Genomic DNA, 57,671 nt, shown 5'->3' on the forward strand with positions numbered 1-57,671 from the left:
TGTTCTTTAGTTCTTTTTTCATAATAAGCTGAGTTAGATGTCAACTTATTTCAGGACGGGACAGGATAAACAAAAAAGCACAAAATAAATTTTGTGCTTTTTTGTTTATACGATTTTTTCTAAAATATTAATATAATCGTCAATGCCTTTCCTTATTTCATCCAAGAAAATATACTCATCGGCCATATGCGATCGTCCGGAGAAGCCCGGTCCTAACTTCACAGAAGGTATCCGCAACAATGCTTGATCACTCATTGTAGGAGAGCCATAAGTCTTTTTTCCAACACTAACACCTGACAAAACAAGAGGATGATCTTCTGGAATAGAAGATGAATTTAAACGTGTTGAACGAGCATGGACATCAGACTGTACATGTAGTTTTATTATTTCTAATGTTTCTTCATTACTGTATGCATCTGTTGTTCTAACATCGACAACATAATCGCAAGTTGCGGGAACAACATTATGTTGAACACCACACTGAATCATCGTCACGGACATTTTAATGGGTCCTAATTTATTTGATTCACGCTCAAACTGGTAGGATCTAAACCATTCGATATCTGCTAATGCCTTATATAAAGCATTTTCTCCCTCATCTCGTGCAGCATGGCCTGATATGCCATGAGCAGTGCAATCTAATACCATTAGGCCCTTTTCTGCAATCGCTAAATCCATTAAAGTTGGTTCTCCTACTATTGCAAAATCTAAAGCTCCTAAATCTGAAACAATTGATTCAATTCCACATTTACCGGAGATTTCCTCTTCAGCAGTAGCTGCTAAACAAAAATTATATTTTAAATCTTTGTCTTCATAAAAATGTAGAAAAGTTGCAATCAAAGAAACCAAACATCCACCTGCATCATTACTTCCTAATCCATAAAGTTTTCCATCTACTATATCTGGAGAAAATGGATCTCTTGTATAACCAGTATTTGGTTTTACCGTGTCATGATGTGAGTTCAACAGTATTGTAGGCTTATCGGTACTATACCATTTATTATAAACCCAAATATTATTTGCTTTTCTATAGGGAACAATTCCTTTCGCAGTAAAGAATTGTGCTATTATCGTTGCAGTTTCTCCTTCCTCTCTACTAAAAGAAGGGGTACGTATTAAAGACGTTAATAAGGCTAAACTTTCTTCAAATAACTGAACTCGATTATTCATTGTAGAGGCCTCCAGCTTTTTGCGCAGACAATTTTATTCCTTTAATAAATGCGGAACTGAAACCATGGTGTTCCATTTCATTAAGCCCTGCAATAGTACACCCCTTAGGCGAAGTCACCTTATCAATTTCACTTTCAGGATGTGATTGAGTTTGCAATAATAAATCTGCGGCACCTTTCGCTGTCTGAACAGCCATTTTAAGAGCATCATGCGCATGAAAACCAATTTCTACTCCCCCCTGTGAAGCTGCTCGTATAGCTCTCAAGAAAAAAGCAATACCACAAGCACATAATGCAGTAGCAGAAGTCATTAAATCTTCGTTAATAACCACAACTGCGCCCACCGTTTCGAACATAACTTCTACATCCTTCACAATATCTGAAGGTGCATTATCAGTTGCAATACATGTCATCGATTGACCAATTGCAATTGCTGTATTTGGCATTGCCCTTACGACCAATGCATTTACTCCAAGCACTTCTTTTATATCAACGCAACTTACCCCAGATACAACAGATACAAAAACCTGATTAGAACCTTGAACTATCGGAGCTATTTCTTCCAAAACTTTTCGTAATTGTTGTGGTAAAATTGCAAAGACAATAATATCGGCATCTCTAACTGCTTCGACATTACTATCTGTAACAACAAAACCATCTTGCCTTTCTTGATTTAAGGCTTTAATATTACGTCTTGTTAAAGTGATTTGATCTGCATTACAAAACTGATTTTTTACTAATCCTTTTGCAAGAGACAAACCAATATTGCCTGTTCCGATAATGGTAATTCTTTTCATGAGTAAAGTTCTATTTTAAGGTCAAACAAGTGCCAAATTGGCCCTGTTGGAATAAGTGCAAATTATTGGCATGACCAATATACACATTCCGAACACCTTTTTGTATAGCATCGAATGCATTTTGTAATTTTGGTACCATTCCATCATGAATAACACCGTCTTCCTTTAACTGTAAAAATTCGTCGGCACGGATTGAATTAATTACAGACTGTTCATCATTGATATCTTTAAGTACACCATTTTTTTCAAAACAATATACCAGAGATGTATCATATAATGATGACAGCCCAACAGCTAAAGCTGATGCGATCGTATCTGCATTGGTATTTAAAAGTTGTCCTAAACCATTATGAGTTATTGCAGAAAATACAGGAACAAATCCCGCTTCCAAAAATTTCTTAATAGAAGCAGTATTGACAGAATCGTGCAAAATATCTCCGACAAAGCCGTAATCAATATCTTTAACAGGTCGCTTTATTGCTTTAATTGTACCTCCATCTGCACCACTTAAACCAATAGCATCACATTGTAAAACTTGAAGCTTCGCAACAATATTTTTATTAGTTAAACCCGCGTACACCATTGTAACGACCCGCAACATTGCTTCATCTGTAATTCTTCTGCCTTCCACCATCTTAGCTTCAATTCCCAAATCTGTTGCAATACGTGTCGCAATCTTTCCTCCTCCATGCACTAAGATTTTCTTGCCAGGCAAAGCCGCAAATTTTTCCAAAAATGAGTCTAACAATACTTCATCATCGATAATATTGCCACCAATTTTTATAATATTAAGGCCACTATTTGACATCTTTCTCTCTAAATCTTCCAAAATAATTTATTTACAGACCTATTTATTTTTTTCTAAGCTTTCAAGCATACGTTTTAAAACAACCTGTGCTGCCCATACACGATTACCAGCTTCCTTAATGACTAAAGAATTAGGCCCATCAAGTACCTCTGCGGATAATTCTAAATCACGTCTTACTGGTAAGCAATGCATAACCTTTGCGTTATTTGTTAACGCTAATTTCTCATTATCAATTAACCAATTTTCAATAACTGGATATACTTCACCATATTCTTCATAAGAAGACCAATTCTTTACATAAACAAAATCTGCATTTTTGAGACTCTGATCTAGATCATTTGAAATCTTTGCACCCTCAGTAAACTCTTCAGACAATTGATATCCCTCTGGATGTGCTATAGTGAAATCAACTAGGCCTTCAACCTGCGCTTGACACATCCACTCTGAAAAAGAATTTGGTACCGCTTGTGGCAAAGCTTTTACATGTGGTGCCCACGCTAAAACAACCTTTGGTTTTTCTGTGACTTTATATTCAGTTATTGTTATAATATCAGTTAAACTCTGTAAAGGATGGCGGGTTGCACTTTCCAAAGACACAACAGGAACACCACAATATTCGATAAACTTATTAAATAAATCTTCAGAATAATCCTCATCCCTATTTTTCAATTTAGGAAAAGAACGTAAGCCCAAAATATCACAATACTCACCCATTACCGCTGCGGCCTCACGAATATGTTCAACAGTAGTTCCGTTCATTACGACACCATCTTGAGTCTCCAATGCCCAGCCATCTTTATCCATATTCATAACCATGACGTTCATTCCTAAATTCATAGCTGCTTTTTGAGTACTTAAACGTGTGCGCAAACTTGGGTTTAAAAATACCAGACCCAATGTTTTGTATTTGCCCAAACTTTCCAAAGTGTTAGGATTAGCTTTCAACTCCATTGCTTCTTTAACTATTTCAGAAACACTAGCAACATCTTTAACTGAAAAAAACTTTTTCATATATTTATCTTATTCAAAAAACTAACCTTCCAAAATTTCTGTAAAAGCCGTTAAAAATTGATCGGCCATTTCTTTTGTTGTATTTAATGCGGGCAATAAGCGTATTACAGTAGGCTTTGCTTCACCTGTAAATATTCTATGCTTCTCCAACAGATCTTTTCTTACATGCGCTAATTCACTAGGTAAATCAATACCTATCATCAGTCCTCTTCCTCTTACTTCAGAAATTTGATCAAATTTGCGTAATTCTTCAATTAAATAAGATCCAACAGTAGCTGCATTTTGAATTAAACTATCCTGTTTAATAACTTCTAAGACAGCAACAGCGGCTGCACAAGCCAAATGATTTCCGCCAAAAGTAGTTCCAAGCATACCGTATGTTGCAACAAATTTTGGAGCGATGCTAATTGCACCGATAGGAAAACCATTACCCATACCTTTTGCCATAGTATAAATATCAGCTTCTATCCCAGCATAATCATGAGAATAAAACAAACCAGAACGGCCATAACCACATTGTACTGAATCAGCGATAAATACAGAAGCATACTGGTCGCAGAGTGTACGTATTAGCCGAAGAAATGAAACAGACGCCTCCCTTATACCACCAACACCCTGTATACCTTCAATAATCACCGATGAAATTTCCTCGCCATAATTTTTGAAAGCAGTAGATAAAGCCTCTTCATCATTAAATGGTAAGAAAATGACGTTATCAGTCTCATTAACAGGAGCAATTATACTTGGATTATCAGTACAAGCTACTGCCAAAGATGTACGACCGTGAAATGCTTTTGAAAAAGCAATCACTTTTTTTCTTGAATTATAAAAAGAAGCCAACTTTAATGCATTTTCATTTGCCTCTGCACCTGAATTACATAAAAACAAATGATAATCCTCTTTCCCAGAAACTTCACCTAATAATCGAGCTAATTCACGCTGAATAGGAATCTCCACAGAATTCGAATAAAATCCAATTTGATTTAATTGTTCTGTGATACGTTGAACATAATGTGGATGCGTATGACCAATTGAAATCACAGCATGACCACCATATAAATCCAAGTAAGGATTTTCTTCGGCATCCCACACCGTTGAGCCCTGTGCTCTTACAATATTGATTGGATTAATGGGATAAACGTTAAATAAGTCCATTGATAATGAATAAATAATTAAATGAGAAACATAAGTCCGATATGCATTGCAAATATAGCTAAGTCTTCCTAAAAATCCGTTAAAAATAAAAAAGCCCATCATTTTCATGATAGGCTTTATATCTAAAAAAGTTAAAGAACTAGTCTTTGTTTTCTTCTTCTGTAGACGCAGTAACATCTGATTCAGCTGGAGCATCTTCAGTTGTATCAGCTTTCTTCTTAGAAGTACCACGACGACGAGTTGCTTTTTTCTCAGTAGCAGCTTTAGCACCGTAAATTTCATTATAGTCTACCAATTCGATGAATGCCATTTCAGCATTATCACCTAAACGATTTTCCATTTTGATAATACGTGTATAACCACCTGGACGATTAGCTACTTTTTCCGAAATTTCACGGAACAAGATAGTAACAGCCTCTTTATCTTTTAAGTAAGCGAAAACAGTACGACGAGAGTGAGTCGTATCGTTTTTAGATTTAGTAATCAAAGGCTCAACATATTTACGTAACGCTTTAGCTTTTGCTAAAGTTGTTGTAATACGTTTATGTTTTACTAATGACGTTGCCATGTTAGCTAACATTGCCTTTCTATGGCTGTCAGTACGACCTAAGTGATTTACTTTTTTTCCGTGTCTCATTTTTAATTTAATTTTAATGTATATACCGTCTCTTCACAGAGGGAATTATATACAAGCCGCTTATTAATATATTAATCTTCGTCTAACTTATATTTAGACAAGTTCATTCCAAATGATAAACCTTTCGATTTAACCAATTCTTGGATTTCGCTTAATGATTTTTTACCGAAGTTTCTGAATTTCAACATATCTGCTACGTCATAAGTAACTAATTCAGATAGTGAGCGAATATCAGCAGCTTTTAAACAGTTCAATGCGCGAACTGATAGATCTAAGTCAACTAATTCCATTTTCAAAATTTTACGCATATGTAAAATTTCTTCATCAACAACTTTAGTTTCCTCTTTAGTCTGAGACTCAAGAAGCATATTCTCATCAGAGAATAAGATAAAGTGTTGAATTAAGATTTTAGCAGCTTCTTTTAAAGCTTCTTCTGGATGAATCGAACCATCTGTAGAAATATCTAACAACAATTTCTCGTAGTCAGTTTTTTGTTCTACGCGGTAGTTCTCAATGGTAAATTTAACATTCTTAATCGGAGTAAAGATCGAATCAATCGCGATTAATCCTACAGGACCATCAACGACTTTATTCTCATCAGCATTTACATAACCACGACCTTTAGCTACGCTCAATTCTACTTCAATTGTAACCGAGCTATCCATGTTACAGATAACCAAATCAGGATTTAATACTGTAAAGTTGTTTGAGAATTTTGTGATATCACCAGCTGAGAATTGCTCTTGACCATTGATTACTACAAATATCTTTTCGCTATCACCTTGATCACCAGTTTTTTGAAAACGAACTTGTTTCAAATTCAAAATGATCTCCGTAACGTCTTCAACTACACCTTTGATAGTTGAAAATTCGTGCGAAACGCCTGAAAACCTTATCGACGTAATTGCATATCCTTCTAATGAGGACAATAAAATACGGCGCAAAGCATTACCAATGGTTACACCAAAACCAGGCTCCAATGGACGAAATTCGAACGTACCATCAAAATCTGTAGATTTTTGCATGATAACTTTATCCGGTCTTTGAAATGCTAAAATTGCCATTTATTTCTTTTTAAAGTTTTTGTAATAATACTTGCAATACAATAGAATATGCATAATCCATAATGGACTATGCATATTGCTACTTTATTTATTATTTAGAGTATAACTCTACGATTAAGTTCTCTTTGATATTCTCAGGAATGTCAGATCTCTCAGGAAAACTTAAGAAAGTACCTGTAAGTTCTTTTGCATTCCACTCCAACCATGAGTATTTGTTGATGATTCTACCAGCAACTGAATCAGTGATTGTTTCAAGAGTTTGAGAACGCTCACGAACAGCGATTACATCACCTGGACGTAAGCTATATGATGGAATGTTAACTAATTCTCCGTTAACAGTAATGTGTTTGTGCGATACTAACTGACGTGCAGCAGAACGAGTAGGGGCAATACCTAAACGGTAAACCGTGTTATCTAAACGAGCTTCTAATAATTTCAAGAAGATCTCCCCTGTAATACCTTGTTTTGAGGCAGCTTTAACAAACAAATTAGCGAATTGACGCTCTAACACCCCGTAAGTGTATTTTGCTTTTTGCTTTTCCAACAACTGAATAGCGTATTCAGATTGTTTACCTCTGCGTTTAGATGCTCCATGTTGTCCAGGAGGATAATTCTTTTTTTCTAACGCTTTATCTGGGCCGAAAATCGGCTCTCTAAATTTACGGGCAATTTTGGACTTAGGTCCTGTATATCTAGCCATTTTTTTTCTCTTAAAGTATCTATTAGCCTTTAGCTAATGAATCTTATCTTTAACCTAATTAAACTCTTCTACGTTTTGGAGGACGACAACCGTTGTGAGGAAGTGGTGTGATATCTTTGATAGTAGTCACATCGATTCCAACAGTTTGTAATGTTCTGATAGCCGACTCACGTCCAGCACCAGGTCCTTTTACGAATACTTCTACTTTGCGTAGACCTAAATCGTATGCAACTTTTCCACAGTCATTTGCTGCTTGTCCTGCCGCGTACGGTGTATTCTTTTTAGACCCTCTAAAACCCATTTTCCCAGCACTTGACCAAGAAATAGTTTGACCTTGATTATTAGTCAAAGTTACAATGATATTATTAAACGTAGCATTGATGTGTGCTTGACCAACAGGCTCAATAACAACAATACGTTTTTTTGCAGCTTTTTTAGTTTTAGCCATTTCTTAATTTTTATTTAGTAGCCTTTTTCTTGTTTGCAACTGTCTTACGTTTACCCTTACGAGTACGAGAGTTGTTTTTAGTGCGTTGACCACGAACTGGTAAATGCTTACGGTGACGTAATCCACGGTAACAACCGATATCCATTAAACGTTTAATGTTTAATTGAATTTCAGAACGTAAAGCACCTTCCACTTTAATCTCATCAGAAATCAAAGTACGAATTGCTGCTAACTGATCATCATTCCAATCTTGAACTTTAATGTCATGACTGATTTCCGCCTTATCTAAGATAAGCTCTGCTGTTGTACGACCGATACCAAAAATGTAGGTAAGGCCGATAACACCCCTTTTGTTTTTAGGTAAGTCAATACCTGCTATCCTTGCCATATATGTTTAGCGATTATTTTTAAATAATTAACCCTGACGTTGTTTGTACTTAGGGTTCTTTTTGTTGATTACAAAAACTTTTCCTTTGCGACGAATGATCTTACAATCAGCGCTACGTTTTTTTATTGATGCTCTTACTTTCATGATTTTAATATTTTCAAAAGCTTGCACTATCAGACTACCAATCCGTTATTTATAACGGTATGTGATACGTCCTTTAGTCAAATCATAAGGAGACATTTCTAATTTAACTTTATCCCCAGGCAAAATTTTGATATAGTGCATACGCATCTTACCAGAAATATGAGCAATGATTTCATGCCCATTTTCCAATTCCACCCTAAACATAGCATTAGAAAGTGCCTCTCTAATTATTCCATCTTGTTCAATTGAGGCTTGTTTAGCCATATATTCTTGATTATTATTTTGTTAAATAGCCTGCAAACAGGAGTGCAAAGATATATAAAATAATTGAAAATCAACTATTTTTCACCTAAAACTTTCTCTACATGTTCAAATGTCAACAGCACATCGGGTTCACCTTTTCGAATAGCGACCATTTGCTCGAAGTGCGCCGACAGTTTACCATCAACAGTACTTACTGTCCATCCGTCATCCCAAAACTTCACGCCTGCCTTTCCTGCGTTGATCATTGGTTCAATACAAATAACTAAGCCAGACTCTAGCTTAGCACCAGCACCACGTTTACCGTAGTTTGGCACCTCAGGTTTTTCATGTAAATGAAAACCGACACCATGTCCAACTAATTCTCGTACAATACCAAAACCATATTTAGAAACATGTTCCTGTATAGCTGCACCGATATCTCCAACACGTTTTCCAGCTACAGCTTGCTCTATGCCTTTGTACATAGATTCTTTTGTTACATCAAGTAACAGCTGCGCTTCTTCAGTAACATTACCCACACCAAAAGTGTAAGCTGAATCACTAATAAAACCGTTTAGATTTACGCCACCGTCAACAGAAACAAGATCTCCATCTTTGATTATATAATCACTTGGAAATCCATGAACGATCTGATCGTTAACAGAAATACAAAGTGAGTATGGAAATCCATGATAATTAAGGAACGCAGGCGTACCACCATTATCATGGATAAACTCGTAAGCTAACTTATCAAGAGATAAGGTGGTGATGCCAGGTTTAATAACCTTAGCAACTTCACCAAGCAATTGCGAAAGTACATTTGCAGACAAACGCACTTGCTCTATTTCTTCCTCTGATTTATAATATACTTTAGACATCTAAAGAATTTAAATTGCCGACTGATCTACACCCTCAACTGACGCAGGAGTTCTTCCTTTTATACGTCCAGTTTTCATTAATCCGTCATAGTGACGCATCAATAAGTGGCTTTCAATTTGTTGCAAAGTATCCAACACAACACCTACCAAAATCAATAAGGACGTACCTCCGTAGAAATGCGCAAATTGATTATTAATACCGAATAAACTTGCAATAGCAGGTAATATAGCAATAATCGCAAGGAAAATTGCTCCCGGGAATGTGATATTTGAAATCACACGATCAATAAAGTTACTTGTTTCTAGACCTGGTTTGATACCTGGAACAAATCCACCATTTTTCTTCATATCATCAGACATCTGCTGAGGATTAACCATAATTGCTGTATAGAAAAATGTAAATGCTATAATCAAAACAGCAAAAGTTACATTATAAGCAACAGATGTATAGTTACTCAACGATGTTAAGAAATCAGACTGAAGATTAGGGAAAAATTGACCCAGACTCATTGGCACAAACATAATCGCTTGCGCGAAAATGATTGGCATTACACCAGCAGCATTAACCTTTAATGGTATATACTGTCTTACTCCACCCACTTGTTTATTTCCAACAATCTTCTTCGCATATTGAACAGGAATCTTACGGACTCCTTGTACAATTAAAATTGTAAATACAACTACAAAGAACAAAGCTAAAAACTCCAATAATAATGGAATTGGTCCACCACCACCTTTACTCATACGTGATACCCACTCCGCAGTAATACCACTTGGCAATTGTGCGATAATACCAGTCATAATGATCAAGGAAATACCATTACCAATACCTTTATCAGTAATCTTTTCTCCTAGCCACATTACAAACAAAGTACCCGCTGTCAAAACTATTGCAGTAAGAATAGTGAACATAGGATCTGCTAATGTTTTCGCAGCAGGCTCAATTTGAGTTCTAACATACGCAAACGCTTGAAGCAAAGTAATCGCTAACGTTAGATAGCGAGTAATTTGATTCATTTTAGTACGACCACTTTCACCCTCTTTCTGCATTTTTTGGAAATAAGGAACCGCGATGCCCAGTAACTGAACAACAATGGATGCCGAGATATAAGGCATTACACCCAATGCAAAGATAGCTGAGCGAGAGAATGACCCCCCTGCAAACATATCTAGCAACCCAAGTAATCCTTCTTTTTGACCAGAAGCCAAAGCTTGAGGATTAACTCCAGGTAATACAATATGACATCCAATACGGTAAATCAGAAGAAATAGCAACGTATTCAAAATACGTGTACGTAAATCGTCTATTTTCCAAATATTGGTTAAGGTTGTGATTAGTTTCTTCATTTATTAAAGTTTAACAATAGAACCGCCTGCTGCTTCAATAGCTGCTTGAGCAGAAGCCGAGAACGCATGTGCTGTAACTTCAACTTTTGCTTTCAACTCACCACGACCCAAGATCTTAACTTTATCTTTCTTAGCTACTAATCCATGAGCAACTAATTCTTCTAAAGTTACAATAGTCAAATTATGCTTCTCAACTAATTCTTGCAAAGCATCTAAGTTTACACCATTATACTCTACGCGGTTTAAGTTTTTGAAACCAAATTTAGGCACACGACGTTGCAAAGGCATTTGACCACCTTCAAAACCGATCTTTGTACTATGACCTGAACGAGAACCAGCCCCTTTGTGACCACGTGTAGAAGTACCACCGCGACCAGAACCTGTACCACGACCAATACGTTTACGATTTTTTACGGAACCTTTTGCAGGTCTTAAATTACTTAAGTTCATTTTAAAACTAAATTGTGTTAGGCCTTCGCTTTCACTAAACAGGTCCTAACTATTAAAAAATTGATTGATAGCAAGTAATGGAAAAGACCCTAAAGCCCTTTCCATATGCTAATATTAAATAGTGCTGATAGCTACTAAGTGATTCACTTTTCTCACCATACCAATGATAGCAGGTGTAGCTTCAACTTCTACTGAGTGATTGATTCTTTTCAATCCTAATGCCTCAATAGTTTTCTTTTGGCGCTCGCTTCTGTCGATAACGCTCTTTATCTGGGTGATTTTAATTTTTGCCATGATAATTAACCGTTAAATACTTTGTTTAAATCGACACCGCGGTGCTGTGCTACTGTGTACGCATCACGCATATTAGCTAAAGCGTCAATAGTTGCCTTTACCACGTTGTGTGGGTTAGATGAACCTAATGACTTTGCTAATACGTCTTTAATACCTGCAGATTCTAATACGGCACGCATTGCACCACCTGCTAAAACTCCTGTACCTGCGATTGCTGGTTTAATCAAAACTGAACCACCTGAATATTTACCATATTGAGCGTGAGGAACAGTACCTTTGATAATAGGAACTTTAACTAAGTTTTTCTTAGCGTCATCAATTCCTTTCGTAATTGCTTCAGTAACCTCTTTCGCTTTACCTAAACCGAAACCAACGATGCCGTTTTCATCACCTACAACCACGATTGCAGAGAAACTGAAAGTACGACCACCTTTAGTAACTTTAGCTACACGTTGGATACTTACTAAGCGATCTTTTAATTCAATCTCGCTTGATTTTACTCTTTTTATATTGCTTAATGCCATTTCTTCTATGATTAAAAGTCTAAACCGCCTTCGCGAGCACCTTCAGCCAAAGATTTGATACGGCCATGGTATAAGTACCCATTACGGTCAAAAACTACTTTACTAATTCCAGCTGCAACTGCTTTTTCTGCAACCAATTTACCTACTGCTTTTGACTGCTCAACTTTGTTGCCTGAAGCAGCAAAATCTTTTGAAGTGCTAGAAGCTGACACTAATGTCTTTCCTGCAACATCATCAATAATCTGAGCGTAGATACCTTTATTACTTCTAAAAACTGACAAGCGTGGACGCTCTGTTGATCCAGCCAGGTGTTTTCTGATTCCTTTTTTGATTCTCTCTCTACGAGATGCTTTATGTCCTGCCATGGTTATTATTTTTTAGCTGATTTACCTGCTTTTCTTCTTAATACTTCACCTACAAACTTAATACCTTTACCTTTGTATGGCTCTGGTTTACGGAAACCGCGGATTTTCGCTGCAATTTGACCGATTAATTGTTTGTCGATAGATTCTAAAGTGATAGTAGGATTTTTACCTTTATCTGCAGTAGTTGTTGCTGTAATTTCCTTTGGCAACATAAATACAATCTGGTGAGAGAAACCTAAAGTTAACTCTAATACATTACCAGTACATGCTGCACGGTAACCCACACCGACTAATTCTTGAGTAGTTTTGTATCCTTCAGTTACACCGACAACCATGTTGCTCAATAGAGAGCGGTATAATCCGTGTAATGCTTTGTGTCTTTTTTGATCTGTAGCACGAGTTACAACGATGTTACCATCTTCTTGAGCAACTGTAATGTCACGATCAACTTGTTGTGTTAATTCACCTTTAGGGCCCTTTACCGTAACTAAATTCTTGTCAGATACAGTCACCGTTACACCAGCAGGTATAGCGATAGGCGCTTTTCCAATTCTTGACATTTCTTTGTGATTTTCCTAGATTAATAAACGTAACATAAAACTTCACCGCCAACATTTTGTAAGCGAGCTTCTTTGTCTGTCATAACTCCTTTAGAAGTTGACAAAACAGCGATACCCAAACCATTCAAAACACGAGGCATAGTCTCAACACTTGCATACTTTCTTAAACCAGGTTTACTCACACGTGTCAACGTACGAATAGCCGAGATCTTGCTAATAGGATTGTATTTCAAAGCGATTTTGATTGTGCCTTGAACTCCAGTCTCTTCAAATTTGTAATTAGCAATGTAACCTTTATCAAAAAGAACTTTAGTAATTTCTTTTTTAAGGTTCGATGCAGGAATTTCAACAACCCTGTGGTTGGCCTTAATGGCATTCCTTACTCGTGTAAGGTAATCCGCTATTGGATCTGTATTCATTATATATAAAATTGTGACAACGGTTTCCTTCCCAACCTTTGGGACAGACCTTTTATCGATTAATAAATTTTAACGTAAAAAACCCTAGCAAATCTTATATAAGATTTGCTGGGGCAAAATTACTTATTTTTTTGATATTACCAAGAAGCTTTTTTAACCCCCGGGATCTTACCGTCTAACGCCATCTCACGGAATGTAACACGAGAGATACCGAATTGACGCATATATCCTTTAGGACGTCCTGTTAATTTACAACGGTTGTGTAAACGAACTGGAGAAGCATTCTTAGGTAATTTATCTAATGCAGCATAATCACCAGCAGCTTTTAACGCAGCACGTTTGTCAGCAAATTTAGCTACTAATTTAGCGCGTTTTACTTCGCGAGCTTTTAATCCTTCCTTAGCCATTGTTATTAGTATTTTGATTTTTAAATGGTAAACCGAATTGTTTCAACAATTCTAAAGCCTCAACATCGTTTCCTGCGCTAGTCACGAAAGTGATGTCCATACCTTGAATTTTGTTGATTTTATCAATGTTGATCTCAGGGAAAATGATTTGCTCAGTAATACCTAAGTTGTAGTTACCTCTACCGTCGAAACCTTTATCATTGATACCACGGAAGTCACGAATACGTGGAAGTGATACAGCGATTAAACGATCTAAGAACTCATACATGTTGTTATCACGCAAAGTAACACGTGCACCAACAGGCATACCTTTACGTAATTTAAAGTTTGAGATATCTTTTTTCGATTTAGTTGCAACAGCTTGTTGACCAGTAATTAATGTTAACTCTGAAAGAGCATTATCAATTAATTTCTTATCTGAAGTAGCAGCACCTACACCTTGTGAAACAACGATTTTCTCAAGCTTAGGAACCTGCATAACACTTTTATACTGGAATTTTTCTTTAAGTGCAGTACGGATTTCCTCCGCATATTTCACTTTTAATCTTGGTACGTAAGTCATTATTTAATTTCCTCCCCTGATTTTTTTGCTACACGAACAATTTTACCATCTTCGTTAACTTTACGACCTACGCGTGTAGGAGCTCCTGTTTTAGGATCAATGAAAGCTAAGTTAGAAATATGGATAGCTGCTTCTTTTTCAATAATACCACCATTAGGATTAGCCGCACTTGGTTTAGTGTGTTTTTTGATGATATTAGCGCCTTCTACAACAGCTCTATTAGCATCCACTAAAACTTGCAATACTTTTCCTTGAACACCTTTAGAGTTACCAGCGATAACTTTCACTAAATCACCTTTTTTGATCTTGATTTTGTGTGTAGTTGTTGTTGTTTTTTTGTATGCCATAATTATAAAACCTCCGGTGCTAGTGATACAATTTTCATGAACTGTTTCTCACGTAATTCTCTAGCAACTGGGCCAAAGATACGTGTACCACGTGGTTCATCATTATTATTTAATAATACTGCAGCATTGTCATCAAAACGAATATAAGAACCATCTTTACGACGAATTTCTTTTTTAGTTCTAACAACTACAGCTTTAGAAACAGTACCTTTTTTTACGTTTCCTGAAGGTAAAGCGCTTTTGATGGTAACAACAATTTTATCACCTATCGAAGCATAACGCTTACCTGTGCCACCTAACACACGGATTACTAAAACTTCTTTAGCTCCGCTGTTATCAGCAACATTTAGTCTTGATTCCTGTTGTACCATGTTATTTAGCTCTTTCTAATATTTCTACTAATCTCCAATTCTTAGTCTTACTCAGCGGACGAGTTTCCATAATTAATACCGTATCGCCGATACCACAGGTATTAGTTTCGTCATGAGCAGTAAATTTAGTAGTTTTTTTAACGAATTTACCATAGATAGGGTGTTTCACTTTACGCTCAACCTTTACTACGATAGATTTCTCCATTTTATTGCTAACTACTAAGCCGATTCTTGTTTTTCTTAATTGTCTTTCCATTTCGACTTTAATTTATGCCTCAGAGGCTGTTTCTTTTTTAGCTGCAGCTTTACGAGCAGTCAACTCCGTACTAAGACGAGCGATTTCTCTACGAGCCGTTTTGATTACATTAGGGTTCTCAATTGCAGAAACAGCATGTGCAAATTTCAATTTGCTAAGGGCAGCTTTCTCTTGTACTAAACGAGCAGCTAGATCCTCTGTTGATAATTCTAAAATTTCTGAATTTTTCATTTTATTTCAGTTGTTATATTGGGTTATCATTAGTTTATATATAGCCTTAGGAGTAACGGTCCTAAGGCTAAAAAAATGATATTACCAACGATTTATGCTTCTACGTAATCTCTACGTATAACAAACTTAGTTTGAACCGGAAGTTTCTGAGCAGCAAGGCGTAAAGCTTCTTTAGCAATTTCTAAAGATACTCCTTCTGCTTCAAATAACATACGGCCTGGGCGGACTACGGCAACCCAGTATTCTGGAGCTCCCTTACCTTTACCCATACGTACCTCTGCAGGTTTTTTAGTAACAGGTTTATCAGGGAAGATACGGATCCAAACTTGACCTTCACGTTTCATGTAACGTGTCACTGCAATACGAGCTGCCTCGATTTGACGGCTTGTGATCCATGCTTCCTCCAATGATTTGATACCGAATGAACCGAAAGCTAACTCTGCTCCACGAGAAGCGTTACCTTTCATACGTCCTTTCTGCATCTTTCTGAACTTTGTTCTTTTTGGCTGTAACATGTTCGTTATCTATTTTAATCCCGCCAGAGACGGGATATATTAAAATCTTATTATTAATTAATCTCTTTTTGCACCACGGTTGTTTCCACCACGATTGTTGTTTCCACCACGACGATCACCACCACGACCACCTTTACGGTTGTCACGGCGATCAGCACCACCTTCGTTTCCACCACGCGTTTTCACACCAGAAGCTTGACCAATGTTTGGAGATAAGTCACGTTTACCGTAAACCTCACCTTTACAGATCCAAACTTTGATACCGATTTTACCGTAAGTAGTTAATGCTTCAGCTAATGCATAGTCGATATCAGCACGTAATGTATGTAAAGGAGTTCTTCCTTCTTTGTACTGCTCAGAACGTGCCATTTCAGCACCACCTAAACGACCAGAACACATTACTTTGATACCTTCAGCACCCATACGCATTGTCGAAGCAATTGTAGTTTTCATTGCACGACGGAATGAAATACGAGCCTCTAATTGCTTAGCGATACCTTCAGCTACTAATTTTGCATCTAACTCAGGACGTTTGATCTCGAAAATGTTAATTTGAACATCTTTCTTAGTGATTTTCTTTAACTCTTCTTTAATCTTATCAACTTCCTGACCACCTTTACCGATAACGATACCAGGTCTTGCTGTATGAATAGTTACTGTGATACGTTTTAAAGTTCTTTCAATAACAACTTTTGCTACACCACCTTTTGCTATACGAACAGAAAGATATTTTCTAATCTTTTCGTCTTCTACTAATTTATCGGCATAGTTTTTTCCTCCGAACCAATTAGAATCCCAACCTCTGATGATTCCTAATCTGCTACCTATTGGATTTGCTTTTTGTCCCATTTCTCAATAAATTAGTTTTGTTCAACGTTAGATTTACTGTCAACGATCAAAGTAACATGGTTTGAACGTTTACGAATTCTGTAACCGCGACCTTGAGGAGCTGGACGTAATCTTTTCAATTGACGACCACCTGCTACTGATACTTCTTTAACGTATAATTGACTATCTTCAACTGATTTACCTTCGTTTTTAGCTTCCCAGTTTTTAATTGCAGATAATAATAATTTCTCTACACGGATTGCTGCTTCCTTGCTTGTATGCTTCAAAATATATAAAGCATTCTCTACTTTCTCGCCACGAATTAAGTCCACTACTAAACGCATCTTACGAGGTGAAGTAGGGCAATTTAATAATTTGGCAGTAGAAGCTCCTCCTATTTGAGCTTTCTCTTGCTCTTTGCGCTGTTTTATTAAAACAGACTTTTTAAGTTTTTTTGTTGCTTCCATTACCTATTATTTTTTCTTTTCTGCGTGGCCTCTGAATGTACGCGTAGGAGCGAATTCGCCTAATTTGTGACCTACCATGTTTTCCGTTACATAAACAGGGATAAATTTATTCCCGTTGTGCACTGCAAAGGTATGACCAACAAAATCAGGAGAAATCATTGATCTGCGAGACCATGTTTTGATAACTGACTTTTTGTTAGTTTCATTCATAGAAAGAACTTTTCCTTCTAAGTTGTGATCGATATAAGGACCTTTTTTAATTGAACGAGCCATTATTTTTTCCTTCTCTCAATGATGTAACGATTCGATGTTTTCTTCTTGTCGCGTGTTTTGAAGCCTTTAGCTAAAACACCTGTGCGTGAACGAGGCTGACCTCCTGAGGTACGACCCTCACCACCACCCATAGGGTGATCGACAGGGTTCATAGCTACACCACGAACTCTTGGACGACGTCCTAACCAACGGTTACGACCAGCCTTACCTAACACTTCAATTCTTCTATCGTGATTAGATACCGAACCGATTGTAGCCACGCAAGTCAATAAGATCATACGTGTTTCACTTGAAGGTAATTTAATAATAGCGTATTTACCATCACGAGCAGACAATTGCGCATAAGTACCAGCCGAACGAGCGATTGAACCACCTTGACCAGGGTTCAATTCAATGTTATGGATGATAGAACCCAATGGAATATTTGCTAATGGAATAGTATTACCTACTTCTGGGGCAACTTTTTCACCTGCTACTACAGTCATTCCAACTTTTAAACCAGCTGGAGCGATGATGTAACGTTTCTCACCATCAGCATAATGCAATAATGCAATACGTGCTGTACGGTTTGGATCGTACTCAATTGTAGCTACTGTTGCAGGGATATCTTTTTTATCGCGTTTGAAATCTATTAATCGGTATACTTTCTTGTGTCCCCCACCGATGTAACGCATAGTCATTTTACCGGATTTATTACGACCGCCCGATCTTTTGTTGCTTCCAACTACTAATGATTTTTCAGGAACATTAGTTGTTACGTCAGAATAGTCAGCGCCTACTCTGAAACGAGTACCAGGGGTTACCGGTTTGAATCTTTTAACTGCCATCTCTAATTATATAGTACTGTAAAAGTCAATAGTTTCGCCATCTTTAATTGTAATGACAGCTTTTTTATACTTAGGAGCTCTACCAGATACGAAACCCGCTTTTGTGTAACGGCTTTTTGCTTTACCTGCTACTACTGCAGTATTAACCGCAAGAACAGTAACACCAAACATAGCCTCAATAGCTGTTTTGATCTGAATTTTGTTAGCTCTGTGATCTACTTTGAAAGCATAACGGTTTAATTTTTCCGTTAAAAATGAAGCTTTCTCAGTTAAGATAGGTTTTTTAATAATGTCCATATTACTTAGCTAATGCCTCCTCCAAAGTTTTAAGCGAACCTGTAGTAAATAATAACTTAGCCGCATTTAATACATCATATGTATTTAATTGATCTACAGTTGTTACTTTTACTTTTTTCAAGTTTCTGCTTGATAAATAAACGTTATTATCTTGCGCTGATAAAACCAATAAAGTTTTCTCATCTGCTACATTCAAAGCATTTACAAAAGCAACATAATTTTTAGTTTTGATTGAGTCAAATTTAACTTCATCCAATACTACAACATTGTTATCAATTGCTTTGTAGCTTAACGCTGATTTACGTGCTACTTGTTTCAATTTTTTATTCAATTTGAAACTGTAATCACGTGGTTGAGGACCGAATACACGACCACCACCATTAAACAATGGAGATTTGATAGAACCCGCACGAGCACCACCAGTACCTTTTTGTTTGTGTAATTTACGAGTTGAACCCGCGATTTCATTACGTTGTTTAGATTTGTGAGTTCCTTGGCGTTGATTCGCTAAGTATTGTTTCACGTCCAAATAGATCGCATGATCGTTAGGCTCTAACCCAAATACCGACTCAGGAAGTTGCACCTTGGCACCTGTTTCTTTACCTGATAAATTTAAAACTTTAACTTCCATTTCCTATTTGTCTACAACTACATAAGAACCTTTAGCTCCTGGGATGGAACCACTAACAACGATTAGGTTTTGATCAGCATAAACTTTCAAAACTTGTAAGTTTTGAACTTTAATTCTGTCACCACCCATACGACCCGCCATACGCATACCTTTAAATACACGTGAAGGCCAAGAAGCCGCACCAATTGAACCTGGAGCACGTAATCTGTTGTGCTGACCGTGAGTCGCACCACCTACACCACCAAATCCATGACGTTTCATTACACCTTGAAAACCTTTACCTTTAGAAGTACCGACTACGTCAACATACTCCCCTTCTTCAAATAGTGTAACGTCAACTACGTCACCAAGTTGTTTTGCATCTGGGAAAGTTTTAAACTCTACCAGCTTACGCTTAGGCGTTGTATTTGCTTTCGCAAAGTGCCCTTTTAAAGAATTCGTTGTGTTCTTTTCTTTAGCTTCATCGAAGCCAAGTTGAACAGCAGCGTAGCCATCTTTCTCTTCCGTACGTATCTGCGTAACCACGCACGGACCAGCTTGAATAACAGTACACGGAATGTTTTTTCCCTCTGCATCAAACAGGCTTGTCATTCCTACTTTTTTTCCAATAATACCTGACATGTTGTAAATTAATTAATTAAAAGTCCATCGAAGCAGTAGGGCTTCGCTCAAGACGTATTTCCCCCAATAAGGGATTGCAAAAGTACGAAGAAATTTCTAACTACCAAATTATTAGCACATTATTTTTTTATTTTTTTGTCTAGATTGAATATTTAAAAAATTAACTGATCGAGATATTAAAATAAATTGAGAAATAACAAGAACATAAGTGAGCATCCCAATTCAATAGTATATAATAAGAAGATAAATTATCAGAGCTTAATGGGAAATAATAAGATAAAATACAACCAATACAAACTTAAAAAACTCAAAAAAACTATCCATAGCATATAAGCTGCGGATAGTTCATGTGCCTATTTAAATTAACGGTAATCTACATTTTGATAACAGACTGCCCATCCAATAGTCGTTTATATCGGACTAAAGCTTCTATATAATAATAGTCCGCATAAGTCAAGGGAACGTCAACTTCTGTCTCATGTGGAATAGATCCAACACTATGTTTCAGTATATAACCACCAGCTTCCTTATACTCCGCCTTATAAGGTTTAGAAGATAATGACCGCAACATTTGTTCTGCTTTGACAATATATAATTGACTTTCAGCCCCATCAGTATATTGAGCAAGTTCCAATAAAGCAGAAGCCATTACAGCAGCAGTTGATACATCACGCAGATCTTTCTGTTTGTAATATTTACTTGAAGCACTTAATTTATTTTGATCCATGTCCCAATACGGAATTAAATCTTGGGGCAAATTTGGGTGATTCAAATAAAAATTTGCAATATTTCGTGCCTGTCGTAGATATTTTTGATCCTTAGTTTCTCTAAACATCATGGTATATCCATACAAACCCCAGGCCTGGCCTCTAGACCAAGCTGATTCATCAAAAGCACCTTGTGCAGTCTTCTTCGAGATTATACTTCCATCCTTACTGTTATAATCAACAACATGATAAGAACTATAGTCTTTTCTATAATGATTGATCATTGTTGCATCCGCATGTTTAATTGCGATGTCAGCATAACTTGAATTACCTGTCATCTTGGATACCTCAATTAAAAACTCTAAATTCATCATATTATCTATAATAACCGGATAAGTCCAAGATTGCCCATCCCAATTCTTACCACCATCCCATGATCGAATAGTTTTTGTCGCATCCTTATAACGTGTAGCCAAAGAAGCAGCACCTGTACTCAGCACATTCTTATAAGCACTAGAATCATTTGTCAATCTTAATGCATTTCCAAAACTGCAGTAAAGCATAAAACCCAGGTCATGCGTACCTTTATTATTCTTTTCTTTTTCTAAATATTTCAACTTTCGTTTAGCCTCATCTAACAATTTCGTATCATTCGAATATTCGTAAAGATACAATACAGTACCTGGATAAAAACCAGAACACCACCAACTAGACCCCCAATTCACATATTTACCATTTTGGAAAGTCGTAGGAATATCGGCTTCTTTAACAGAAGCAGCGAGGTAACTAATTTGTTTTTTTGCATCTTCCAGATTTTCATTCACAAAAGCTGAATCAAGGTTTAACTTATTCTTGGCAAGCCCTCTTTTAGTCTGGCACGAAACCCCTTGAAGAGCAAATCCTACTATTCCAAATAGGATTAAATAATTTCGAATGTTCATTTAAAACGTTATTTTTTTGAGTTTTTAATAATTTACATAATAATCTTTCGGAAACTGTTCCGCATTCCAGCACTTTTGCGAAGTCCACTTTTCTGGACTACAAGTCCAAAATTCATCATTAGCCGGCAATCCCAGAGGAAGGAAGGATAAAGAAGCTACATACATAGAGCCAGCATTCGTATAGTAATCTGCCAAATTCTGCTGCTGGTCACCAACTACTCCCATACTAAGCCATCCAGAAGGTGAAAAAGTCTTATCAATATAAATATGTCTCAGTATTGCAGTTAAGGCAGCTCGCACCTGACCCTTAGAAATATCCTCTGGCAGCCTATTTTCAAGAGCCACTGCAGCCAAGGGTTGAAAAGCAGCATTCTTATATGTTGAAGAGCGACCAACTACCATATAATAACCTTCTGGGGAAATCATGCGTTCCAAGTGATGTGCATATCGTTGCATCCTTTTATAAGCACGATCAAACATTTCTTTGTATTTCTTATCTACGTTTATATTATGGCGCAGTGCTTCAACCTGCATATTGTGAATAACGTAACCATTGTAATGATCGAAACTAAAGTGAGCACCATCACTATACCACCCATCGCCCACATACCATTCTGTATCAAATTTATTTACAGCATAATCTATTTTTTCTCGTGCGCACTCCTCACCGGTATAATGTAAAAACGTCTCAGTCATGGCCGCAAAAAGCAACCAATTACTTTCATTAGGTTTAATTTTACGTAGTAGTTTAAATTCTTCGACAACCCTTTTCTTTGTTACCTGATCCAATGGTTCCCACAGTACCTTGGGTGCCCTTAGAAACGCAAGGGCGAGATGTGCTGCATCTACCAGTGTTTGCGATGAAGGACCTCGCCATGTAAAATAATCCGGGGATTGAGGATCTACACCATATTGAATCCCCAATAAGGCCTGATCACGTAATTTTTTACGTAGCTTTCCTTCTTCGGAGCTGTCATCAGGTAAAGCCAGCCAAGGGGCCATACCTGCCAGCAGTCGACCGAAAGCCTCGAGGTATCCAACGCCCGGATCTCTACTGTCAAAAGTAGGACTTACCTCCATCGGCATCTTTTTGCGCCATTGCTGTTTACTGATATTATCCAATATAGGTGTAGCCATCTTGCTTAGTATTGAAACCCAATAAGCACGGTCATTCCCTGCATAACTTATGCCTTCATCAGATAAAACACTTGCCTTCGCCCCCATTGGCAACGATGCCGTCAATGCACCAACGCCAGCACCGCCTAACAATTTTAATACAGATCTTCTCTTCATCGATAATGGTTTATAAATAATGTATGCTCAACAAGCTCACATAAAACACTAAAAATCTTTATTTTAATATAGAAAAACAAACTAAAAAGAATCAATCGCTCTAGCAAACGATTACACAAGCGATTGATAACAGTTTCTTTACAGAATGAATTTATTTCCATTAATTATTCCAGCCTGTATTCTGTGTTAGACTAGGATTTCGTTGCCTTTCTAACTCTGGGATAGGCCATACCAGTAGTTGGTCTCCCAAATAGGTATACCTATCTACGATTCCGCCCCATGGTTGTTTGTTCCCCGCATTACCGCTAAAAACCTGATCTTTGAGGGATTTCCACCGCAATTCGTCAAAGTAAATAACCCCTTCCCCAAACAGCTCTCTTCTACGTTCATTACGGATACGACTAGTAAGATCTGCTTTATCTTTAACCGTGGTAACAGCCGAACTATTTAAAAGTCCTACCCCGGCCCGCGTTCGTACTTCATTTACTTTGGCCACCGCTGCTGCTTCCTGTCCTTTTTCATTAAGTGCCTCTGCCCACAATAACAGCACATCTGCATAACGGATCACTGGATAATCTATATCACCAGCTACACGACTCGGAATAGATGGTTTTCCACCTTCGTACACAAATTTACGCGGGATATAAAAAAATCTCGGTTGATCGTCAGTGCGCAGATCAAACACATTATTAAATTCTTCAATATGTGGCCATCTCGATGTAAATGTCTGATCAGCTCCGAGATTTGTCCCAACAAAAGTTGAATAAGGGAGAATTACATTTGCACTTAAGCGTGGATCACGATTGTCGTAGGCCTTTTTTAATCTTTCCTCATTGCCATTAGGCAAATAAAGTTTAAAATCCAATCCTCGTTTCGGGTCAATAAGGTCAGTGTATTTGGACGGCTTTTTATTTGCTTCAGCTACCTGTTGTACATTATTACGGATAAAGTATATCTCTCTTTTGTCAGGTGCCATCGCATTATAACCAGGGATTACGTCATCCCAACTAAATTTGCTACCATCTTTGTTCTCGTATAAATCTACAAAATCCGGACTGACCATGTAGGTATTCCAATTGGAGCCAAAAGCGGAGCGGCTTCCGAAACTGAATTGTGTTGTCGATCCAAAGTTGTCCAAAGCGATATTCTGAATTGAGAAAATCATCTCATCTGACTTTTCATTGGCGGCAGTAAATAATGTCTTATAATCTGGGAACAACTGGTGTCCGGCATCTTTAACTGACTGAAAATCTGCGATTGCTTTATCCCAATCTTGTAGATACATATAAACTTTACCTCGTAGTGCGTATGCTGCTGATCTCGTAATACGACCAAAATCTTTACTTCCTGCGGGCAACTTTGCTGGTAAATTCGTCTCAGCGATAGATTCCGTCAGATCTTTCAAGATAAAATCCCAAACTTCCTTTTCTGTATTTCTGGGTTTGGTTGCTTCATTGTAGTTAATCGGTGTATCATATAATGGCACCCCTCTATACAACTGATTCAACCGATAATAATAGAATGCTCTTAGGAATTTAACCTCCGCAAGCAAACGCGCTTTCTTCTCAGGGGCCGATGGCGAAATATTTGTTAATCCATAGATAGCATCATTCGCGCGGTGAACACTCTCATATAGTTCTCTCCAAACATCCGCAAAAAGTGAATTTGAAGTATTCGTGGAGGCATTTAATAGAGGATCTCCACCTCTTGGAATCAACGTGTTGGATAAACGGTCATACTGATAGAGCTCCCGATTATTTGTGCCACCAGTTGCATATCCAAAACGTAATGCTTGATACACACCGTTTACACCAAGATCAGTATAGTTGTCCGTTGTCCACATTTTATCCTCTGGAACTTGGGTATTCGAACTAATATCCAATAGATCTTTTTTACAAGACCCCATAGTTCCCAGTAAAATTGCAAGCGCAGATATACGCCACATATATTTATTATATTGTTTACAGTATGCAGACAATCTTTGTTTTTCGATATTTAGTATCTTCTTCATGTATCTTCGTATTAAAATCCAAAATTCAACCCAAAAGCATATTGCTTCATTGTAGGATATTTTGCTCCAGCTCCAATTTCAGGATCTGCACCAGGGAATTTCGTAAACATCAGCAAATTCTCACCAGAGAAATATACCCGTAAATTGCGCACATGTAATCTTTCAGTAAGTTTACTGTTAAAGGTGTAGCCTATCTGCAAATTTCTCAGTTTTATAAAATCTGCATCATAGAGGTAGAAATTATTGGCAACATTGTTAATTGTCTCTCCATTGTATTTAAGACGCGCATAAGATCCACTTATATTGGTTCGCGAATCGCTAGGATTAGCTGGATCATAAAAATAATGGTCATCTGCAACTCGTTTAGAAATACCGTTACCATCACGGACAATGTTGTTACTATAACCTTCATCGTTCCAATAATATTGTAATTTCCCTTCCCCTGACCAGAGCATCTGTAGATCAAAACCTTTGTAAGAAAATCCTAAATTGATACCATAAATATATTTGGGAATGTTAGATGTCCCTGTAAAATCTTGATCATTCTCATTTCCATAGACCTTATCTCCGTTGAGATCAGCATACAAAAAATCGCCATAATACAATTGTTCAACCCCCAGTTTATTTACAGGTGAGAAGCTGTATCCCGCTGTTTGCATATCCTGCACCCATTTGTAATCAGCTTCCGTGCGGATCATACCATCCCGAGGTCCGCCATTAGGATTTACAGCCCCGCCATTAGCATAATAGCTACCATCACCTTTGTAACGCTGTCTCAAAAAATATTCCTGAAACATGTGCCCTTCGAGATTCCGCTGATTGGTACCTACCGCATTTGAAACCTGTCCGATATTTGTGCTGTAAACATTTGTACCATTGACGTCATTCCAGCCTCTGACTAACTGACCTTTGAGCTTTGTTACTTGGTTTTTATTGTAAGCAAAGTTACCTCCGATATTATAGCTGAATTCTCCGATCTTGTCTTTCCACGTCAAATTAAGTTCAATACCACTGTTACGCATCGCAGCCGAATTAACAATCGGCGCACCCGTAGTGCCTGTGGTCAGTGGCAATTGCTCCGGTACCAATATGCCTGATGTTAATTTGTTGTAATAATTCAACTCGACATAGGCTTTATTTCGAAAAGTCGCAAACTCCAATCCCACTTCTCTATTTTCACTCTCTTCCCAGGCCAATAATCTATTCCCAAATTTGCTCAACTCCAAACCACCGACTTGTGATCCACCAAAGGAATATCCTGCATTGCCGTAGAAAGCAAATGCAGGTAAATAATTTTCTCTAGCCGGATCGCTATTATTCATATCATTCCCCAATTTACCCCAAGACCCACGAAGCTTTACATTTTGGACATATGGTTCAAGACCTTTCATAAAAGACTCTCTTGAAAGCAACCACCCCAAACCCACGGATGGGAAATAGCCCGCTTGAAGATCCTTTCCAAATTTGGAAGATGCATCTCTTCGTAAACTAAATTCGACAAGATATTTGCTGTCAAAGTCATAATTTACACGGCCAAAAAAGGAGCGCATACTTGTTTCGTATTCGTTGCCATCAATAGCATTCATTTCATTCGCTGTACCAATGTTGGAAATCGTCGGATCTATGACACCCCTTTTCGAAGCCGAGAAATTATACCATTTTGTCTTGAATTCATTATGCCCTAATAGCGCTCCGATATTATGTCTACCGATGCTGGTTTCATAACGAAGGACGTTATCGAAAGTAAGTGTACGAAGGTTTTCGTACCCCTGCGATAGTACTTGCGTAGCAAGAACGCCTTTGGGAAAGACGATTTTATTTGTCTCAAAGCTATATTTATCAACTGGGATTGAGCTGCCCGTTTGTTCACGGAATCGCGTTTGGTAATTAAATTTGGTTTCGAATGTCAATCCATTAATGATCTTTACATTTGCGAAAATAGTCGAGTTAAAATTCGACACTTTATCCATCCCCTGCGGTTCATAGAGATATTGCATCAAATTGTTCAACTGGGTGGATTCTTCGGCGGCCACAGCACCACCAAATCGACCATCATACATCGGATAAACCCCTGGAGTAGATTGTCGCAAAAAGTTATACAAATTGTCAACATTCGCCTTTTTCCGGTCTTCAGTTGATGCAAACATATTGGTCCCAATTGTCAAGCGATCTCCGATTTTAGTACTTATGTTTGTTCTCAGTTCGTATTTCTTTGCGCCGGTATTTTCCATAATACCGGGATTATCGAAGATCCGGCCCGAAAGCATATAACTGGTCGATTCAGAACCTCCTGTTGCCGAAATATTATGGCTTTGAATCCAGCTCGAATTATAAATCCAATCTGTCCAATCGGTATTTGGGTAAGCGATATAATTAGGCAAGCCAGATGCAGCTAGTACACCATTGGGATCGGCATTGGCTTTTCGCCAAAGATCAAGTGTAGATTCAGCAAATTTTGCAGGTTTTCCCAAATTGAATGTACCCTCATTCATAAGCTCCATGTGACGCACATAATCTGACACAAACTCAGGAGTTCCCATCGGCTTGGTTCGGGACAAGATACCGGAGTAGTTAAGTTGCGTTTTTTGATTTGCCTTTCCCTTTTTCGTTGTGATCAAAATAACTCCATTACCTGCACGCGTTCCATAGATTGAAGCCGATGATGCATCCTTTAATACTGAAATGCTTTCAATATCATTGGGATTCACCGCATCCATTGAACCAGGTATACCATCGATAACAACTAAGGCATCCGAATTATTGAGTGTCCCTATACCACGAACCCGGATTGTAGCGCCGTCAGCTCCAGGTCTACCCGTGCTTTGCTTGACTTGTACCCCTGCTGCTACACCGCTAAGCGCCGTTGAAACGTTTGTGACGGGTCTGTTTTCAATCTGTTTTGTATCAACGGTACTCACTGATCCAAGCAATTTTTCTTTCTTTTGCTTACCATACCCCACAACAACAACCTCATCAATCGCCGAGCTGGCACTTTCCAACGTTACATTAATGGCATTGCGGCCATTTAGTACAATCTCTTGATTTTGGTATCCTACATAAGAAATTACTAGCGTTGCGTTAGGGTTCACAGATAAGGAATATGTTCCCGATCCATTTGTGGAAGTAGAGAGCGTTCCCCCCTTCTCACGAATTGTTACACCTGATAATGGTGTTCCTTGACTGTCTTTGATTTGTCCCGTTACATTTACTTTCTGCTGGGCGTGAACTGTACCTACAGAAAATAGTGTCATCGCGGACAATCCTATTGCGTAAAACTTAGCCATACTTTAGGAAATTGGTTTTATAATTAAAAATTGGTTATTCAACAAGCTCAAAATTGATTAAGTATGGTCATTAAATAGGGTGATTTTTATAAATATTAAGGGGTAAAATCTTAAATTTGATGGTATAACCTCTATTCATCTATGAATTTCCTTGTAAAACAGATCCAAAACATGATCATTATCGCATGGCTACTTTGCCCATTTATGTCTTGTTTGGCCCAGAATTTCAGTTTTGAAACACTAACACAGGACAATGTATTAGATAAACAGGCAGTATTGAGTATCGCTCAGGATAAAAATGGAAAACTTTGGTTTGGAGGAGGTACCAATCTGTTTATTTATGACTCACAGAATATTATAAACCTTCGAGTTCAGGATAGCGTATTCAACAAATTAGATTATATCAACAAGATTTGTATAAACGACAATAATGATCTTTTCATAGCTACCGCTACTCAGGTATTTATTTTCAATATAGACAAACGAAAGCCTGTCCTAAAAAGAGGAAAGCCCTTTATCGAGAAAGTCCTTATCTCAGACATACAAATTCTATCCTCCCATATTTTCTTATGTACAAATAGGGGGCTATATATAGCTATTCCCGCCTCAGGCTCTTATGATTTTAAATTAATTTTAGACCGTCCTCATACACAAACTATTGTTCAAACAGGAGCAGACTCCTATACAATAGCTAGCGCTAACGGTATCGAATCATTTACCTATAAAAACAAGCGGCTATCTGAAAACCGCAACCTGGGCTTACCCCAGCTACCACCAAAGGAACGAATCTTTAGTACGATGTATGTAAAAGATAACACGCTTTGGGTAGGGACAAAACTACATGGTTTATTTCTGTTTAATTTTTCCAGTCAAAATTGGAAAAATCTAACGGAAGGAAATAGTAATCTCTTAAGCAATAATGTTCGTAAAATCATTAAAAATACAAATGGAGAACTATTAATTGGCACATTGAAAGGTCTTTCCGTTTTCAATGGATCCCCTATTTTCACAAATTACAAACATAATACATCCATCAAAAACTCCCTCAGCCAGAACTCGATTTATGATATCTTTGTCGATAATCAAAAAATAGTCTGGTTAGGAACATATTTTGGGGGTATCAACGCAGTTTATCCTGATTTTATCCCTATACAAACCTACTCTACACGTTCGCTATTAAGTCAACGGTTGAATAGTGATATCGTGGGTAGTTTTGCCGTTTCCAAGAATGCTGCTTGGATAGGCACTGAAGAAGAAGGAATCAATAAAATTGATAAAATTACGGGGAATACTAGTCCACAACCCAAATTTACCCGATCAAACCTGATAAAAGACCTCTATGTCCGGGATGAAAAATTATATGCCGCACAATATGGTGGAGGCTACTCCATCATTGACCTAAAATCGGGCAACACCAAAAATTATCTCCTCGAAAAGGATCTCTTAAACCTGAAAAATAATATTTATAGCATTTACGTAGATCTAGCACAACGAATCTATCTAGGCACAAATAAGGGGCTTTACATTGCGGAACAGGAAAAACCACCACAGTTTGATTCCTCACTAGCAGCAAACACAATAGATGAGATACAGGCAGATGATAAACAACAGATTTATTTCCTGCAATCAGGAAAGCTATTTCGAAAAAAGACTTTTAGCGCTACTGTCCAATCCATAAAGCAAATTGACTCACTTTACATCAATGGATTTTATGTCGCGCCCGATGGCAATATCTGGCTTACCTCGAAAGGGGATTTATATCATTTCGATGTTAAGGATAATATGGCCCTTAAAGCCCATTTCCCCAATAACACCCTAGGTTGGCCTGTCATGATCGACAAACATTTCTGGATCAGCAGCAAAAATGGACTGATTTTCTTCGATCCGAGCACAAAGTATCATACTGTCCTTAATCAGTATGATGGTCTCCCTGTTAAAAATATGCAAGGGGCTAAGGTCTATAGCAGCGAAGCCGGATTTTTATTCGTGACTACATTGAATGGTTTAGTTTCGATCGACACTCGAAAAATCACTTTCAATCAGAAAAAACCGAATGTGCTTTTTAGAAATATATTCCTTCAAGATACACCCTTAAACTATAGTCGCATCCAGCAAGGTGATCAACCCAATAACTATACGTTGCAATTACTTTATGACGAGAATTTTATCACGGTCAATTTTTCGAGTTCCAATTTTATCAAACCACAGAAAAATAGATATCGGTATAAGCTCGAAGGTTTTGATAAAGGTTGGATAGAAACCAATACACCAAGTGTCAGATATACTAATATTCCCGAAGGACAGCATACACTCATTGTATATGCCAGCAATAATGATGGCATCTGGAGCAGTACCCCACTACAAATACACATTGATATAAAGCCTCCGCTCTGGCGAACCTGGTGGGCCTACCTCTTATACGCCGGACTATTTACACTCGGGGTACACTTTATCATTAAGTTTGTTGTGGAACGCGAGATGTTGATCAATTCCGAAAGAGAACAGGAAAAGAAAATCAAATTCTTTACACAAATTTCGCATGAGATCCGGACCCCGCTTACCCTGATCATGTCACCTCTGGATGAAATCATTACCGAAACAGCCAACTTATCGACTACCCAATCTAAGATAAAACGGATTAAAAAGAATGCAGCTAAATTATTGGGGGTAGTTAACGAGCTACTTGATTTCAAAAAATTTGATGACAAGCACTTCATCTTGAAACAGAGCGATATCCCCTTCAGGGAATATATTGAAGACACATTCTATCTCCTCAATGATCTTGCCCAGAATAAACATATCAATTATTATATCCGACAATTGGATGCCGTAGGGTTACAATTCATAGACGCTGTTCAATTTGACAAGGTCATGTTCAACCTATTGTCAAACGCCATTAAGTATACACCCGAGAATGGCACAGTTTATCTTGAACTTCTTGAGAGCGAAGACAACATCATTATCAACATCGTTGACAACGGGATTGGCATCGCAACGGACAATCAATTCAAGATCTTTGAAGAATATTATCGGGAGGAACAAGCAAATGACAGTATAGGTACTGGTATCGGACTAGCCTTAACCAAGCAGATTGTCCTACAGCATCAAGGAGAGATCCGTTGCTTTACCATGAAAGATGAAAAAGGAGAATGGACGGTTTTCAACCTACGTTTACCGAAGCTATCAAAAGTCAACATGTCCCCTTCTACAGACTCCCTGATAACCATTATAGATGAATCAAATTCAACAACTCCGACCGTATTGGGCAGATCCTTGCAACAGACCATTCTCATTGTCGAAGACAATAGAGAGCTTTTGGATACCATTGTTCATTTGCTTCAGGATAACTATACCGTCATCACGGCTGTCAATGGAGAAGATGCCTTATCGAAAGCGCAAGAGTATATTCCCGACTTGATCTTATCTGATCTGATGATGCCTTATATGAATGGAGCCCAGTTATGCCGGGCAGTAAAAACAAATATCGCAACTAGTCATATTCCTGTTATCCTGTTGACTGCAGTGACAGACAGTGAATCCCAGACACAGGCCCTACAATATGGAGCAAACATCTATCTAACAAAACCTTTTGACAATAGGCTGTTGTTTCTATCTGTGCAGAATCTCATAGCAATCAGTCATAAAAAGAGCAAGGAATTTCAGGTCAAAAAAACAGATTTCGACAATGAACTGGATGCTAAATTTATCGCTACATTAGATCAACTGATCGAAGATAATATGCAGTCGGATGACTTTGATGTTAATTTTATCTCCCGAAAGATGGGTATGAGCACACCTATTATTTACCGAAAGCTCCGGGCGATATCCAACCTTTCTATCAATAATTATGTGAAGATGTACCGGCTTAACAGAGCGAAGGAGTTGCTAAAATCTTCGATGAATGTCAGTGAGGTAGCCTATGCAGTCGGATTTTCTGAAAGAAAGTACTTTAGCAGGGAATTTAAGAAACAATTTGGGTATAATCCGTCACAGCAAATAGCAGACTCCTACGAGGATAATTAAAACACAAAAGGGATTAAATATTTGAAAAGAGATTGTAGGCAGGGTACGAATAGATTTAAAAGGAACAAAGGCGCCTAAATGGGGGCCTTTGTTCCTTTTATCTTTACTGTATTTACTTCGCAATTTCCTTAATCATTGGTTCACCATCCAAGAGCCTTTTATAGCGCACTAATGCTTCTACATAATAGTAATCAGCATATGTCAGTGGTACATCAATCTCCGAATTTAAAGGAAGTGCCCCCACACTATGTTTTAATAAATAACCGCCATTTGTCCCATAAACTGCTTTATAAGGTTCTTTGGATAAATTAGTAAGCATTGTCTCTGCATTAGAAAGATAAAGGGCAGATTCCTTACCTTTTGTATATTGAGCCAATTCAAGTAAAGCAGATGCATACAATGTGGCTGCCGAAACATCCCGAAGATCTTTTTTAGCATACATCTTACTAGATTGATCAATCTTATCTTTATCAAAATCCCAATAAGGAATTAAATCATGAGGCATATTCGGATGATTCAAAATATATTTCGCAATATGTCTAGCTTGATTTAGAAATTCCTTTTTCTTTGTTTCTCGATACATCATCGTATACCCATAAAGCGCCCAACCTTGGCCTCTAGACCATGCGGATTCATCATAAGCACCTTGGTGTGTTTTTTTTCCAATAACTTTACCGCTATTCACATCATAGTCAATAACATGATATGAGCTATAATCTTTCCTAAAATGATTTTTCAATGTTGTTTCCGCATGCTTTATAGCCAAGTCATAATATTTCTTATTACCAGTCATTTTTGAAACCTGCGTCAAAAATTCTAAATTCATCATATTATCAATGATAACGGGATAATGCCAAGGTTTGTGATCCCAAGACCGAATTGTTTTTGTTCTCTCATTAAAACGAGAAGCAAGAGAAGCAGCACCTGTAACTAATACATCTTTATATTTCGCAGAATCGCCGGTCAGACGTAAACCATTTCCGAAACTACAAAACAGCATAAAACCTAGATCATGTGTACCTTTATTATACTTTTCTTTCTCCAAATAAGGTAATTTCTCTTCTACATTTTGTAATAATCCCTGATCTTGAGTCCCTTCATATAAATACCAAAGTGTACCAGGATAAAATCCAGAACACCACCAACTGGATGATGAAAAGATTTCTTTATTATTTTCAAAAGTTTTAGGAAATTTTCCATTGGGTGTTGCATTTGCCAAGACTTTAATTTGGAGAGCTGCGTCATTCAAATTCTGCTGAATAAATTTTTTAGATAATTTCAGATCCAGGGATTGACCTTGAACAGTACATATTCCTAAAACAGAACATAATACCATGATAATCTGTCTTTTCAATTTCATCATAATTTACAATAATCTTAATTCGCTATTATTTTATATATCACTTGATTCCTTAATTCCATACTTTTAATTAAAACATTCATTTTATAAAGCATTCCACCCCACACTTTAATCAATCGTGGATCCTCAATTTCCTTAGTTTCTAAAGAAAAAGTAACAGTTTCCCTTTCGAAATTTATAAAGACTTTTTTCCCATTATCCACTTGTAAGAAAAAACCATCCTTTAGTAACTGGGGTTTTATTTTAGATATGAAACTAATCGATTGTGGTTTTTTAAATTCCTCCAATTGATACTGTTCTTCTACCCTGATTTCATTATTTCCTGCATGCATCTTGATAGTTCGCATCCAAGATTGTACTGCGGCTTCTTTAGGATAAGCCTTCGCAACATTGACACGGTATTGAGCAGTTTCATTATTAGTTATATACTCGACATCCTCCGCATGATAAGACCTTCCATCCTTTTGCTGTATTCCATTTATAACAGGAAGATTATGCCATTGCGATTGCATATTCCACAATGTATAGCGATTCCTACTAAAAGTTTCTTTGGTATAAGTTCCCACACCGACATCAATTAAAACTGGCGTCGAATCCAAATAGAGCATATAGCTTCCAACATCATTATGATTATGGCTTACCCCATTATTACTTCCTATCGTAGCTAAGAATAAATTACCCTTTTTATTTAAACTCCGCATAGTTGCCTGTCCCAAACTCTCATAAAAATGAAATTGAGGGGCTATAAAGTCTTTTCGATGATTACTTAATTCACTATAAATAGACGCATGCATTAAAAAATCCTGTACTGTTCCTAATGACATACTTGGTGATTTTAGAGTTGTCAAATAGCTTGCATATGCTTTTAGATTATCATCATTATATAATGTACCATAAGCCCATATTTTAGCAGGATAGGGTACTTGTATCGCCTCTGCATCTGCGAAATTGATGTATCTATTTCTGTAAATGTGAGAATTCAAGATATAGTTGCCAATATTAAATAATTTATGTTCCTCCTTAAATGTCACCTTCCCATCCGACACATCCTCTAACCACAACAACATCTGTCCAAGTTCACCACCAGCATGTAGCCAATAAGAGGGCCCCTCTTCACACGCACCATCTTCAGCGTAAGAGTCAATAAATTTATCCGCACTATGAGCCAATTTCTGAATAATCATCTTCAATCTAGAAGCATCTTCTTCCACTAACAATGCTACTTTAAGAACATTGGTGTTGATCCAAATATTCCAGTTATTAACCATATTGTTTGACTGAAGCGCCATCCACCAAAAATCATCTCGGGCTAAATAAGGATTTATAATACGGCTCTGTAAGACATCTTTCAATTTTTTAGTAATCATAGGAGAAATTTGGTTTAATTCATCTCCCAACAATAAATAAACCATCGCCAGATCAGCTGCTACCCGACCTGCTCCTAGATCAATATAATCATCCAGTGGATCAGGCAAACCAATTCCAGATTTTTGCACTACAATATGTGCAGGACTTACCCAAGTACTTTCTTCCATCATTAACCAGAGGCCATTTATAATCTGCGGAATAAAACGTCCCTTTCCCTCAACCAATTCTCCTATAACCAAATGCGATACGATACTCCTGCGTGTATTAATATCATCCTCGTAGCGAGTTCTGTTTCCATCAGTCTTATATTCAAGATATTTTGTAGCTAACAATGATGGCCAAGTAAATGAATTCGCATCCTCTGCAACTTTTATTATGTGAGACTTTTCCAATATTGATAGCGCTTGAATAGCTTTGTTCCATTCATTTTTCTTTTCCAACCGCCAGTCATCAATACGATTAATCGTATTTGTCAAAACTGCACCTGAAAGATGCCGCTCTAAGGTGTGTTGTCCAAGTGCATTAATTTGCAACATAACAAAAAAGAGAAACATTAAAATTTTATAGCATTTTCTACTTCTTCTCATAAACTACTGCTCGAGAGCCCTTATTAAGTGTAAAAACAATTATTCCATCAAGATCTATTTCATACTTACCCTTCCCTTTAATCACAATCATTGGAGTCGATATCCCCGATTCAACTCTAATTGTACCCGTATGTTGACTTTCGATCTCCACAGTTTGCGTTATACCATTTTTCCTCTTTGCAGAAACCAGAAAAGCTCCATCAGTCAAAAATCTTTTAAAAGAAATATCCTTCCAGGCAGTAGGTACAGCGGGAAAAATTCTTAATTTTCCATTCCAATATTGTAAGCACAGTTCTTGGATACTTGTCATTGCTGCTAACGGGGTTTCAATTACTGGTCCCGACTCGGCATAAAGCGTATTCTTTTTAATATAAGATTTTAATAAATTATCAAGAGACGCTAAGGCATCATCTCCCCTTCCCATCATGGCATACATCGATGCAGCACCAGTAAATGAATAACCTTGCAAGAACTGATTTTTACTCTGCCAGTACTTAATTGAACGCTCAATCAAAACTCTATTTTCCTTTTGATCCCAATTAATTTCATAAAAAGGATAGATCATCATTAAATGCGAATAATGTCTATGTGACTCACCATAAGGAACATCCTTAGCTATCAAATAACCGTTTATACCTTGTGGAAAATCGATCAAATTTTCGAGTACATCGAGCCATCGATCATATAGAGGATCTTTCCTATTCTTTTCATGATCTAGCTCGATGAGTGATCTAAGCCCCCATCTCAGAATAGCTAGATCATAATTCGTATCATAAGCATACCCATATTTATATTCTGGCGAATAAGTTTTAACAGCGATATGATATTTTCCTGATTCATTTTTTTCTAATAGATGCAAATAATAATTAACAGCCTCTTTAAGTAAGGGAAATAAGCGGTCATATACCTCTTCCTTCATGCCATAGCGATAATAAGAATAGTAGCTATGCAATAACCAAAGCAAGTTGCCAAGTTCTTTTTCACCATCAGAAGCATCGGAAATTGAGACTCCCTTCTCTAAAAGAACAGGACTCCAGAGATCGCTCGCAGATGAGCGCCCAATAGCAATGCTATTATAACGATAAGCCACAGGAACATTTTCTCTCAAATTGGAGACATTCTGATCAATCATTTGAATTAAAGAATTCGCGATATCAAGATGGTTTGACGTGAAAACAGGAGAATATGTCAATTGCATATTTAAGTTCATCCAGTAAGCTGGCCAAGGAGTAACGCTCGTCCATGGTCCCTGCAAATCTATTGCTGGCTTATTTGTTCTGGTGGCACTTGCTAATTTATACAACTGCATATCATAAAAACGTTGATAAATTTTATCTGGTAATGACAAAGAAGAAGCACTATAATAATTACGCCACCAATTTTGGTGTTTTTCCAAGGCTATAATAATATCTTTAGAATCAAAATGATCAACATAATCAATTGTTTCTTTTAGATAGCTCTTGTTAACCTGATTATATCCAACTGAGACAACATAAACATCATTGTCCATAGCGAGCATTTTCTTATATACAGTTGCATAGCCACCGCCAGCTAATAACTCTTGATTATAAAAAGAAAATCCCTTACTAGTGCCTGATTTTCCCTCAGGATTGCGAGTATAATAAGTAGGTTTTTGTATATAATCAAATTTCATACGGGGACTGATAGCAGAATCCGGACACCAGTCAAAAGAGTAGTTCCCATGGTAGTCCTTTTTAATGACTTCAATGAGTATAATATTATCATCAGACAGTGTTGTCGTTTTAATATGCAACATACCATCCGAAGTCTTAATATTCGTTTGAGAATAAGCTTGCTGAATAAAAATATCACCACCTATACTATCAATGTTCACATCAAGGTTAATAGAAAAATGCCCTAGTGACAGACGAGCTTTATTAAAAAGCTTTTCACGATTCTTTTCACGATGATCATAAATATCCGTTCTACCAATATCTATACGTACAGCTTGTGAAGATTTCAAATAGGTCATCGTTCCTAGTAAACCATTCCCCGTGAATACCCCCTCGTAAATACTTTTACCCAACTGAGGAATATGAAATATTGGTTTGTCTTGACCCTGAGCACGACAAATAACACATAAGATTGAAATAAAAAAAATATATAAATTCCGCATAAATAGGGTTCAATTGGGCTCTAAAATGTACTTTTTTTAGTAGACACACAAGAGAAACTTACGAAATCGTTTGAGAAGAAAAATCATGAAAAAGGGTAATAATAGTTTCAGAAACCATTATTACCCTTTTTCATGAAAATTTAATACGGATGATAGATCCAATAATAAAACAACTACATCAAATTCACTTAATACTGTCCTGTACTTAAAAGAATCAATGTACAAGCATTTTCAGTATCAATACCTATTGCAGCTGCAAGTGCTACTAATTCCGCATTTTCAGCTCCAGGATTAAAAATAATCCGCTTTGGCTTTGTTTCTAAAATATAATCAAAATAGCTCTTTTGATTTGCTGCGCCAACATACATAGTAATGGTATCAATATCCGTGTGAATAAGTCCCATAAGTTCTATTTCAACACCAGCAACTTCACCCTTCTTAAGCCCAACGTTCACAATATCATGTCCATATTGCTTCAATTTATGAGCTGCTTTATACGAATACCTTTCTGGATTAGTACTCGCACCTATTATTAGCGTTTTTTTCATAACTACTTATTTAATTAAACATCATCAGCCACATTACCAGCATCATTATATATTCCTTTTCTTAAGATAGGCATCCCTAAAATTTTATACAATTCATCCAACTTAACTAAGCTACCATTAGTCATATTCGATAAAAGTACAATCGTAACGTTATTTTTTAGATCCCTAACATACAAATTGCGAAATCCGTGCCACCATCCAGTATGATAAATTATTAGATCATTATTTCTGTGAAAAGTACGCCAACCTAATCCGTATCCAAATATTCCATTTTTAGATTTCGCACGATCAACATAAGCAGAGTCTAACGTTTCTTTCTTTAATAACCTACCTTCATTTAACGCTAAATCTAACTTATACAGATCCCGAACCGTACTATAAATTCCTTTATCTCCCAGAGGGCCATCTTGAAAATTCTGAACAACAGACCTTCTCCAAACCTTATCGTGACCAATAACATCTGTCGGAATTTTTTCATAAATAGCTTTTGACAATGCGGCTGTATTAGTCATTCCTGCTGGATTAAAGACATTTTCTTTCATCCATTCCGCATAACTTTGATTAGTTACCTTTTCAATAATAGCGCCTAAAACCATGAAATTCGAATTGTTATAAAAGAATTTACCATCAGGTTTACCATAGCGATTCGGTTTAAACTCAATCAACATATTCATGACATCTTGATTGGTCATACCCTTCTTTTTTTCCTTCCAATGCTCTTCCGAAAAATAAACATAATTTGGCAATCCAGAACGATGAGACAATAATTGCTTTATTGTAATATCTGGATAGGGAAAATTAGGATAAAAATCATTAATAGTTTGATCCAATTTCAATTTGCCCTCTTCAACCAATTTCAAAATACCAATACCTGTGAGTGGTTTGGAAACAGACGCTAATTCAAATTTCGAATCAATCTTCAAACTATCTTTTAAAAGATAATTTGCCCAACCAAATGAGTTCTGATATAAAATCTTTCCATTTTTTGCAATCAGTACATTACCATTAAATCCTACTCTTTTATGCAAATTTTGCATAAAAGCTTCAATTTTAGGATCTGCTTCAGATGGATTGTATATGAGCTTTAAACTGTCAGTCTTAGCCTGTTCAACTAATGCTTTTTTTTGCTTTTCTTCTTTCGAACTACACGATACGGTTGCTATGATAAGAACAGCAACTATGCTTTTTAATATATATAATTTCACTATTTAACGGATTCTATTTCTTTTCTAATGTATTAATGCTAAAATGATGATTTTAGTACTAAAAAAAGAAAAAAACAATAAAAAAAGGTCACTTTATATAAAGTGACCTTTTGAATATACTTATTCGAAGTAAGATTACGCTAATAATCTCACTGGATTTTCTAATAATGCTTTTAATGTTTGCAAGAATTGAGCACCAGTAGCACCGTCCACTACACGGTGGTCACAACCTAAAGTCAACTTCATCACATTACCAGGAACAACAGCACCATTCTTAACAACAGGAACTTGTTGAATTGCACCAACAGATAGAATTGCACCATCCGGAGAGTTGATAATTGATGTGAATTCATCAATACCAAACATACCTAAATTAGAAACTGTAAATGTTGAACCTTCCCAATCAGCTGGAGTTAATTTTTTAGTTTTAGCTTTTTGAGCGAAATCTTTAACTTCTGCAGAAATGTGAGATAATGATTTTCCGTCAGCAAAACGTACAACAGGAACTAATAAGCCATCTTCAACAGCCATTGCAACACCAATATTTGTATGCTCATTAAAACGAATCTTATCACCTTTCCATGAAGAGTTTACCGCAGGATGCTTTTTCAATGCAACTGCAACTGCTTTTACAACGATATCATTGAAAGAAACTTTTACTGGAGCCACTTCATTGATTTGCGCACGAGCAAGCATCGCATTTTCCATGTCGATACTTACCGTTAGGTAAAAATGTGGAGCAGTAAACAAACTTTCACCTAATCGACGTGCAATTGTTTTACGCATTTGAGAAACAGCAACTTCTGTATATCTCTCTTCGCCTACAAAAGTAGGTAAAGTGATCGCTTTTGTTTCAGTAGCAACTGGCGCAGCAGTTGTTGAAGCAGGAGCAACTTTAGTAGCTGGAACGTAAGATTCAACATCTTTTTTCACAATACGGCCACCATCAGCAGATCCTTTAATCTCATTCAGGTTGATTCCTTTATCTTTAGCAATTTTACGTGCTAATGGAGATGCTTTCACTCGAGAATCATCGGCTACATCAGTAGCTTTATTTTCCGTAGTTACATTAGCCTCTACCTTTGATTCATTTTTTACTTCGGCAGGAGCAGCTTGAGATGTAGGAGCAGCTTTTTGATTTAACAATGGTGTTACATCTGTTCCTGCAGGACCTACAATAGCAATAATATCATTTACTTTAGCAGCCTCACCTGCCTCAAGACCTACATATAACAATGTGCCATCAGCATAAGCTGTAACCTCCATCGTCGCTTTATCCGTCTCTACATCCGCAATAGAATCATCAGATTTGATTGTATCACCAACTTTAAAATTCCATTGCGCAATTACACCTTCTGTCATCGTATCACTTAACAAAGGCATAGTGATAACTGTAACACCTAAAGACTCCGGTGTTACATTAGACTGAGGAGCTGCTTCAGTCCCAGATGAATTAGAACCTTCAACTTCCTTTTTTTCCGTTACTTCTTCAGCCTGAGGAGCGTCATTTAATAATGCTTGAAAATCTTCTCCAGGTTCTCCAAGAATGGCAATAACAGCATCAATAGCAACTGCCTCACCCTCCTTAGGACCAATATATAAAAGTGTTCCTTCTTGGTATGATTCAAAATCCATCGTCGCTTTATCAGTTTCGATTTCAGCAACTAAATCACCAGAATTAACTTTATCACCAACTTGTTTGTGCCATTTTGCGATAACCCCTTCGGTCATGGTATCGCTCATTTTCGGCATTCTAACTACTTCAGCCATTGTATTTTATTTATCTAGTTAAAGTAACTTATATTAATCTAATATAAATGGATAATCCTCTTGAACGTACACATCTTTGTACAATTCATCAGCTGTGGGGAAAGGAGATTCTTCAGCAAATTTCACAGATTCATCTACAATACTTTTCACTTCAGCATCTACTTCAGCAAACCAAGCTTCATCAGCATAATTGTTTTCAACAATAGCATGCTTTGTCGCTAATAATGGATCACGTCCTTTATATTCTTCTAATTCTTCTTTCGTACGATATTTCGCAGGATCGGACATCGAGTGACCTTTGTAACGGTATGTACGTATTTCCAAGAAAGTAGGTCCTTCCCCAGCACGAGCACGTTGTACAGCTTCATCCATCGCATTGTGTACAGCTACGACATCCATACCATCTACTGGTGCACAAGGCATATCAAAACCCAGTCCCATTTTATAAATATCTTGCATATTGGTTGTACGTTGTACGGAAGTACCCATTGCATAACCATTGTTTTCACAAACAAAAATTACAGGCAATTTCCACAACATGGCCATGTTCAAAGTTTCATTAAAAGCACCTTGACGAACTGCGCCATCACCCATGTAACATACGTTAACATTATTTGTACCCAAATATTTTTCAGCAAAAGCGATACCAGCTCCTAAGGGAATCTGACCACCAACAATACCATGGCCACCCATCATCTTATGTTCTTTCGAGAAAAAGTGCATAGATCCACCTTTTCCTTTTGAACAACCTGTTGCTTTTCCAAACATCTCAGCCATACATTCATTCGCTGACACACCTTTTGCTAAAGCATGTGCGTGATCACGGTAGGCTGTAATTAAAGAATCTTCAGGTTTGATAACAGACATTGTACCTGCTACTACTGCCTCTTGTCCAATGTACAAGTGACAGAAACCACGGATTTTTTGTTGTCCATAAAGTTGACCTGTCTTCTCTTCAAACTTACGCATAAGTAGCATAGATCTATACCACTCTAAATATGTCTCTTTTGTTATAGGTGTTGAACTCATTTCAAAGTTTTGAATTTCTTACTAATCTTGACTACAAATCTAATCAATTTGGGTGATATTTTGGTCAGAAAATCAAATTTTCTTCTTGTTTTAGACAGTTCTAAGACATTTGATTTAAACGACATAAGAAGATACCCAAATAAATGACTGGCTTAATTTAGTAAATTAAAAAAAGAACAAACAAAAAAGCCAAAAGACATATTATTCTTTTGGCTTTTTTGTTTTGTAACAAATATGATTTTAGCTCAATTCAACAATCAAACTTGATTCATCTATTTTTCTTTGATCACCTGTTTGCATATCTTTCAATGAAAGCTGGCCTGAAGAAACTTCCTCTTCACCAATTAATAAAACAAATGGAATGCCTTTACTGTCGGCATAACTCATCTGTTTTTTCAATTTAGCAGCTGTTGGATAAAGCTCGACTGCAATGTTCGCCTTACGTAGGCGATTTAGAAGAGGTAATGTAAAGGACTCGGTTTCTTTATCAAAGTTCACAATCAAAAGCTTAGTAAAATCTCCCTTAGCCTCAGGATAAAGATTTAATTCTTCTAGAACGTCATAGATACGATCGGCACCGAAAGACACACCTACACCTGTCAATCCTTTCAAACCAAACATACCTGTCAAATCATCGTAGCGTCCACCACCACCAATGCTCCCCATAGCTACCTCATTCGTCTTTACCTCGAAAATGCAGCCCGTATAATAATTCAACCCACGCGCTAGGGTAATATCAACCTCTACAAATTGGTTTAAAACTTCATTTGAAGAATCCAACTTAGAAATATAATCAAACGATTCTTCTATTTCTGCTATTCCCTTTAATCCTATTTCCGAATTTGATAATACGTGCTTTAAGGCAGACAATTTCTTTAGATTAGATCCCTCTAATAAAATAATTGGACGTAAAATTTCTAAATCCGCTGCTGTAAAACCTCGTCCTAATAGTTCTTTATTTACACCTTCTAAACCGATCTTATCCAATTTATCGATCGCAACTGTCATATCGACAATAAGTTCCGGCTTGCCAATAATCTCAGCTATACCTGAAAGAATCTTACGGTTGTTAATTTTAATCGTAAAATCTTGCAGTCCCAAATTTTTCAATGCTTCATGATAGATCAAAATAAACTCAGCTTCATTGAGTAGGCTTTCAGAACCCACTACGTCTACATCACACTGATAGAATTCGCGATAACGACCTCTTTGAGGACGATCAGCGCGCCATACAGGTTGAATTTGAAAACGTTTAAAAGGTAAAGAAATATCATTTTGATGCATGACAACGTAACGAGCAAACGGTACAGTGAGATCATAACGAAGTGCCTTTTCAGAAATAAGAGAGATTAATTTAGTTGAAGACTTGGATTCAAGTAAATCATTGGGAGCTTTACTCAAATAATCTCCAGAATTCAAAATCTTAAAAATTAACTGATCCCCTTCATCACCATACTTTCCCGTAAGTGTCTGCAAATTTTCAAAAGAAGGAGTTTGAATTTCACTGTAACCATACTTTTTAAAAACACGTTTAAGTGTATTGAAAATATAATTACGTTTAAGCATTTCGGCAGGTGAAAAATCACGTGTGCCTTTTGCTAAAGAAGGTTTTACTGTTGCCATTTGGCAAAGTTAATATTTAAGAAGGATTTATTGGAACTTAGAAGAAAAAAGCTTAGTCAAGCTCTAAAATTTTCAAATACTCACAAGCTTTTTCTGCAGCTGTTTTTTCAGCACTTTTTTTATTGAAATCTTGTCCTAGGCCACAAACTTCACCTTGTACAACTGCTTCAATAGAAAACATTTTATTCGATTCACCGGGAGGATTATCAATTTGATTGAATACAACTTCTTTACCATTATGCTGACACCATTCGATCAAACGGCTTTTAAAATTAGTTTCCGTTTGTTCCAATAAGTGAATATCTACATGTGGTTTAATGATACGGTTTAACAGAAAATTTTTAGTAAACACATAACCTTTGTCCAAATATACGGCACCGATAAGTGCTTCAAAAGCATCGCCTAGCAGAGAGCCTTGTTTATTGGGAAAGCTAATCATTCTCGCGTCAAACTGAATAAGCTCATTTAACCCGAGCTTCCGAGAAAGTTGATTAAGATGTACACGACTGACAATTTTAGACCTCATTTCAGTCAAAAAGCCTTCGTCTTTATAAGGGTATTTTTTAAATAGTAGTTCAGCAACCACTGAACCTAAAATAGCATCACCCAAAAATTCCAATCTTTCGTTGCTATTTTTGGAACCTTCCTTGATCACAACAGCTACAGACTTATGCCTAAAAGCCATTTGATAAAGTCGTATGTTTCCAGGGACAAAACCTAACAGGTTCTTGAGCTTTCTAACATAAGCTTTGTCAGCAGAAAAATATAATTTATAAATCCTTGAAAAAGGCATCTTAGTCTAAAAAAGGGACAACAGGTATAAAGCACCTGTTGTATCCCAATTATTTTAATAACTTAAATAAAGTAATATTAAGCTTTGTATTTCTTCACAACAATAGTTGCGTTGTGACCACCAAAACCAAAAGTATTACTCATTGCAGCATTTACAATACGCTTTTGAGCTTTATTAAATGTGAAATTTAATCTGTTATCCAATTCCGGATCATCTGTAAAATGATTAATAGTAGGTGGTACTATATCATTTTGAACAGCTAAAATAGAAGCAATAGTTTCAATCGCACCAGCAGCACCTAAAAGGTGTCCAGTCATTGATTTTGTCGAACTAATGTTCAATTTATAAGCGTGCTCACCAAATAAATCTACAATAGCTTTAGTTTCACTAATATCCCCTACCGGAGTAGAAGTGCCATGCACATTGATATAGTCAATATCTGTGAAATCTAGTTCCGCATCATTAACCGCCATTGTCATCGCAAGTTTAGCACCTAAGCCCTCTGGATGAGAAGCTGTGATGTGATGTGCATCAGCACTCATACCCCCACCTCCAATTTCAGCATAAATTTTAGCACCACGCGCTAATGCGTGTTCTAAACTTTCTAATATGATCGCACCAGACCCTTCACCAGAAACAAAACCATCACGATCCTTATCAAAAGGACGTGAAGCTGTTTTAGGATCATCATTTCTAGTTGACAATGCATGCATTGCATTAAATCCACCGATTCCAGCTTCATTAATAGTTGCCTCAGATCCACCAGTTACGATTACATCAGCTTTACCCATACGGATATAGTTAAAAGCATCAATCATCGCATTAGTTGCCGAAGCACATGCAGAGACAGCCGAAAAGTTAGGTCCACGAAGTCCGTGACGCATAGAAATATGTCCCGGAGCAATATCGACAAGCATTTTTGGAATGAAGAAAGGATTGAAACGAGGTGTTCCATCCCCTTTTGCGAAATTTACAACTTCATCTGTGAAAGTTGTCAATCCCCCAATTCCTGATCCCCAAATAACTCCGATACGATTTGTATCTAAATTTTCAAAAATTAAACCAGCATCCTTAATTGCTTCATCAGATGATGCAATAGCATACTGTACAAAAGGATCTACTTTGCGAGCTTCCTTGCGATCCATAAATTCATGTGGATCAAACCCCTTCACTTCACAAGCGAATTGGGTTTTAAATTTTGACGCATCAAAATGCGTAATGGGAGCAGCACCGCTTACACCATCTAGTAAACTATTCCAATATTCGGAAACGGTATTACCAATTGGTGTAAGTGCGCCTAATCCTGTTACTACTACTCTTTTAAGCTCCATTTATACGATTTGGCCCAATTAAATTAGTTAGTTAACGTTTTTTTCTAAATAAGTGATTGCTTGTCCCACTGTACCAATAGTTTCAGCTTGGTCATCAGGTATTGCAACGTTGAATTCTTTCTCAAATTCCATGATTAACTCTACAGTATCAAGTGAATCTGCACCTAAATCATTAGTGAAAGAAGCTTCTGGTGTTACCTCGTTTTCGTCTACACCTAATTTTTCAACGATAATTGCCTTTACTCTTGAAGCGATATCTGACATGATTTTATAGTTTAATTGTTTAATAAATCTGTGCAAAGAAAAATAAATTTCATCAAATATAAAAATCCATTTGATTTTTAGATTGTCAAATTATTTCCCAACCCGGTACAGCTACACCCTTAACTCGCTATAAACTAACCGTATTCAAGTATAACAATAATTCCTAATATGTACAAACATAGAGGCAATTAATTGAAATTTTACATTAAATTCACAGCAATTGCATCATTTTTTTGTATTTTCGTCAAGAACACAAGCTTAAATTTTCACTTTGAATAACAAAACGATACTAAAATGGGACCTAGAATTTGATGCCGAATTAGACTTCGTCCTTATTGCCATTTCATCTCCTTTAAAAGATTACCGTCTCTGCCATTTTATTAATAAGCTAACGCTCCTAAATTTTGTCAGAGGAAAAGAAGATAAATTTGACCATAATCAAAAGTTAAAGCAAAAAACTTCTGAAGAATTAGAATATCATATTGTTTTTGACAATGCCAAAAAATCGAAGCAGCACTTTACTACCTTCTGGTATATAAATACCAAATTTCAAACAGAATATTATTTAATCAACAATAAAAGTATCGAAGGTAATTTATTAATACCGGAGCATCCTAATTTCGATTATTTTATAATTATCAAAAATTATATTGATGATGATGACCTGGATCGTATAGTAAAAAATATAAACAAAATACCCGAAGTCGTGTTTGTAAAAGAAATATCACCAAAAATATTGAAATCCAAAGAAAATCTGATATTTTAGCAAACTATTTAATAGTGTACAAGATACACCCCTTAAATCTAAATTATCCTCGTTAGTAAAACGAGTTTTATAATTTCAAAAAAAAATGAAGTTATATAAAAATAAAAATACATAGTAATAAAAAAATTAGAATGGAAAAAGTTCAAAAAAGGACTAAAATTGTTGCAACACTAGGTCCTGCATCTGCTGATAAACAAGTGCTAACAAATATGATTGCTAAAGGTGTAGACGTATGTCGTTTAAACTTTTCACACGGTAGTCAAGAAGATCATTTGAAAGTAATTGAAACCATCAATGCGATCAATGAAGAAACTAATTTTAATGTCGCTATTTTAGCCGATCTACAAGGTCCTAAGATCCGTATCGGAAAAATGAAAGAAGGTGGCGCTATATTAGTAAATGGCTCACAAGTTGAAATTACTACACATGAATTAATCGGTGATGAAGAGAGAATTTACATCACTTATGAAAATTTCCCAAATGATGTTGCTGCTAATGAAATCATCTTATTAGATGATGGCAAATTGCAATTGCGTGTTTTAAACACCAACTATAAAGATACTGTTACTTGTGAGGTTGTACATGGAGGTGTATTGACTTCTCGTAAAGGAGTTAATTTACCAAACACAAAAGTTTCAATTCCTTCTTTAACAGAAGAAGATTTAGATAATTTAAATTTTGCACTTGACCATGGTGCAGATTGGATCGCAATGTCATTTGTACGTTCAGCAGAAGATATTTACCAATGTAAAAAAATCATTGCTGAAAAAGGAAGCCACGCACAAGTAATCGCAAAAATCGAAAAACCCGAGGCTATCGAAAATATTGATGCTATCATCGAAGCAACTGATGCAATTATGGTTGCACGTGGTGATCTAGGTGTTGAAATGCCAATGGAAGAAGTACCAGGTTTACAAAAAATCATCGTTCAAAAATGTCGTGATTTATCAAAACCGGTTATTATAGCAACTCAGATGTTAGAAAGTATGATCACAACTCCTCGTGCTACACGTGCGGAAGTTAATGATGTTGCTAACTCGGTTATTGATGGAGCTGATGCAGTGATGTTAAGCGGAGAAACATCTGTAGGTGAGTTTCCTGAAATCGTTATCGAAACAATGAGTAAAATCATTATCCACGTGGAACAAACATCATATCCATATTATAATGAGAAAGTTAGTGAGATTAGCGATGGAACTAAAATTCCAGATGCAATCTGTGCTTCTTCGGTATATTTAGCAAAGAAAACAGATGCTGCTGCAATTGCTGTTTTAACATCTTCTGGTGCAACTGCATTTGAAATTGCAAGTTACAGACCGAATGCTGATATCATGGTTTTTACAGGAACTAAAAAATTGTTACGTCAATTGAGTTTATTATGGGGTGTTAAAACCTTTATTTATGACAAATTTGACAGTACAGACGGTTCTATTCATGATGTCAATAAATTTATTGTTAAAAACAACTATATCGCTCCGGGTTCAATTGTAATTAATACTGCATCGACACCGTTAATCGAAAAAGGAAAAACGAACACAATTCGTGTTTCCCAATTGTAATCACAATACTATCAAAAATGAAAAGCTCTCCAAAATGGGGAGCTTTTTTTTGTATAATCTTAGATCATGGTCAAACCATGAATATGTTTTTTGCAATTATCTTCTCAAATGCTTTCATTCTAAAGTAATAATCAAAAGATATCAATCTTCTCTAGATTATATAGCTATTATGTAGGTAATATGTAGGTATTATGTAGCTTTTATAATTACATAATACCTGCATAATCCTTACATTATACATACGATACAATAGCATATTATCTTTAATCTTATTAAGTTAATTAATTCCTTATCTCTTCACGGCAGCACCAATTCCAGCTGTTTGAATATTATAATATTTTTTCATGAAATGTAAGACATAACCACTAGAACAAACCACTATTTTCACATATGGCAAACAAGCGATGAAGTATAGAATGCCCGAAGTAGATTTATTCGTTACGAAAAACACATTTATACGTCACCATCTGGCCCTAGTTAATACCTCATCTTGACGAAAAACTTCACAACTATTACATACTACAACTAGAACATCCCATAAAATTAAAAAATTACGGCAATGAAACATTTCAAAAAATAAATCATTATATTTCATAATATTTACACCCCATTTAAATAATACAAAAAATGCTACCAACTTTAAAACATAACATTGATTTTACAAAGGCTAGCTTTAAGGAATTTGAAAATATTCCAAACCATGACATGTTACAATCGGCGAATGCTTTCAAAGAATTTACTGATTACATGAGCGAAAATGATCACATGAATTTTAGATTTATTACGGAAGGATGCGGACCGATAGTTCAAGTAAAGACCTCTTTCATGAAAAATTCTAGAGAATGTATCAGTTTAGTCTCTAATGATTATCTGAATTTTACTCAGCACCCTAAAGTGAAGCAAGCGGCTATTGAAGGTATAATGAAATATGGTACAGGGGCAGGCGCATCCCCTCTAATAGGTGGCCATCATGAATATCATGTTCAACTTGAAGATCATCTGTCGCATTTTTTCAATAAACCAAAAGGTTCTTCAATTGTATTTACAACAGGATATACAGCCAATAGCGCAACATTACAAGCATTACTAAAAGAAGAAGATTGTGCCATTGTTGATATGGAAGTCCATGCGAGTGTCTACGAGGGATTAAATAATACCAATACAAAACGTTTTCCCCATAATAGTATGATTCATCTAGAGCGAGCTTTAGTTGATGCCCAAAACAAATTTAGAACAAAATTGGTTATTATTGATGGTGTTTACTCACAAAATGGAGATATTGCCAAAATGGATGAAATATATGAGTTGTGTGAAAAATACGGAGCCTATTTAATGGTAGATGATGCTCATGGCATCGGTGTACTAGGAGAAAATGGAAGAGGTTGTATTGAAATCTTTAATTTATTAGATAAAGTTCACATTATCTCAGGCACATTAAGTAAGGCTTTGGGGCATATAGGAGGGTTTATTGTTTCATCTCCCGAGATTATCAATTATTTACGCTATCAAGCTAGGCAACAAGTATTTTCTTCAACATCATCACCCGCCGCCAATGGCTTAATTAAAGCGATCGCACTTATTGATGAAGAACCCCATTGGAGAACTAAATTAGCAGAAAACATTACATATTTTAAAAACGGACTTTTGGCAATGAATTTAAACATCGGAACAACACAATCAGCAATCATTCCTGTAAAAATCGGTGATCCTCATAAAACTGCACAAGTGGCAAGAATGTTATTAGAATCAGGAGTTTATGCAAATTGCATTGTTTATCCAGGTGTATCTAAAAAAGATGCTCGAATAAGAACAAGTTTAATGGCTACACACACCAAAGATCATTTAGATCATGTATTAAATGTTTTTGAACACATTGCCAAAAAAATTGATCTTACAAAAACAAGATAAAATTATCGAATTGAAAGAAAGTAATATATTTAATTAACTTTGAGCCTAAAGTTTAACTAAATATATTACGTCAGTGTTTAACTAAATATATTACTTCAATGGCTAGAAAAACGTATCAAGGAGAAAAAAACGATAAAAGCAGAACAATGTCAAAACTCATACAAGCAGTAGGTATAGTTTTGGAAAAAAAAGGATATACAGGGTTGTCAATCGCTAATATCGCTAGTACAGCCGGAGTGGATAGGAAATTAATATCTGTATACTTCGGAAGTGTAGATAACTTAATTGGAACTTATATAAAAAATAAAGACTATTGGGTAGCCGCAACAGATGCTGCTGAAGAAACCTTAGCAAAATCTTCTGGTGTTAGCTCTCGCCTTTTTCTTGAAAACTTATTACTGGAGCAAATTGATCAATTCACATTGAATGAAGAAATGCAAAAAGTAGTACTTTGGCAGATCAGTGAAAAATCTGATATTATGTCCCATGTAACGCAGACTAGAGAGAAGATGAGTGCCCTATTTTTCCCATATTCTGATAAAGAACTCGCTGGAAAAGATGTTGATCTTAGAGCCGTCTCTAGTTTACTAGTAGCTGGTATATATTATCTTGTATTGCATACAAAAACAACAGATAGTACCTTTTGTGAGATAAACTTAACAACAGAAGAAGGAATAAATCGAATTAAAGATGCTGTTAAATTCATTTTAAAACAGACTTACGGGGTAAAGTAACGTCAATAGCTTAGTTGTTATTGACCTATTTTTATTTTCTAAATGTTAATTAAAACACAGTTTTTTACATCTAATAAGGAATATCGTAAAACTTAGTATTCCCTTTGCCACCATAACGATGATAAATATTATGGCTTGCAAAGAACAATAGCATTTAAAAGGTTGTATAATAAATAAACCTCTTGTACAGCAAAATATGATAAGTACAATTACTGAGCATAATTAAATTTTAAATGCTGATTCTCAAGATTTACTGAAATTCCTTTACTTCAAAATCTAAAGAATAGCCAATATATAGCAATTAGCGACTAATTAATTGTTGTTGTTTGCCCATTGCCTTATTTGAACCTATATTTTTAACTAAAAACCAAGTAAAATAAAGCTCCGTCAAAATTTAAGCAACAATAAAATATGGTTTAATTATCTTCATTTAGCTTTATATCCATTACGTTTGAGTGGAGAGTCATGATGATGCATCAGGCTATCGGGTAAAAACTCTAATTTATAGAAAGGTTGAACAGGCTTATTCTCAAGTTTAGAATTGCCACTGTCCCCTAAAGGGATAGCATTCTTAAAAGAATTTGGTATCGGAGCTGCATCGTCAATGTCAGTTTTTTTGTGTTGCATATGATAATGAACATTTGGATCTGTCGGAATCTTTAACACCGGAGTATTAGACTTGTAGCGATTTCCTCTCATATTCAAATCAGCACCCTCCCTATCTTTTAGCAGACTATTCGATTTTACTACATTAAAACGTTCATCCGAATTGGGCTCCAATTTTAAATCAAAATTTTTCGATCCATATTTATTACCCTCTGTACCAAACTTAGCACTTGATGTATCTCTGGATACACTATATGCATGTGTTGCAAAAAATGAAATACAGAAACAAACTAAACTTAATATCTTTTTCATATCGAGTATTTTTATAAAATATTTATCTAAAATAAAGCTTAATCCTTCATAATGAAACATTAAGCTTGTTAAACATTGTTAAAAGCAATTAAATCAAATAAAGCATCCCTATATTTGTAACAAATGAAGAAAAGTAGCATAGTTTTAATTATTAGCTTGATGACCCTAGCATTACTGGGAGTGGCAGCTATGCAATTTTATTTTATCAGAGAATCCTATCGTCAAAAATCACAATTGTTTGACGAATCGGTCAATGCTTCCTTAACGGCAGTCGCAGGTAAAATAGAACGTCGGGAGGTAATTGATTTTGCAAAAGTGCAACAGCAAACCAATATCAAAAAATATCAATTTGAGCAGGAGAAGCAAAGGCATCTTGCTGAACAATTGAAAATGCAAAGAGATCTGGAAAACTTAAGAGCTGATCAATATGCCATAAAAGAAAAATTTAAAGAAGCTGAAGATCAACTAAAAGAAACATTTCCTAGTGTTGTATCTATTGAAAATTCATTTTATGAGACTTACATCAATAGAAAAAGTAAAGAAAATGTATTAAGCATTGACGTCATCAAATACAACAGTCCTGATCATGTCATAAAAGAATATGTAGAAATTGGAGCAACGAAATTTCTACCAAAAGAAAATGCAAAAGATGATAGTGCAAGATTCGTTATACCAACAATAGATCCTATCTTAAAGCAAGCAATTGAGTATAAAATTGCGACTTTACCTCCAAGATTCAATAAACAGATTGCTAAGAAAATATTAGATCTTGAAAATAAGTTGGAAAATATGAGCGGTCAGAATTTGATTGGAACTGGTAAAAATGTATTTGATACTATCGCAGCTATCGGCGGGAAAAGAAGCGGTCTTATTGAAGATGTTGCTATTGGAATGGAGCTCTCTAAACGCCCATTTAGAGAGCGCTTAAATATCAATCTCATTCAAAACTTATTAAAAGAGGAACTTGCAGAAAGAGATATCAATTATCCTTTTAATATTGAAGTTCGCGATAGCAGTAATATTGTTTTCAGTGTACAAACCATCGATAATATTATTAAGCCAAATAAAATAACTCGTTATTCAACAGCTCTATTTAAAGGAGATATTGGTTCTCCTCCAGGAAGATTAAGCGTTTATTTTCCTAGAAAAAGTACTATCATTGTTGATAATATGAGTTATCTATTGCTCCCTACAATAGCTTTGCTTTTCCTATTAATTGGCTGTTTTGCATATACCCTATTAATCATATTCAAACAGAAAAAAGTTTCAGAGATGAAAACTGATTTTATCAACAATATGACGCACGAATTTAAAACACCTGTTGCTACAATTATGATAGCCAGTGAATCCTTGCGAGATCCAGAGATCATATCTGATGAGCGTAGAGTAAAGCGTCTTGCAAATATTATATATGATGAAAATGTGAGATTAGGTAACCATATCGAACGAGTATTAGATATTGCCCGTCTGGAAAAAGAAACATTAAAGTTAGAAAAAACACCTATTCACATTAATGATCTGCTTTCAGCAGTACTAGACAGTATGCAACTTCAAATACAAAAAGTAGGTGGCAAATTTGAACATCACTTTGATGCACAAAATGATATTGTAGTAGGAGATGAACTTCATTTGTCAAATGTATTTTTCAACTTGGTAGATAATGCTATAAAATACAGTAAAGATAATCCACACATAATTGTGAAAACGAAAAATACAAAAGAAAGTATTCAAATTACAATTATTGATAATGGGATTGGAATGGCAAAAGATCATCTATTAAAAATATTTGATCAATTTTATCGCATTCCTACAGGAAATGTCCACAACGTAAAAGGTTTTGGATTGGGACTATCATATGTTTATGATATTATTAAAAGAATGAATGGTAAAATTCAAGTAAAAAGCGATAAAGATAAGGGAACGCAGTTTGACATCCTATTACCCATAAAAAATTAAATTTAAAACGATATTAATTTCGTATATTATCATCAATATTCGAACAAAACCATAAGAATATGCAGAAGATATTATTAGCAGAAGACGATCCAAACTTAGGAGATTTATTAAAAGATTATTTAGAGCTTAAAGGGAAATTTGATGTCACCTTATGTACAGATGGTGAAGAAGCTGTCAATCAATTTCGCAAGAGCAGTTATGATCTTTGCATTTTAGACGTCATGATGCCCAAGAAAGATGGCTTTACAGTAGGCCGAGAAATCAGGAAAATAAATACAACAACCCCCATCATATTTGCTACTGCAAAAGGTATGATGGAAGATAAAACAGAAGCATTTGAACTTGGTGGCGATGATTATATCACAAAACCATTTCGAGTGGAAGAATTACTCCTTCGCATAAATGCATTGCTTAAGCGTGTTGTAAGAGAGAAAGATGATCAGGTTGTAAGCGATAAATTTGAGATTGGAGAGTACTTCTTCGATTATACAAGTCAACAAATTGCGCATAAAGGTGTGCAACAAAAACTATCAACGAAAGAAGCGGAATTATTACGTCTACTTTGTCTAAAAAAGAATGATGTACTGACTCGAGAAGAAGCCCTTTTAAAAATTTGGCATGATGACAATTACTTTACAGGCCGGAGTATGGACGTTTTCTTAAGCAAATTGAGAAAATACCTACGAGATGATCCCAAAGTTGAAATTGTCAATGTACATGGAAAAGGCTATAAATTATTGGTTAGCTAATACACAATTACTAGAATAATAAAGAGATGTTAAAAACATCTCTTTTTGTTTATCTTGCAACAATGAAACTATCAATTCCATTTTTTTTAATCCTTTCAATCTTTTGCTCTTCTACATCGCTTTATGCGCAAAAAGATACTTTACAAAATGATAATCAAGATTTTGAAACCAATGCTAAGCTAATAAATTATAAGCAATTAATAGTTCCTGCGGCTTTAATGACTTACGGAGTAATCTCATTAAATAACCCATACCTCAAACATAAGGATCAACAAATAAACAATTCAATTAATAATGATCCGTCCAAAACTTTTAAACTTGATAATGTTAGTGTTTTCATTCCTTCTGCCGCTGTCTTTGGGCTTGACTTACTCGGAATACCAAGTAAGCACAATTTAAAACAACGCTTAGTGGTAAGTTCGATTGCCCATGCAATCACCTTATCAGCAGTATATACCATAAAAAAAACGACACCTACTTGGAGACCTGATCGCGCAGATCAAGAATCTTTTCCTTCAGGACATACTGCTGTACCTTTTACTGGTGCAGAAATTCTATGGCAAGAATATAAAGATCAATCCATTTGGTATGGTATTGCAGGCTATACAATTGCGGCGGGAACAGGTTACCTGAGAATGTATAATCATAAACATTGGTTTTCTGACGTCGCCATGGGAGCTGGTATTGGTATTATGGGAACAAAAATTGCATACTGGCTATTACCATTATTTGATAAACACTTACAATCAAAAAAAACAAGTTACCTAACGATGGCAACACCGTTTTACAATGGAAAACAAATTGGTTTGTCTGCTAATTTCCAATTTTAAACCTTAGTTTATTGTCATTTTTATATAAAAGTTACAAAATATTTGTTTTTATAAAACTAATTCCGATATTTACAGCGCTTATAGAGAAAGGCAGAGGGAATAGACCCAATGAAGCCTTAGCAACCTGTCGATTGACAAGGTGCTACATTCTACCCCATCAAAAAGTGGGAATGATAAGCTAGACACAAAATATATCTTGTGCCCTCCTCTCTAAAAGCAATCAAAAAATTTAGTAAATAGATTCAAGAATTTTTGATCGTTTTTTATTTCAAATAAAAAAAAATCCGTCTAATTTCTTGCTTCGTTAAGGTTGAACAAATAAAATAATTTTATATTTATGTTACTAACGAACAACTTAGGTTACCCACGTGTAGGTGCCTTCCGCGAGTTGAAAAAGGCCAATGAAGCATATTGGGCTAAAAAAATCAGCGCGCAAGAATTATTGCAGGCTGGACTGAAAATCCGTGAAGGCAACTGGAAAACTCAAAAAGATGCTGGCATCGATTTGATTCCTTCCAATGATTTTTCATTTTATGACCAAGTTTTAGACTTGACATTAACTGTAGGTGCAATCCCTGCACAATACCAATCACTTTTAAATAACGAAGATAAAGGATACAATTTGGACCTTTACTTTGCAATGGCGCGTGGTTTCCAACAAGATGGCGTTGACGTAACCGCAATGGAAATGACAAAATGGTTTGATACCAACTACCATTACATCGTACCTGAATTCGTGAAAAATCAAGAATTCAAATTGACTTCAGAGAAATTCTTAAATGAATATAATGAAGCAAAATCTTTAGGTATCGAAACTAAGCCTGTGTTAATTGGCCCGATCTCATACTTATTATTAGGTAAAGAAAAAGAATCTGGTTTCAACCGTATCGATTTAATCGATAAGTTGGTTCCAGTATATGAAGAAATCTTAACTAAATTGGCTACCGCTGGTGCAAAATATGTACAAATTGATGAGCCATTTTTAGCTTTAGATATTGATGATGCAACACGTGCGCTATACACTCGTGTATTCACTAAATTAGCTGCTACTGCTCAAGACATCAAAATTATTGTAACGACTTATTTCGAGGCTTTACGTGACAACGAAGAAACAGCTCTAAACTTACCAGTTTACGCAGTTCATGTTGATTTAGTAAGAGGTGAAAACCAACTCGACACTATATTAGCCAAAGTTCCGGCTTCATTAACACTTTCCTTGGGTGTAGTTGAAGGTCGCAACATTTGGAAAAATGATTACGTAAAATCTTTAGCACAAATCAAAAAAGCTGTTGATGCTTTAGGCAAAGACCGTGTATTAGTAGGACCTTCGAGTTCATTATTACATGTACCTTTCGATTTAGACAATGAAGATAATGAAGAGTCATTGCCTAAAGAAGTTAAAAATTGGTTGGCATTTGCTAAGCAAAAATTAGCAGAGGTAAAAGATTTAGCGATCTTAGCTGAAGGCGAAGTCGATGCAAAAACCGCTGAGCGTTTCGAGGCCAATAAGGCTGCTGCGGAAGACCGTCGTACATCTTCTTTAATCCACAAGCCTGAAGTTAAAGAACGTACAGCGAATATCACTGATGATGATGCTAAACGTACATCTACTTTCTTAGCTCGTAAAGAAGCACAACAAGCGAAATTTAATCTTCCAGCATTTCCAACAACGACAATTGGTTCATTCCCACAAACTAAAGATGTTCGTAAATGGAGAGCTGATTTGAAAAAAGGCGCAATTTCTCAAGAACAATACGACAAAGAAATCGCAGAAGAGACAGAAAGAACAATCCGTCTTCAAGAGCAATTGGATATCGATGTATTAGTTCATGGTGAATTCGAACGTAATGACATGGTTGAGTACTTCGGAGAGCAATTAGCAGGTTATGCCTTCACTAAAAACGGTTGGGTTCAGTCATATGGTTCACGTTGTGTAAAACCTC

59 protein-coding genes and 1 riboswitch (1 of these 60 running past the window's edge) are annotated in these 57,671 nt (G+C 36.2%); of the genes, 9 read left to right on the top strand and 50 right to left on the bottom strand.

Translation table 11 applies throughout. From position 1 onward, the window contains the following. Positions 1 to 105: 105 nt before the first annotated feature. From ACFS6I_RS03180 to ACFS6I_RS03365, 38 genes are all read right to left on the bottom strand, one after another. Positions 106 to 1,170 (bottom strand): M20 family metallo-hydrolase, encoded by a 1,065-nt coding sequence (locus ACFS6I_RS03180; protein WP_380918163.1) that lies wholly within the window; start codon positions 1,168 to 1,170, stop codon positions 106 to 108. Beyond that, entirely contained in the window at positions 1,163 to 1,966 is an 804-nt protein-coding gene (gene proC, locus ACFS6I_RS03185; RefSeq protein WP_380918165.1) for a pyrroline-5-carboxylate reductase, read from the bottom strand. Before proC ends, ACFS6I_RS03180 begins: the two co-directional genes overlap by 8 nt. A 10-nt stretch (positions 1,967 to 1,976) precedes the next feature. Next, complete coding sequence (argB, locus tag ACFS6I_RS03190; protein ID WP_132771797.1) at positions 1,977 to 2,774, bottom strand: acetylglutamate kinase; 798 nt, start codon at positions 2,772 to 2,774, stop codon at positions 1,977 to 1,979. A gap of 39 nt (positions 2,775 to 2,813) precedes the next feature. Continuing rightward, positions 2,814 to 3,785, bottom strand: coding sequence for an acetylornithine carbamoyltransferase (locus ACFS6I_RS03195; RefSeq protein WP_380918167.1), 972 nt, complete (start codon positions 3,783 to 3,785; stop codon positions 2,814 to 2,816). Positions 3,786 to 3,806: 21 nt separating this feature from the next. After that, positions 3,807 to 4,940 carry an aspartate aminotransferase family protein gene (locus tag ACFS6I_RS03200; RefSeq protein ID WP_380918169.1) on the bottom strand — a complete coding sequence of 378 codons (1,134 nt, stop codon included), beginning with the start codon at positions 4,938 to 4,940 and terminating at the stop codon, positions 3,807 to 3,809. A 139-nt stretch (positions 4,941 to 5,079) separates the two neighbouring features. Then, complete coding sequence (gene rplQ / locus ACFS6I_RS03205) at positions 5,080 to 5,577, bottom strand: 50S ribosomal protein L17 (protein WP_380918171.1); 498 nt, start codon at positions 5,575 to 5,577, stop codon at positions 5,080 to 5,082. A 71-nt stretch (positions 5,578 to 5,648) separates the two neighbouring features. After that, positions 5,649 to 6,641 (bottom strand): DNA-directed RNA polymerase subunit alpha, encoded by a 993-nt coding sequence (locus ACFS6I_RS03210; RefSeq protein ID WP_108159147.1) that lies wholly within the window; start codon positions 6,639 to 6,641, stop codon positions 5,649 to 5,651. A gap of 91 nt (positions 6,642 to 6,732) precedes the next feature. After that, positions 6,733 to 7,341 carry a 30S ribosomal protein S4 gene (gene rpsD / locus ACFS6I_RS03215; protein WP_021190947.1) on the bottom strand — a complete coding sequence of 203 codons (609 nt, stop codon included), beginning with the start codon at positions 7,339 to 7,341 and terminating at the stop codon, positions 6,733 to 6,735. A 58-nt stretch (positions 7,342 to 7,399) separates the two neighbouring features. Next, complete coding sequence (rpsK, locus tag ACFS6I_RS03220; protein ID WP_021190946.1) at positions 7,400 to 7,789, bottom strand: 30S ribosomal protein S11; 390 nt, start codon at positions 7,787 to 7,789, stop codon at positions 7,400 to 7,402. Between the two features lie 10 nt (positions 7,790 to 7,799). Then, positions 7,800 to 8,177 carry a 30S ribosomal protein S13 gene (rpsM, locus tag ACFS6I_RS03225; protein WP_132771534.1) on the bottom strand — a complete coding sequence of 126 codons (378 nt, stop codon included), beginning with the start codon at positions 8,175 to 8,177 and terminating at the stop codon, positions 7,800 to 7,802. 27 nt (positions 8,178 to 8,204) lie between these two features. Beyond that, positions 8,205 to 8,321, bottom strand: a complete 117-nt coding sequence (gene rpmJ / locus ACFS6I_RS03230) for a 50S ribosomal protein L36 (RefSeq protein ID WP_038702005.1) — start codon at positions 8,319 to 8,321, stop codon at positions 8,205 to 8,207. Positions 8,322 to 8,366: 45 nt separating this feature from the next. Next, a complete protein-coding gene (infA, locus tag ACFS6I_RS03235) occupies positions 8,367 to 8,585 on the bottom strand; it encodes a translation initiation factor IF-1 (protein ID WP_002997456.1) in 219 nt (72 codons plus the stop codon). 74 nt (positions 8,586 to 8,659) lie between these two features. Then, positions 8,660 to 9,442, bottom strand: a complete 783-nt coding sequence (map, locus tag ACFS6I_RS03240; protein WP_132771535.1) for a type I methionyl aminopeptidase — start codon at positions 9,440 to 9,442, stop codon at positions 8,660 to 8,662. Between the two features lie 9 nt (positions 9,443 to 9,451). After that, positions 9,452 to 10,789 carry a preprotein translocase subunit SecY gene (gene secY, locus ACFS6I_RS03245; RefSeq protein WP_038695510.1) on the bottom strand — a complete coding sequence of 446 codons (1,338 nt, stop codon included), beginning with the start codon at positions 10,787 to 10,789 and terminating at the stop codon, positions 9,452 to 9,454. A gap of 3 nt (positions 10,790 to 10,792) precedes the next feature. Next, positions 10,793 to 11,239 (bottom strand): 50S ribosomal protein L15, encoded by a 447-nt coding sequence (gene rplO, locus ACFS6I_RS03250; RefSeq protein WP_132771536.1) that lies wholly within the window; start codon positions 11,237 to 11,239, stop codon positions 10,793 to 10,795. Between the two features lie 114 nt (positions 11,240 to 11,353). After that, positions 11,354 to 11,533, bottom strand: coding sequence for a 50S ribosomal protein L30 (gene rpmD / locus ACFS6I_RS03255; protein ID WP_021190941.1), 180 nt, complete (start codon positions 11,531 to 11,533; stop codon positions 11,354 to 11,356). 5 nt (positions 11,534 to 11,538) lie between these two features. Beyond that, entirely contained in the window at positions 11,539 to 12,057 is a 519-nt protein-coding gene (gene rpsE / locus ACFS6I_RS03260; protein ID WP_132771537.1) for a 30S ribosomal protein S5, read from the bottom strand. Positions 12,058 to 12,068: 11 nt separating this feature from the next. Then, a complete protein-coding gene (rplR, locus tag ACFS6I_RS03265; RefSeq protein ID WP_021190940.1) occupies positions 12,069 to 12,422 on the bottom strand; it encodes a 50S ribosomal protein L18 in 354 nt (117 codons plus the stop codon). A gap of 5 nt (positions 12,423 to 12,427) precedes the next feature. After that, positions 12,428 to 12,982: a 50S ribosomal protein L6 gene (rplF, locus tag ACFS6I_RS03270; protein ID WP_021190939.1), complete on the bottom strand. Its 555-nt coding sequence runs from the start codon at positions 12,980 to 12,982 to the stop codon at positions 12,428 to 12,430. 20 nt (positions 12,983 to 13,002) lie between these two features. Further along, entirely contained in the window at positions 13,003 to 13,401 is a 399-nt protein-coding gene (rpsH, locus tag ACFS6I_RS03275; RefSeq protein WP_132771538.1) for a 30S ribosomal protein S8, read from the bottom strand. 137 nt (positions 13,402 to 13,538) lie between these two features. After that, on the bottom strand, positions 13,539 to 13,808 hold the full coding sequence (gene rpsN / locus ACFS6I_RS03280; protein WP_021190937.1) for a 30S ribosomal protein S14: 270 nt from the start codon (positions 13,806 to 13,808) through the stop codon (positions 13,539 to 13,541). After that, positions 13,801 to 14,370, bottom strand: coding sequence for a 50S ribosomal protein L5 (gene rplE / locus ACFS6I_RS03285; RefSeq protein WP_132771539.1), 570 nt, complete (start codon positions 14,368 to 14,370; stop codon positions 13,801 to 13,803). The genes rpsN and rplE overlap by 8 nt, the downstream gene beginning before the upstream one ends. Continuing rightward, positions 14,370 to 14,717: a 50S ribosomal protein L24 gene (gene rplX / locus ACFS6I_RS03290; RefSeq protein ID WP_132771540.1), complete on the bottom strand. Its 348-nt coding sequence runs from the start codon at positions 14,715 to 14,717 to the stop codon at positions 14,370 to 14,372. The genes rplE and rplX overlap by 1 nt, the downstream gene beginning before the upstream one ends. 2 nt (positions 14,718 to 14,719) lie before the next feature. After that, on the bottom strand, positions 14,720 to 15,088 hold the full coding sequence (gene rplN / locus ACFS6I_RS03295; protein ID WP_021189647.1) for a 50S ribosomal protein L14: 369 nt from the start codon (positions 15,086 to 15,088) through the stop codon (positions 14,720 to 14,722). 1 nt (position 15,089) lies between these two features. Further along, the gene (gene rpsQ / locus ACFS6I_RS03300) at positions 15,090 to 15,344 is read right to left on the bottom strand and encodes a 30S ribosomal protein S17 (RefSeq protein WP_021189648.1); all 255 of its coding nucleotides are present in this window, start codon (positions 15,342 to 15,344) and stop codon (positions 15,090 to 15,092) included. A 12-nt stretch (positions 15,345 to 15,356) separates the two neighbouring features. After that, positions 15,357 to 15,575, bottom strand: a complete 219-nt coding sequence (gene rpmC / locus ACFS6I_RS03305; RefSeq protein WP_021189649.1) for a 50S ribosomal protein L29 — start codon at positions 15,573 to 15,575, stop codon at positions 15,357 to 15,359. Between the two features lie 92 nt (positions 15,576 to 15,667). After that, entirely contained in the window at positions 15,668 to 16,090 is a 423-nt protein-coding gene (gene rplP, locus ACFS6I_RS03310; RefSeq protein ID WP_021189650.1) for a 50S ribosomal protein L16, read from the bottom strand. Between the two features lie 57 nt (positions 16,091 to 16,147). Continuing rightward, entirely contained in the window at positions 16,148 to 16,939 is a 792-nt protein-coding gene (rpsC, locus tag ACFS6I_RS03315; protein ID WP_021189651.1) for a 30S ribosomal protein S3, read from the bottom strand. Between the two features lie 11 nt (positions 16,940 to 16,950). Further along, a complete protein-coding gene (gene rplV, locus ACFS6I_RS03320; protein WP_021189652.1) occupies positions 16,951 to 17,385 on the bottom strand; it encodes a 50S ribosomal protein L22 in 435 nt (144 codons plus the stop codon). A 6-nt stretch (positions 17,386 to 17,391) separates the two neighbouring features. Beyond that, positions 17,392 to 17,658, bottom strand: a complete 267-nt coding sequence (rpsS, locus tag ACFS6I_RS03325; protein WP_021189653.1) for a 30S ribosomal protein S19 — start codon at positions 17,656 to 17,658, stop codon at positions 17,392 to 17,394. Next, positions 17,658 to 18,485 carry a 50S ribosomal protein L2 gene (gene rplB / locus ACFS6I_RS03330; protein WP_021189654.1) on the bottom strand — a complete coding sequence of 276 codons (828 nt, stop codon included), beginning with the start codon at positions 18,483 to 18,485 and terminating at the stop codon, positions 17,658 to 17,660. The genes rpsS and rplB overlap by 1 nt, the downstream gene beginning before the upstream one ends. Positions 18,486 to 18,491: 6 nt before the next feature. Beyond that, positions 18,492 to 18,782: a 50S ribosomal protein L23 gene (gene rplW, locus ACFS6I_RS03335; RefSeq protein WP_021189655.1), complete on the bottom strand. Its 291-nt coding sequence runs from the start codon at positions 18,780 to 18,782 to the stop codon at positions 18,492 to 18,494. Between the two features lies 1 nt (position 18,783). Continuing rightward, entirely contained in the window at positions 18,784 to 19,413 is a 630-nt protein-coding gene (gene rplD / locus ACFS6I_RS03340; protein WP_021189656.1) for a 50S ribosomal protein L4, read from the bottom strand. A 3-nt stretch (positions 19,414 to 19,416) separates the two neighbouring features. Further along, entirely contained in the window at positions 19,417 to 20,034 is a 618-nt protein-coding gene (gene rplC / locus ACFS6I_RS03345; protein ID WP_132843571.1) for a 50S ribosomal protein L3, read from the bottom strand. A 373-nt stretch (positions 20,035 to 20,407) separates the two neighbouring features. Next, positions 20,408 to 21,682, bottom strand: coding sequence for a glycoside hydrolase family 88 protein (locus ACFS6I_RS03350; RefSeq protein WP_380918183.1), 1,275 nt, complete (start codon positions 21,680 to 21,682; stop codon positions 20,408 to 20,410). A gap of 24 nt (positions 21,683 to 21,706) precedes the next feature. Next, positions 21,707 to 22,975: a DUF2264 domain-containing protein gene (locus ACFS6I_RS03355; protein ID WP_132771543.1), complete on the bottom strand. Its 1,269-nt coding sequence runs from the start codon at positions 22,973 to 22,975 to the stop codon at positions 21,707 to 21,709. 160 nt (positions 22,976 to 23,135) lie between these two features. Further along, a complete protein-coding gene (locus ACFS6I_RS03360; protein ID WP_132771544.1) occupies positions 23,136 to 24,986 on the bottom strand; it encodes a RagB/SusD family nutrient uptake outer membrane protein in 1,851 nt (616 codons plus the stop codon). A gap of 11 nt (positions 24,987 to 24,997) precedes the next feature. Then, entirely contained in the window at positions 24,998 to 28,270 is a 3,273-nt protein-coding gene (locus tag ACFS6I_RS03365; protein ID WP_380918185.1) for a SusC/RagA family TonB-linked outer membrane protein, read from the bottom strand. Positions 28,271 to 28,441: 171 nt separating this feature from the next. Between ACFS6I_RS03365 and ACFS6I_RS03370 the strand changes: the two genes are divergently transcribed. Continuing rightward, on the top strand, positions 28,442 to 32,293 hold the full coding sequence (locus ACFS6I_RS03370) for a hybrid sensor histidine kinase/response regulator transcription factor (RefSeq protein ID WP_380918187.1): 3,852 nt from the start codon (positions 28,442 to 28,444) through the stop codon (positions 32,291 to 32,293). A gap of 112 nt (positions 32,294 to 32,405) precedes the next feature. On the opposite strand, the gene ACFS6I_RS03375 is transcribed toward ACFS6I_RS03370, so the two are convergent. The 11 genes from ACFS6I_RS03375 to ACFS6I_RS03425 form a co-directional block, all read right to left on the bottom strand. Next, positions 32,406 to 33,653: a glycoside hydrolase family 88 protein gene (locus ACFS6I_RS03375; RefSeq protein ID WP_380918431.1), complete on the bottom strand. Its 1,248-nt coding sequence runs from the start codon at positions 33,651 to 33,653 to the stop codon at positions 32,406 to 32,408. Positions 33,654 to 33,670: 17 nt separating this feature from the next. Then, complete coding sequence (locus ACFS6I_RS03380) at positions 33,671 to 35,557, bottom strand: heparinase II/III domain-containing protein (RefSeq protein WP_380918189.1); 1,887 nt, start codon at positions 35,555 to 35,557, stop codon at positions 33,671 to 33,673. A 37-nt stretch (positions 35,558 to 35,594) separates the two neighbouring features. Next, entirely contained in the window at positions 35,595 to 37,745 is a 2,151-nt protein-coding gene (locus tag ACFS6I_RS03385) for a glycosyl hydrolase family 95 catalytic domain-containing protein (RefSeq protein WP_380918191.1), read from the bottom strand. 188 nt (positions 37,746 to 37,933) lie between these two features. Then, on the bottom strand, positions 37,934 to 38,293 hold the full coding sequence (locus tag ACFS6I_RS03390) for a CoA-binding protein (protein WP_380918193.1): 360 nt from the start codon (positions 38,291 to 38,293) through the stop codon (positions 37,934 to 37,936). Positions 38,294 to 38,307: 14 nt separating this feature from the next. Then, positions 38,308 to 39,498, bottom strand: a complete 1,191-nt coding sequence (locus tag ACFS6I_RS03395; RefSeq protein ID WP_132771550.1) for a serine hydrolase domain-containing protein — start codon at positions 39,496 to 39,498, stop codon at positions 38,308 to 38,310. A 135-nt stretch (positions 39,499 to 39,633) separates the two neighbouring features. After that, entirely contained in the window at positions 39,634 to 41,268 is a 1,635-nt protein-coding gene (locus tag ACFS6I_RS03400; RefSeq protein WP_380918195.1) for a 2-oxo acid dehydrogenase subunit E2, read from the bottom strand. A 33-nt stretch (positions 41,269 to 41,301) separates the two neighbouring features. Next, entirely contained in the window at positions 41,302 to 42,297 is a 996-nt protein-coding gene (gene pdhA / locus ACFS6I_RS03405) for a pyruvate dehydrogenase (acetyl-transferring) E1 component subunit alpha (RefSeq protein ID WP_045753966.1), read from the bottom strand. A gap of 240 nt (positions 42,298 to 42,537) precedes the next feature. Beyond that, complete coding sequence (gene hisS / locus ACFS6I_RS03410) at positions 42,538 to 43,920, bottom strand: histidine--tRNA ligase (protein WP_380918198.1); 1,383 nt, start codon at positions 43,918 to 43,920, stop codon at positions 42,538 to 42,540. A 52-nt stretch (positions 43,921 to 43,972) separates the two neighbouring features. Continuing rightward, positions 43,973 to 44,713: a ribonuclease III gene (gene rnc / locus ACFS6I_RS03415; RefSeq protein ID WP_132771553.1), complete on the bottom strand. Its 741-nt coding sequence runs from the start codon at positions 44,711 to 44,713 to the stop codon at positions 43,973 to 43,975. Between the two features lie 77 nt (positions 44,714 to 44,790). Then, positions 44,791 to 46,044, bottom strand: coding sequence for a beta-ketoacyl-ACP synthase II (gene fabF / locus ACFS6I_RS03420; RefSeq protein ID WP_021192393.1), 1,254 nt, complete (start codon positions 46,042 to 46,044; stop codon positions 44,791 to 44,793). Between the two features lie 27 nt (positions 46,045 to 46,071). Then, positions 46,072 to 46,308: an acyl carrier protein gene (locus tag ACFS6I_RS03425; RefSeq protein WP_021192392.1), complete on the bottom strand. Its 237-nt coding sequence runs from the start codon at positions 46,306 to 46,308 to the stop codon at positions 46,072 to 46,074. 271 nt (positions 46,309 to 46,579) lie between these two features. Between ACFS6I_RS03425 and ACFS6I_RS03430 the strand changes: the two genes are divergently transcribed. From ACFS6I_RS03430 to ACFS6I_RS03445, 4 genes are all read left to right on the top strand, one after another. Further along, positions 46,580 to 47,074: an IPExxxVDY family protein gene (locus ACFS6I_RS03430; protein WP_132771554.1), complete on the top strand. Its 495-nt coding sequence runs from the start codon at positions 46,580 to 46,582 to the stop codon at positions 47,072 to 47,074. A gap of 131 nt (positions 47,075 to 47,205) precedes the next feature. Next, the gene (gene pyk, locus ACFS6I_RS03435) at positions 47,206 to 48,633 is read left to right on the top strand and encodes a pyruvate kinase (protein WP_132771555.1); all 1,428 of its coding nucleotides are present in this window, start codon (positions 47,206 to 47,208) and stop codon (positions 48,631 to 48,633) included. A gap of 627 nt (positions 48,634 to 49,260) precedes the next feature. Beyond that, complete coding sequence (locus ACFS6I_RS03440) at positions 49,261 to 50,541, top strand: aminotransferase class I/II-fold pyridoxal phosphate-dependent enzyme (protein WP_380918201.1); 1,281 nt, start codon at positions 49,261 to 49,263, stop codon at positions 50,539 to 50,541. A gap of 146 nt (positions 50,542 to 50,687) precedes the next feature. Continuing rightward, a complete protein-coding gene (locus tag ACFS6I_RS03445) occupies positions 50,688 to 51,275 on the top strand; it encodes a TetR/AcrR family transcriptional regulator (protein WP_380918203.1) in 588 nt (195 codons plus the stop codon). A 426-nt stretch (positions 51,276 to 51,701) separates the two neighbouring features. Here the strand turns inward: ACFS6I_RS03445 and ACFS6I_RS03450 are convergent, their stop codons facing one another. Beyond that, positions 51,702 to 52,193, bottom strand: coding sequence for a hypothetical protein (locus tag ACFS6I_RS03450; RefSeq protein WP_380918205.1), 492 nt, complete (start codon positions 52,191 to 52,193; stop codon positions 51,702 to 51,704). A gap of 159 nt (positions 52,194 to 52,352) precedes the next feature. On the opposite strand from ACFS6I_RS03450, the gene ACFS6I_RS03455 reads away from it, so the two are divergent. The 4 genes from ACFS6I_RS03455 to metE all read left to right on the top strand — a co-directional run. Continuing rightward, a complete protein-coding gene (locus ACFS6I_RS03455) occupies positions 52,353 to 54,149 on the top strand; it encodes a sensor histidine kinase (RefSeq protein WP_380918207.1) in 1,797 nt (598 codons plus the stop codon). 59 nt (positions 54,150 to 54,208) lie between these two features. Then, positions 54,209 to 54,898, top strand: coding sequence for a response regulator transcription factor (locus ACFS6I_RS03460; RefSeq protein ID WP_021192386.1), 690 nt, complete (start codon positions 54,209 to 54,211; stop codon positions 54,896 to 54,898). Between the two features lie 62 nt (positions 54,899 to 54,960). Beyond that, positions 54,961 to 55,728, top strand: a complete 768-nt coding sequence (locus ACFS6I_RS03465; protein WP_380918209.1) for a phosphatase PAP2 family protein — start codon at positions 54,961 to 54,963, stop codon at positions 55,726 to 55,728. Positions 55,729 to 55,803: 75 nt separating this feature from the next. Beyond that, positions 55,804 to 55,908, top strand: a riboswitch (SAM riboswitch). 157 nt (positions 55,909 to 56,065) lie between these two features. Next, positions 56,066 to 57,671: the 5' portion of a 5-methyltetrahydropteroyltriglutamate--homocysteine S-methyltransferase gene (metE, locus tag ACFS6I_RS03470; protein ID WP_380918211.1), read on the top strand. 707 nt of this gene lie beyond the right edge of the window; 1,606 of the gene's 2,313 nt are visible here — the first part of the coding sequence; the start codon lies at positions 56,066 to 56,068; its stop codon lies beyond the right edge, outside the window.

This window comes from Sphingobacterium anhuiense, from assembly GCF_042686355.1.
Taxonomy (GTDB): Bacteria; Bacteroidota; Bacteroidia; order Sphingobacteriales; family Sphingobacteriaceae; genus Sphingobacterium; species Sphingobacterium anhuiense.

Coding starts and splice junctions, on each gene's coding strand:
- rpsD (WP_021190947.1), bottom strand. CDS start 7,341: ATGGCTAGATATACAGGACCTAAGTCCAAAATTGCCCGTAAATTTAGA.
- ACFS6I_RS03460 (WP_021192386.1), top strand. CDS start 54,209: ATGCAGAAGATATTATTAGCAGAAGACGATCCAAACTTAGGAGATTTA.
- rplE (WP_132771539.1), bottom strand. CDS start 14,370: ATGACTTACGTACCAAGATTAAAAGTGAAATATGCGGAGGAAATCCGT.
- rplX (WP_132771540.1), bottom strand. CDS start 14,717: ATGGCATACAAAAAAACAACAACAACTACACACAAAATCAAGATCAAA.
- rpsN (WP_021190937.1), bottom strand. CDS start 13,808: ATGGCTAAGGAAGGATTAAAAGCTCGCGAAGTAAAACGCGCTAAATTA.
- rplN (WP_021189647.1), bottom strand. CDS start 15,088: ATGGTACAACAGGAATCAAGACTAAATGTTGCTGATAACAGCGGAGCT.
- rpsC (WP_021189651.1), bottom strand. CDS start 16,939: ATGGGACAAAAAGCAAATCCAATAGGTAGCAGATTAGGAATCATCAGA.
- rplQ (WP_380918171.1), bottom strand. CDS start 5,577: ATGAGACACGGAAAAAAAGTAAATCACTTAGGTCGTACTGACAGCCAT.
- rpsK (WP_021190946.1), bottom strand. CDS start 7,789: ATGGCTAAAACTAAAAAAGCTGCAAAAAAACGTATTGTTGTTATTGAG.
- ACFS6I_RS03360 (WP_132771544.1), bottom strand. CDS start 24,986: ATGAAGAAGATACTAAATATCGAAAAACAAAGATTGTCTGCATACTGT.
- rpmC (WP_021189649.1), bottom strand. CDS start 15,575: ATGAAAAATTCAGAAATTTTAGAATTATCAACAGAGGATCTAGCTGCT.
- ACFS6I_RS03180 (WP_380918163.1), bottom strand. CDS start 1,170: ATGAATAATCGAGTTCAGTTATTTGAAGAAAGTTTAGCCTTATTAACG.
- ACFS6I_RS03465 (WP_380918209.1), top strand. CDS start 54,961: ATGAAACTATCAATTCCATTTTTTTTAATCCTTTCAATCTTTTGCTCT.
- ACFS6I_RS03200 (WP_380918169.1), bottom strand. CDS start 4,940: ATGGACTTATTTAACGTTTATCCCATTAATCCAATCAATATTGTAAGA.
- ACFS6I_RS03385 (WP_380918191.1), bottom strand. CDS start 37,745: ATGCGGAATTTATATATTTTTTTTATTTCAATCTTATGTGTTATTTGT.
- fabF (WP_021192393.1), bottom strand. CDS start 46,044: ATGGAGCTTAAAAGAGTAGTAGTAACAGGATTAGGCGCACTTACACCA.
- rplW (WP_021189655.1), bottom strand. CDS start 18,782: ATGGACATTATTAAAAAACCTATCTTAACTGAGAAAGCTTCATTTTTA.
- ACFS6I_RS03450 (WP_380918205.1), bottom strand. CDS start 52,193: ATGAAAAAGATATTAAGTTTAGTTTGTTTCTGTATTTCATTTTTTGCA.
- ACFS6I_RS03195 (WP_380918167.1), bottom strand. CDS start 3,785: ATGAAAAAGTTTTTTTCAGTTAAAGATGTTGCTAGTGTTTCTGAAATA.
- rplC (WP_132843571.1), bottom strand. CDS start 20,034: ATGTCAGGTATTATTGGAAAAAAAGTAGGAATGACAAGCCTGTTTGAT.
- rpsE (WP_132771537.1), bottom strand. CDS start 12,057: ATGGCATTAAGCAATATAAAAAGAGTAAAATCAAGCGAGATTGAATTA.
- ACFS6I_RS03370 (WP_380918187.1), top strand. CDS start 28,442: ATGATCATTATCGCATGGCTACTTTGCCCATTTATGTCTTGTTTGGCC.
- rpsH (WP_132771538.1), bottom strand. CDS start 13,401: ATGAATACAGATCCAATAGCGGATTACCTTACACGAGTAAGGAATGCC.
- rplB (WP_021189654.1), bottom strand. CDS start 18,485: ATGGCAGTTAAAAGATTCAAACCGGTAACCCCTGGTACTCGTTTCAGA.
- rpsQ (WP_021189648.1), bottom strand. CDS start 15,344: ATGGAAAGACAATTAAGAAAAACAAGAATCGGCTTAGTAGTTAGCAAT.
- pdhA (WP_045753966.1), bottom strand. CDS start 42,297: ATGAGTTCAACACCTATAACAAAAGAGACATATTTAGAGTGGTATAGA.
- ACFS6I_RS03375 (WP_380918431.1), bottom strand. CDS start 33,653: ATGAAATTGAAAAGACAGATTATCATGGTATTATGTTCTGTTTTAGGA.
- map (WP_132771535.1), bottom strand. CDS start 9,442: ATGTCTAAAGTATATTATAAATCAGAGGAAGAAATAGAGCAAGTGCGT.
- hisS (WP_380918198.1), bottom strand. CDS start 43,920: ATGGCAACAGTAAAACCTTCTTTAGCAAAAGGCACACGTGATTTTTCA.
- rplF (WP_021190939.1), bottom strand. CDS start 12,982: ATGTCAAGAATTGGAAAAGCGCCTATCGCTATACCTGCTGGTGTAACG.
- rpsM (WP_132771534.1), bottom strand. CDS start 8,177: ATGGCAAGGATAGCAGGTATTGACTTACCTAAAAACAAAAGGGGTGTT.
- ACFS6I_RS03365 (WP_380918185.1), bottom strand. CDS start 28,270: ATGGCTAAGTTTTACGCAATAGGATTGTCCGCGATGACACTATTTTCT.
- secY (WP_038695510.1), bottom strand. CDS start 10,789: ATGAAGAAACTAATCACAACCTTAACCAATATTTGGAAAATAGACGAT.
- rnc (WP_132771553.1), bottom strand. CDS start 44,713: ATGCCTTTTTCAAGGATTTATAAATTATATTTTTCTGCTGACAAAGCT.
- ACFS6I_RS03350 (WP_380918183.1), bottom strand. CDS start 21,682: ATGAACATTCGAAATTATTTAATCCTATTTGGAATAGTAGGATTTGCT.
- rplR (WP_021190940.1), bottom strand. CDS start 12,422: ATGGCAGGACATAAAGCATCTCGTAGAGAGAGAATCAAAAAAGGAATC.
- rpmJ (WP_038702005.1), bottom strand. CDS start 8,321: ATGAAAGTAAGAGCATCAATAAAAAAACGTAGCGCTGATTGTAAGATC.
- rplP (WP_021189650.1), bottom strand. CDS start 16,090: ATGTTACAGCCAAAAAGAACAAAGTTCAGAAAGATGCAGAAAGGACGT.
- ACFS6I_RS03455 (WP_380918207.1), top strand. CDS start 52,353: ATGACCCTAGCATTACTGGGAGTGGCAGCTATGCAATTTTATTTTATC.
- ACFS6I_RS03380 (WP_380918189.1), bottom strand. CDS start 35,557: ATGTTGCAAATTAATGCACTTGGACAACACACCTTAGAGCGGCATCTT.
- ACFS6I_RS03390 (WP_380918193.1), bottom strand. CDS start 38,293: ATGAAAAAAACGCTAATAATAGGTGCGAGTACTAATCCAGAAAGGTAT.
- rpsS (WP_021189653.1), bottom strand. CDS start 17,658: ATGGCTCGTTCAATTAAAAAAGGTCCTTATATCGATCACAACTTAGAA.
- rplO (WP_132771536.1), bottom strand. CDS start 11,239: ATGAACTTAAGTAATTTAAGACCTGCAAAAGGTTCCGTAAAAAATCGT.
- ACFS6I_RS03210 (WP_108159147.1), bottom strand. CDS start 6,641: ATGGCAATTTTAGCATTTCAAAGACCGGATAAAGTTATCATGCAAAAA.
- argB (WP_132771797.1), bottom strand. CDS start 2,774: ATGTCAAATAGTGGCCTTAATATTATAAAAATTGGTGGCAATATTATC.
- ACFS6I_RS03400 (WP_380918195.1), bottom strand. CDS start 41,268: ATGGCTGAAGTAGTTAGAATGCCGAAAATGAGCGATACCATGACCGAA.
- pyk (WP_132771555.1), top strand. CDS start 47,206: ATGGAAAAAGTTCAAAAAAGGACTAAAATTGTTGCAACACTAGGTCCT.
- ACFS6I_RS03440 (WP_380918201.1), top strand. CDS start 49,261: ATGCTACCAACTTTAAAACATAACATTGATTTTACAAAGGCTAGCTTT.
- ACFS6I_RS03445 (WP_380918203.1), top strand. CDS start 50,688: ATGTCAAAACTCATACAAGCAGTAGGTATAGTTTTGGAAAAAAAAGGA.
- rplV (WP_021189652.1), bottom strand. CDS start 17,385: ATGGAAGCAACAAAAAAACTTAAAAAGTCTGTTTTAATAAAACAGCGC.
- rplD (WP_021189656.1), bottom strand. CDS start 19,413: ATGGAAGTTAAAGTTTTAAATTTATCAGGTAAAGAAACAGGTGCCAAG.
- proC (WP_380918165.1), bottom strand. CDS start 1,966: ATGAAAAGAATTACCATTATCGGAACAGGCAATATTGGTTTGTCTCTT.
- infA (WP_002997456.1), bottom strand. CDS start 8,585: ATGGCTAAACAAGCCTCAATTGAACAAGATGGAATAATTAGAGAGGCA.
- ACFS6I_RS03425 (WP_021192392.1), bottom strand. CDS start 46,308: ATGTCAGATATCGCTTCAAGAGTAAAGGCAATTATCGTTGAAAAATTA.
- ACFS6I_RS03355 (WP_132771543.1), bottom strand. CDS start 22,975: ATGAAGAGAAGATCTGTATTAAAATTGTTAGGCGGTGCTGGCGTTGGT.
- rpmD (WP_021190941.1), bottom strand. CDS start 11,533: ATGGCAAAAATTAAAATCACCCAGATAAAGAGCGTTATCGACAGAAGC.